This is a genomic window from Neorhizobium huautlense, from assembly GCF_002968575.1.
Classification (GTDB): domain Bacteria; phylum Pseudomonadota; class Alphaproteobacteria; order Rhizobiales; family Rhizobiaceae; genus Neorhizobium; species Neorhizobium huautlense.
Genome location: NZ_PVBM01000009.1, coordinates 1 through 57,671 on the forward strand (window position 1 = coordinate 1; position 57,671 = coordinate 57,671).

Here is a 57,671-nt window from a genome sequence, read left to right on the forward strand (position 1 = left end):
GAAGGCATGTCGTCGACGATATCCCGGTTGTCCTGATGGGAAGCTAGCGAGCCCGGCAGGCCTGGGTTGCGCTCTTAAAGGAGAATGGGAAGCCGGGAGCCGAACGCCACTCTGTGACCGAAGCCGGGAAACAGACCGGCGTTAGGGTCACGAATTGGAGAATGGTTCAGAACCGCAGGCGGGCAAAAACCCGTTCTGCGAACCGAGAAGCTTTAACTGATCGGGCCCAAACGCCGGTCAAAACATAACCGAACCCAAGGAAAAGCCGCGAAAATAAGCGTTCTTGCCCTTGTGTTCTTTCATTGGAGATCACCATGAGCAGCAAATTCCAGCTCCTGATCAACTGCAAGAGCCGCGAAGGTTCAGAAGGTGTCGCAGTTGACGTCATCAGTCCAGCGACGGGCGAGAGCATCGGCAAGGTGGCTTATGGGGCGCCGGCCGATATTGCAGAGGCAATAGAAACTGCCCGCAGCGGGCTCCAATCCTGGCAGGCCGTGCCGGCTTGGGAGCGCGGACGTATCCTGAAAGATGCCGCCGGGATCATCCGGCGCGATGCCGACCGCATCGCTGAGATGCTGACGCTGGAACAAGGCAAGCTCCTTGCTCAGGCACGTGACGAGGTTTATCGTGCCGCGGGCTTTATTGAATGGGGCGGAGAACAGGCCCGCCGGATAGCCGGCCGGACCGTGCCGGGCCGACAGGCGGGCCAGCACATCGAGGTTTAACCACATCCGATCGGGGTTGTCGCAGCGCTCACGCCCTGGAATTTTCCGATGGCGCTTGCTGCGAAGAAGTTTTCCCGCGCGCGCGCCGCCGGATGCGCCATCATCTGCAAACCCTCTCCGGAAACGCCGGGCTGCGTGCTGGCCTTGGGCGAGGCTCTGCTGGAGGCGGGGGTCCACCCGGCAGCCCTCGCCGTTGTTTTTGGGGATGCCAATCAGGTATCAACGCAGGTGATCGAGTCGCCCGTGATCTCCAGGATCACCTTCACAGGCAACATCCCGATCGGCAAACGCCTTGCCGCAGCGGCAGGCCTGCATATGAAGCCCGTGACGATGGAGCTCGGTGGTCATGCGCCTGTTGTTGTCTGCAGCGATGTAGATCCAGAGGCAACGGCGGAACTGCTGGTCCGCGCCAAGTTCACCAATGCCGGCCAGATCTGCCTCTGCCCGTCTCGCTTTTTTGTTGAGGAGAGCATTGCCAAAAGATTTGCCACCCGCTTCGCGGAGGTCGCGGCAAATTCGAAGGTGGGCGACGGCATGGACCCCGCCACCAAGGTCGGGCCCCTCGCCAACGAGCGCCGTGTAGAAGCCATCGCCCGCCTGGTTGACGACGCGCGAGACCGGGGTGCGCGGGTTCTTGCTGGCGGCAATCGTATCGGACATCACGGTTACTTCTATCCACCGACGGTTTTGACGAATGTTTCTGACGAGGCAGCCCTTCTTCATGAGGAGCCCTTCGGCCCGGTTGCCTAGATCCTGCCGTTCAGGGACGACGAGGCAATGCTTCACGCCGCAAACGGCCTTGAATTTGGCCTGTCTGCCTACGTGTTCACCCAGGTCGGCAAGTGTCAGCGCCGTCTGGTGGATGCACTTCAATACCGCGCGGTGTCGGTCAACAGCAGTCTCACACACTTGTGCCAGTCGCAGTGATCACGGCGTCGCGGCCTTTCATGCCTGACGTAGCGCCGTTCGTCACGGGCATCGCCGACAACGATCGTGGCTCCGGTCAGGTCAGCGGCTTTTTCCGGCGAGTGGACGAGTGCGGTAACATCGTAACGGCGGGCAATGGCCTGGCGGACGATGTGGCGGCCGGTCGGACCGGTGGCACCGATGATCAGGATTTTTGGGAGGTTGGTTGGCTTTGTTTCCGTTGGAGAGGTGAGCATGGGGGTGGGCGTGTTTTCGCCTTTAGGATTTCCGGATACGGTTGCGGTCGAATAGATCATGACGAGTGTCCTTGTTTTGACGTGTGGGACGGCCTGCCTCAGGCGGAGGCCGCAGTTTCCAGAGCGAAGGCGCGATAGGAGCGAAGCGTGCGGCCAAGCAGCGTCGTCAGGCGCTCGACATCGCCGTCGTCAGACAGCATGCCATCGGTCAGGAACCGTTCGCTCATCATGCGCATGTCGTAGGCCATCCACGCGGGCATGAACTGCTTGAGGTTCTGCTCGAAGGCCGCCGTATCACCACCGCCATAGTTGATTGGGCGTCCCAGGACGTCCGACCAAATGGCGGCGATATCGGATCCGGTGAGTGTTTCGGGGCCGACCAGATTGATGCGGGTGATGGGAAGCGGCTGTGCCGCCTGTTCACGACGGAGCAGCTCCAGAGCCGCGATCTCCGCGATATCACGCACATCGATCATGGCGAGGCCCTTCTCCCCGACTGGCATCGGGTAGACGCCGTTGCTGGTGATGACATCCTTGATCGTCACATCGTTCTGGATGAAGTAGGCCGGGCGAAGGATCGTGGCGGCCATGCCCATTTGTTCGATCATACGCTCGACGACAAACTTGCCGGCGAAGTGCGGGACGTTCACGTAGACGTCAGCATGGATCACCGACAGGTAGACGATCCGCTCAATGCCAGCCGACCGTGCCACATTAAGGGCGATCAGAGCCTGGGTGAATTCGTCCGGTACGACGGCGTTGAGCAGGAAGAGCGTAGAGACGCCGTCGAATGCGCTGCGTAGCGAGTCCACATCGAGGAGGTCGCCCTTCACAACGGCAACGCCGGCCGGAAAGGTTGCCTTGGACGGATCGCGAACGAGGGCACGAACGTCGGCACCGTGGTTGACGAGGTGCTGGATGACTTGCGCGCCGATATTGCCCGTGGCGCCGGTAATGAGGATGGTCATGGAAGTGTCTCCGGATGTGTGTGCTTGACACCCCGAATATGATTGGTTCAGAAATGACCCGATAGACGACTAATTTAGACGCACCGTCCCACAGGTGGAACGCCATGGACCTGCTTGCTCTTGCGGACTTCAATCTCGTCGCCCGCCACGGCGGCTTTGGCAAAGCGGCCCGCGCCACCGGACGTCCGAAAGCCACGCTGTCGAGGCGCGTCACGGAATTGGAGGCCGCACTCCAGCTTCGGCTGTTCGAACGCGGCACACGCATACTCAAGCTTACGGAAGAAGGGCTGGCGCTCTACGAGCGAACCGCCGTCCTGCTGACGGAACTGGACGAGACTGCGGCGGCGATCGCATCGGGCGCGGAAAAGCCTCGTGGTCGATTGCGGATCAGCGCGCCGCTTCTGTTGTCGCAGACAGCCATGGGCAGGATTGCAGCAGGCTTCGCGCTGAAATACCCTGATGTCCGGCTTGAAATCACCACAGAAGATCGCGCCGTCGACATGATCGAGGAGGGGTATGACCTTGTCATCCGCGTCAACCCGGCGCCGGACGAGAGCCTCGTCGGTCGGGCCTTCCTGCATGACCGCCTGGTTGTCGTGGCACGTCCTGATCTCGCCCGTCCCGCTAGCAGTCAGTCAGTTCCCGGCGTGGTCCGGGGAGGGGCAGGTCCAGAGACCTGGAATGTCATGACTTCCAAAGGGTCTGCGAAGATCAGGATCGATCCCGTTCTCGTCCTGTCCTCCCTCATCATGGTCCGCGATGCGGTGAGGACAGGCGTCGGGGCAGCACGCCTTCCGATCTCGCTGGTGGCCCAAGATCTCGCTGATGGGACATTGCAGCACTGGGGCGACATCGAAGGATCCGAAATCGCGCTCTGGGCGCTCTACCCATCGCGGCGTCTCTTGAGTGCGCGGGTTTCTGCCTTCCTCGATTTCCTGAAGCAAGCTTTTCCCAAGGGAACGCCCGAAGAATTGGCCGCCTATATCGGCGGTGAAGGTTGGACGCTTTAAGCCGCAATAGCAACTGCGCGCGAATAAGCACCGGGCGGCATTCCCACGTGCCGATTGAAGGCGACGCTGAAGGCACTTGTCGATCCGTAGCCAACGCGTTCGGCGATTTCGGCCAACGCCATATCTTCCCGAAGAAACTCTTTTGCCAGCGCCATGCGCCATCCGGTCGCGTACTCCATTGGCGCGACCCCAACCTCTCTGCGGAAGCGATCGAAGAAGGTCGAACGGGACATCGCAGCCTCTTGGGCAAGCGTCTCCACCGTCATGCTGCGACCCGGATCTGCATGGATCCGGCGCAAGGTCGGCGCCAGCAGTGGATCCGCCATGCCACGCAGGAGGCCCGGCGGCGCCTTGGCACTTGCGGCCGATCGCAGTGCGTCGATGAACAGAACCTCCAGCAAACGGTGAAGAACCATCTCACGCGCGGCACGGTCAGCCCTCGTCTCCTCGTTTATCATCTGGACCAAAGCCGTCAGTCGCTCTTCACCGTGAACATGGATGACTTCCGGCAGCAGCGATACGAGAAGAGCCTTGTCATCCGAGCCGAATGCACAATGCCCGACCAGTGCCTTGATCTCCGCCGGCGCTTCCGGGTCGCCCAGCCGAAAGACACCGGGGCTGGTTTCCAGGCGCTGGAGAAGTGCGCCGCGTGGTGGCGGCTCCATGCTGCTCATCGTGAACGAGAAGATCTGCGGGACCAGGACGAAGTCGCCAGCGGTTAGCACCATTGGGTCACGACCGGCAATCGTCATCAGGCAACGGCCTTCGACGACCGCGCAGTAGAAAGGACTCCCCAGTTCCGTCCGCTCAACCAGCCAATCACCTCCGCCCGTGACCAGCTTTGAGATCGACGGGCTTGGCTTGAGTAGCGAAACAACTTCGGCGACAGGGTCGGTCATCATTCGGACTTTCGCTAAACAATCTCGGACATGCGCATATAGCAAGTCCGGGCGATCAGGTCCATCTTCAACTCATTCAAATGTCAGGAGATAGAACATGCCAAAGATCCTCATCACCGGTTGCTCGTCCGGTTTCGGCCTCGCTATCGCGCAAAAATTCTTGAACGCCGGATGGGACGTGGTCGCGACCATGCGCACGCCGCGAAATGACCTGCTTCCGTCGAACGAACAGCTCGATATCCTGCCGCTCGATGTCACGGAGCCGGATAGTATCGCGAAGGCGGTGGAAGCCGCCGGCACGATCGATGCTCTGGTCAACAATGCCGGCGTCGGCATGCTCAATGTGCTGGAAGGCACGGAGATGTCGAAGATCCGCGAGCTGTTTGAGACCAATGTCTTTGGTGCGATGGCGATGACCAAAGCCGTTCTCCCGCAGATGCGGGCCCGCCGCTCAGGCGTCATCGTCAACGTCAGTTCCGCCGTCACTTTAAGGCCGTTGCCCGCGCTCTCGGTCTACAGCGCCAGCAAGGCGGCGCTTAATGCTTTCACGGAAAGCCTCGCGCTCGAAGCGGCTCTGTTCGACGTTCGAGCCAAACTCGTTCTGCCCGGCTCGGCGCCGACGACCGGCTTCGGCAAGAACGCTGTCTCGCGCATGGGCATGGAAATTCCCGAGCCATATGCCGCCTTCGTCCAGGACTACATGACGAGGCTGCGTTCAGGCACGAGGTTACGACGGCGGATGCGGTTGCAGAGGCGGTCTGGTGGTCAGTGACAGAGATTGACGCGCCGATGAAGATCCCGGCCGGCGCCGACGCGGAAACCTCGTTCCTGGAGGCGGGCCATTTACTCCCCTGAACATCACAATCCGAAATCCACCTTTGAAGGTCCAGACTATGAACAATCTGATCAACCTCGCGAAGCATATTCCTACGCCTGAAGCCACTCTCACCGTGGCCTACACTCCGATCCGCGTTTCGATGCCGGGCCGCCAGCCGCTGGAACTGCGTCTGACCGCGCCCGCTACGGAAAGTAACCTACCGATCCTGCTGCTGTCGCATGGCTACGGCCCATCCAACTATATCCCGTCAAAGGACGGATACGCTCCTCTTGTCCAGTTCTGGGCGGAGAGAGGGTTCGTCGTGATCCAGCCGACGCATGCAAGTTCGCGGGTGAGTGGCCTGCCGTCGGATGCACCTGGCGCACCGTTCTTCTGGCGCGAGCGTGTCGAGGAGATGAAGGCGATCCTCGACCACTTAGCCGAGATCGAGCAGCAGGCTCCAGCGATTGCGGGTCAGATGGATCATTCCCGCATCGGCGCAGTCGGTCATTCCTTTGGCGGCCACACCGTCGGGCTCCTGCTCGGCGCGCAGGTGGATCGCGAGGATTTCTCTGACCCTCGCATCTCGGCGGGCGTTCTCCTTACAACGCCAGGACGCGGCGGCAAGGACATGACGCCTGAGAGTGCTGCGCGGTTCCCGTTCTTCGACGTAGACTTCTCGACGCTCTCGACATGCAGCCTGGTCGTTTGCGGTGACATGGACAATCCGCATTTTACAACTCGCGGGCCTGAATGGCATGCGGATGCGTTCCACGATGCGCCGGGCGCCGAGGCGATGGTGATGATGCACGGCGTCGGACATGGCCTTGGCGGGATCGCGGCGCTCGATGCGAAGGAGACAGAGACTGAAGCACCAGACGTACTGGAAGCGACACGGCGTCTGACGCTCGCCTGGCTGCAGACGGCACTCGGGGCGGACGAGGGGGCTTGGCCGCGAGCTCGTCTTTCGCTTGAGCGTGAAGCGGCATCACTTGCGACGGTCACAGAGAAGCAGCTCTAGCCGCCGAGGCAAATCGGTAGGTTTGAAGCCGCGGCACCTTATAAATCACCGGGCGCCACGTGCGGGCGCTCAATGCAATCTGTGGCAGCCGTCGATAGGGTGCTGTCACGTTGTTGGTGACTTAACGGTTGACGGATAACCGGACGTGATGAGCGCGCCAACCATCAGCTACAAGAACCACCGTTTCCCACCGCAGATCATCGCCCATGCGGTCTGGCTGTATTTCCGGTTTCCGTTAAGCCTGAGGCTGGCGGAAGAAATGCCGCTGAAGCGCGGGATAGTCGTGTTCTACGAACCGATCCGGCGCTGGGGCCGCAAATTCAGTGCGGCCTACGCAAAGCGACTACGCAGAAAGAGTCCGTCGGGTAAGGATACCTGGCATCTGGAGGAGGTGGTCGTGACGATCGCCGGTCGAAAGCACTGGCTTTGGCGAGCCGTCGACCAAGATCGATATGTTCTCGACGAAATCGTGCAGGTTCGTCGCGGCACCAAGGCTGCCAAACGATTGTTGGTCAGACTGCTGAAGAAGCAAGGCTTGGCGCCAAAGAGGATGATCACCGAGTAACTGCGCTCATACGGGCGGCAAAGCCAGATGTGATGCCGGCCGTTGAACATGGATCACACAAAGGCCTCAACAACTGTGACGCGTGCCATCTCGTGCAGGGACATCAGTGGTGAGATCGTTGATGTTCTGTCCTATCTGTCCTGGATGCTGACGGCGGCGAAACACGATACTTCTACGAAGATCGTTTTGGTACATCATGGCTACTTGCGAGACAGGGCAATGGTTCGTCCATCGATACCCTGAATTAAGACAGTTCTGGCCCATCAGTCTGAGTTCAGCATTGTCCCGCCTTGCCGCCGACCTATGTGAGGCGACCACTGAGATATATTCAAGGGATAAGGACCACCCCTTTGCTGGAGCGATCATCCAGAAATGGCGGTCCTCCTCATTTTCTGGGGGCGGCTCCAAAATGTTCCGCCGGCGAAACTAGTGGACAGGCCGGGCGAACAGCCAATTTCGACATGAACATGCATCTTGCTATGGAAAGAAGGCTCCGGCGGAAATTTGGCACTCTGAATAGCGCCTAGATTTGTAGACGCCTTCTTTCCTAATTTTGAGGCAGGAAGAGCATCAAGCAGCGCCGAATTTACCCGCGGCTGGTGGCCAACCTACGAGGGTTAGCGGTGCCAAGCGTCGAATACAAAGGTCATTCGCGCCCCATCGGGAACACCAGATCCCTCGGCGGCGAGCGCGAAGCAACTTGGATCAGGTGGGGTATGCCACCTCCCAGAAGGCCCTCCTCAAGGCGGCGACGGAGCGAGCCGACAAGCTTCGGGGCAAAAGGGCAAGCAGTTCGATTTAACGAGCTGCTGAAGATGGCCAGACAGCGGTACCACCAACATCCGCAACACCAACAGCCGCCGTTGCAGGCGGTGGCTCGGGAGCAACACCGACAGTCATTCGCCGCTATAGATCGTTCGATCTATGTCACGGACATTTCACGCGAAATACCCTCTGTGTTTGCTAAAAAGACGTCGCCAAACAGACTGTTGGCGGGTCGGACGGGAAAAACGGCCTGACCCGCCCTTTATGTTTCTGTACTGCGTCGGCAGTGGGGTTCGCGTCCTGGCGGACCGGCGCGGACCCCATCCTTCGGGACTCGGGGTGATGGAAGCCAAAGTCGATAGCAGCAGGAACTCGCAACCACGGAGCCCATGACATCGAACGCTTCCACCGGACCTGCGCTAGTCATTGCCGATGTAGCCGCCGGTCTGTCGCCGCCATAGGCGAGTGTAAAGCCCATTCCGCGTCACAAGCTCCTCTGGGTTGCCCATTTCGACGATGCGGCCTTCACCTAAAACGACAATTCGATCCATGCTCGCGATGGTGGAGAGGCGATGCGCGATCGCGATGACTGTCTTGCCGGCCATCACCTTCGCGAGATTTTCCTGGATTGCAGCTTCGGACTCGCTGTCGAGGGCTGAAGTTGCCTCATCGAGCACGAGGATCGGCGCTTTCTTCAGCAGCACGCGGGCGATGGCAATACGTTGGCGCTGACCGCCTGAGAGCTTGACCCCGCGATCTCCAACGAAGGCATCGTAGCCCGAGCGGCCCTCCTTGTCCTTAAGATCAGCAATGAACCCATGCGCATGAGCGGCAATAGCAGCCTGCACAACCTCGTCATGGGACGCATCCGGGCGACCATAACGGATATTGTCACCCACCGAGCGGTGAAGAAGGGAAACATCCTGCGAGATGACGCCGATGTTTTCCCGCAGACTGCTTTGCGTGACGCCCCGGATATCCTGATCGTCAATAGCGATCGAACCTCCGTTGAGATCGTAGAATCGGAGCAGGAGGTTGACGAGCGTCGTCTTTCCCGCGCCAGATAGCCCCACTAGTCCAACCTTTTCACCGCCATGGACTGTCAAGTTCAAGCCGTCGATCACCGGCTTCTCGCGATGATAGGAGAAGCCAACCGAGTCAAATCGGATCTCGCCCGTTCCTACCTGCAGGGGCTTTGCATTCAACGCATCCACGACGGTTGGCGGTGTTGTCATCACAGGCATAGCGTCGCGCAATGTGCCGACGGCTTGAAAGATTTGTTGTCCCATGTCGATGAAGACCCGAGCGTTACCCGAAAGCCGCTGGGTGATGTAGATCGCGGCAACGAACTCTCCAGTCGAAACCGATGAATTCAGCATCCCGTGAAACCCGGTCCCGAGCATGGCGATCCAGAAGAGCGCATTGACGCTGTTTATTGTGACGCTGGTCACCATATAGACCCGCCTTTCATGCTGCTGACGAGTGATAGCGTTCGAGAAGATCCCTCGCAAAGCGCCAGCCTCGCTATCCTCTGCTGCAAACTGCTTTACCATCTGCATATTCGAATAGAGGTCCGTCATAGCGCCGACCACCAGGCTTCTCTGCTTCGCTGAGAGCTTCGATCGCTCCGAGAAATGCGGTACCGCTACGATCGCAATGGCGATGCTGATGATGATCCATATCAGCGCCGGCAACGTCAACTGCCAGCCGACGGAAGCTAGCAGCAGAAGCGATCCCAGGAAATGAACTGCAAAGTTGGGAATGCTATAGAAGGCCACAACGACCTGTTGCTGCACAGCGGTCGAGACTTGGGACAGTCGCGAAGCCACCTGGCCGGCAAACGTGTCGTGAAAGAACGCGATATCCTGCCGCTCGACCGCCTTATGCCCTTGCCACTGGATGGCAGAAGGTAAGCAGACCGCCACGGTTTGCGAGGAAAGGGCGCTCGTGACGAAGGAGAAGAAAGGCGAAATTGGGAAGAGCAGTACGGCCATAAGGACCAGCAGCGACCAATCTTCTGCCAGAAAGGTCGCCGCCCCCTTATTCGTGACCCCATCCACGATATCGGACAGGCTCCAAATCAGGAAGAGATTGATGCCCTCTACTGCCATCGAGAAGACGGCGATGGGGATGAGCGCGTACCGAAACATCCGCGCGAAATGCCAGAGCAGCACAAACGGCCCTTGAGTTGGGAGGGGCTGGTAAGGGATGTCGAGAGGACGGATCAGCGTCTCGAATGGCTGGAAAATGCGATCTGAAAAAGACATTGTGCTCTCATTGGAATTCAAACTCTGAAAATAGCCCTATTGAACCATGCATCGGTGCACGTGGGCACCCCATGGCAGTACCAAAAACCAGAATGAGCAGCTTATCCGTGGCCTCAGGAGAAGCGATCATACCCGTCGGAACGAGGGAACGTCCTCGAAACCTACTGCTGTGCTCTACACGACCGCTGATGGCGCTGAGAGACCTCAGGCCCTCGAGCGAACGCGGATCAAAACTAGGAAGACCAAAGTTAAAAACTGCGAGGAACCGAGTGCGACGCCTCGCGTTGCTCGACTTGACGACCACGGAGGCATCATGCAGCGCGTACTTATTGTTGAAGACGAATTTATGGTGGCCCTCGAGCTGGAGTCCGTCCTGGAGGATTTGGGATATCAGGTGATTGGTATTGCGGCTGATTCCACTACTGCGTCGCGGCTCGCCGAGCTGTCGCCAGACGTAGCATTGGTGGACGTGAATCTACGGGACGGTCCGACCGGGACCTTAGTTGGACAACGGCTTGGCAAATTAGGCATCAAAGTGGTATTCACGACGGCAAACCCAGCCCTGCTGGGGACGGGTGTGCCAGACACCATCGGGGTGCTTTCGAAACCATATGATGCGAACCAGGTGGAGGACGCGCTGGAATTTGTCCGTGGCGAGTTGTCTGCCCCGCCAGCTCCGCTCGTTGTATTTGAACAGCACGCTTAATGCCGCAAGAGATTGGCGAGCGGGCATTCTAAGACGACCTGAAGGCCTTCCGGCAACCACCGGCGTTCCAAAGTCCCGCCCAGTTGACCTTGAACGCTCACCAGGGACAGCTTGGTCCCAAAGCCCGTCCTTTCAGGCTCTCCCGTAATGCGTGGACCATTGGTTTCCGTCCAGGTGATGCGGCAGCGTTCCCCGTGCGCCTCCAACACTATGGCCACGCGGCCTTCTATCGTCGACAAGGCACCGTACTTGGCCGCGTTGGTGGCCAGCTCATGGAAGACCAGCGCAAGGGGCGTCGCCGAACGATCATCGATTGAAATTTCGTCTCCGGAAATCTGGAGGCGGCCTTGGTCCTCCGTGCGATAGGGGCGTAGAATTTCCTGGAGGAGATTCTGTAGTGTGGGCAACGTCGCCGAAGAACGAGATTCCTCGCTATGTGGCCGGGCGAAATCGTGGGCACGACCAAGGGCCGCGAGACGCTGTTGGATGTCCGAGGCGAACGCCTTGCTCTCTGGGAACCAACGTGCCGACTGGCCAATAATGCCATTGATGATAGCGAAGATGTTCTTGATGCGGTGGCTGAGTTCCTGGCTCAGGAGCGCGAGGCTATCGGTCGTCTCCTTTGCCACATGGATATCGGTGCAAGTTCCGTACCAGCGGTCAATTGCGCCGTCGGCATCTCGCATCGGCAACGCCCGCCCCAGAACCCAGCGGTACTCGCCCGAGTGATGTCGAAGGCGGTAGTCGATCTCGTAAAGCTCGCCTGTGGCGAGCGAATGACGCCATCGCTCCCAGGCCCGTTCCTGGTCATCGGGATGGAATAGGCCGTTCCACCCCTCGCCATCGGTGCTGCCGACCGACATGCCAGTGAACTCGTACCAGCGGGCGTTATAATAGTCATGATACCCATCCGGTCGGGTCGACCAGACCATTTGCGGCATGGCGTCGGCCAACATACGGAAACGCAGCTCGTGATGGCGAGCCTGCTCCATCAATCGATCAATCTCTAGATCGGCCGCGCGTACGGCGGAAATGTCCCGCGAGATGGAAAGCAGATGGCTCGGTCGCCCGTCTCGGTTCCTTATCGGAAGGACCTCGACATCCCAATATTTCAGCGTTCCTTTGAATGTCGCCGTGTAACCCTGAAAATGATATGACCTGCCCTCGCGTCCGGCCGCAATGGCCTCGAGAGCGGCTTGCTGTTCGGGACCCGACCAGAAGTCTGGCCAGGGGCAATGCTGAATTTGCCGAAAATCCTCGATCTCCATAACCCGTGTGCCACCCTCGCTCATGAAGAGCAGGCGGCCGTCTAGGTCGAGAATCTTCACGCAGTCACTGCTTGCAGCTAGCAAGGATCGCAAGATGTCGGCTGTGTTCAGTCCTTCAGGAAGGTCGGGAATAATCGTGGCGCTGGACACGTGGTCACGTTCGCCGACATTCGACTTCATATAAATACCACGTCCCGGAGAGTTACCCAAAACCCCATACGCCAACTTCCAGCGTTTTGCATCTCTTTAACGCCCATGGCACGATATTGTTCATATCGGCCAGAATTCTCTGAACTCAGGAGCCGGAGGGCTGTCAGCTTCTTCAGAGATGAAGTCGGGATCCGGTTCAAAAATAGATGAGCACGAGGAGGGCGGAGTACGCCGTCTGATGGCTGAATGACCGTAGTTGACGCATCAGAGGCATGGCTGAAGTGGGCATTGAACGGCCAGCCCGCACATCTGGCGGTCGGCCCCCTTACGGCAATTGCACAAAGGGTTAATCTCTCTCTCTCTCTCTCTCTCTCTCTCTCTCTCTCTCTCTCTCTCATGAGGACACCGTTCCCATGTGACGTTTTCGAAATGGCGAGAAACGACCTTATTGCAACGGCGGTTGGCTGCGTTCGCAGACGAACCAAAGGTGCTGCGCGTTTTCCTCGGGGGTCGATGGCTGCTGATCGCGCCAACGCCTATTCCGATATCGATCTGCGCATTGTCACTGAATCTGGTTCTGACGCGCTGCTTGAAAGTACAACCAGCCAGGAACTCCATGCAGCCCAGGATTTCATAAGACACGCCGCGTGGTGTTCTTTCAGAAGTGGATGTAGGCCCCGTGTTGCCTGGCCCGACTGAGCTTCAGTCAGCTTTCCGGCCGTGCCGGCGATCCAGCCAACGCATCGCTGGTGTCACCGTGAGCCCGTGCATCAGGATCGACAAGAAGACGACAAGCGACAGGATGACCCACAATCGATCGCCGTCCTCGAACCGCCCGTGATTCAGGCCATAGGCGAGATAGTAGAATGAGCCAACACCCCGAATGCCGAAGAAGGCGATGGTGATTTTTTCGGTGAGCGTCGCACGGACTCCAATAAGTGCAAGCAAGCCGGTTACAGGTCGAACGACCAGCAATATGAGCAGGACTGCGACAATCTCTATCCAGCCGATACTGGACAGCAAGCCATTGACGATGGCGCCGCCGAAAGCAAGCAGCAGGAGCATCATCGCGATGCGCTCGATCTGCTCGGTGATGTCGTGCATGTCGCGCTGGAAGTCGTGGTCGCGATGGGAGCTGCGCAATGTCAACGCAGTAACGAAGACCGCGAAGAAGCCGTAGCAGTGCAGCAGCTCGGACACGCCATACGACACGAAGGTAGCTGCGATGGCTACCAATCCGTCGCCTGTCTTTGCCAACGTATCGCCGGGCATCTTGAAGGTTGCCCAACCAAATACACGGCCGACAAGCCAGCCGCAGCCAATGCCAGCAATCACCTCCCACAGGACATGCAAGGTCAGCCAACGAGCGAACCAGGGCTCTCCTGTTGTGGCCGCAAGACTTAAAACGATGGCAAGATGCACGAAAGGAAATGCGAACCCGTCGTTCAGGCCTGCCTCTGACGTCAGCGTGAAGCGAACAGTGTCTTCGCCCCCTTCAAAGGGCCCGGCAACTTGGATGTCGGCCGCAAGAACAGGATCGGTGGGCGCGAGGCTTGCTGCTAAAAGCAGTGCAGCCACCGCACCTAAACCAAGGATGGTCGTGCCAATGAACGCTATCGCGATGATGCTCATCGGCATCGTGATCAACAACAGCCGCCAAGTGGTTTTCCACCCTTTGAATGAGAACCGGCGGTCAATCTTCAGGCCTGCGCCCATCAATGCGACAAGAACCACGAACTCCGTCAACCGTTCGGTGGCGTAAGGGTGTGCACCTGGTGATGGGTCCAACTTCAGATATGGCGACGTGTAGATCAGGCCGCCAATGGCCAAGCAAACGATGGGAAGCGAGAGCGGAAGTCGGCGTAGAGCCAGCGGTAGCCATGCTACCAATGCGATGAGAAGCCCCGCGCCTGTAAGCGCCACTGCATAGGGGTCTGGTTCCCAGCCGTGGGTCACCAAGGATCAAACCTATTTCTTCGCCGCATAGAGCGTTCACCTTCGTCTGCCGATCTCCGGTAGAGAATGGTTGGCTTCGCTCTATGTTCCAAGATTTTGTCTCGTAGGTTGCCGAAGCCAGATCGAAACTCGGGCCAGTCTTGGCCTTCCCTACCGCTGGTTCTGTTCCTTTTGGTTGGGCGCCAAGGCGAGACGATCAACGGGCGAGACTGCTCTACGGGTACGTCCCCCTTTAGCAAGTCTGCCGCGACAGACGATTTGCAATCGCGCTCAAAATATCATCCATTTGCGCGAACATTAAAACAGGTGCATAGGGTTGAGCGGAGCGTCGTCAACGGAGTGGATAAAACAGGTGGACGAAAGGTTCGATATCGGTGCCCGACTTCACGCGATGCGTATCGCCGCGGGTCTGTCACAGCGGCAGCTTGCGGAAAGGGCAGGGGTCCCACATGCACAAATTTCGAACGTCGAGACGAACAAGATCAGCCCGTCTGTCTCTACGCTGCGAAAGATCTTGAGCGGCCTTGGTATGGGCATGGGAGAATTTTTCGAACCGGAACGAAGCCCCCCCAAAGGTCCCTTCTTTTCCGCGGATGAGCTTGTCGACCTTACCTCTCGAGTACCAGCCCAGGGCCTTGCAAGCGGGCCAGAAGCCTCACTTGTCTTGCGTCAGGTGGGCGATGCCCGGGCTCACAACCTACAAATCCTACATGAAGTCTACGAACCCAACGCTGATACGGGCGAAACATTCCTGCAGCATGCTTCTTCAGAAGGGGGTTATATCGTCCAGGGCGAGCTGGAAATAACAGTTGGCGAGGAAGTCAGGATCCTGAAGGCCGGCGAGGCATATCTGTTTGACAGTCGCCAGCCGCACCGCTTCCGCAATCTGTCGGCTGAAAGAACCGTCGTCATCTCCGCGTGCTCCCCTCCGTACCTCTAGCGCCAACTATGCTATTGCTCAAAATAATGAGCGAGTCTATAGAGTGCTCCGTCGGTAAAAGGGGATATTGCAATGGCTACTTCCAATGATCTGCATGCACGCCAGAAGGCTGCCGTCGCTGGCGGCGTGGGAACCCGCACCATCTTTGCCGACAAGGCACTGAACGCCGAGCTTTGGGATGTCGAGGGAAACCGCTTCATTGACTTTTCGGCGGGTATTGCTGTCAACAATACCGGTCATCGCAACCCAACCGTCATGAAGGCAGTGGCCGAACAGGCGAACCGCTTCACTCACACCTGTTTTCACGTTGCACCCTATGAAAGCTATATCCGGCTAGCGGAGCGACTGAACCAGATAGCACCGACTGGCGCCGAGAACCGGACAATGCTGATCACCACTGGCGCCGAAGCGGTAGAGAACGCAGTAAAAATTGCCCGCGCCTATACAGGTCGTGCGGGCATCATAGCCTTCTCGGGCGCCTTCCACGGTCGCACCATGCTGGGTATGGCGCTGACCGGCAAGGTTATGCCATACAAGAAGAACTTCGGTCCCTTTCCGGCCGACGTCTATCACGCGCCGTTCCCCAATCCCTTCCTCGATTACTCGACTGAACAGGCGGTTGCGGAACTGGAGCGGCTTTTTGCGTCCGACGTGGATCCGGCACGTATAGCAGCCTTCATCGTGGAGCCGGTCCAGGGCGAGGGCGGCTTCAACGTCGCGCCACGCGACTTCCTCGTCAGGCTCCGAGAGATTGCCGATCGCCGTGGCATCGTCCTCATCGCGGACGAAGTTCAAGCAGGTATGGCGCGTACCGGCAAGATGTTCGGTTTCGAACATGCGGGCGTGAAGCCGGATTTGGTTACCATGGCAAAGGGGCTTGCAGGCGGCTTCCCGCTTTCGGCTGTGACCGGCAAGGCCGAAATCATGAACGCGGCCCATCCGGGCGGCCTCGGCGGCACCTATGCCGGCAATCCTCTCGCAATAGCGGCGGCCAATGCCGTTCTCGATGTCATCGAAAATGAAAAACTCTGTGAGCGCGCGGCGGAGGTGGGGCGCCGGATTTCCGGCCGCCTTATCTCGATCGCATCACGCCAAGGGATGGAGCGGATTGGCGAGGTACGCGGGCTTGGTGCGATGGTCGCATTCGAGTTGGTTGAGGACCGCCAATCAAAGGCTGCCGCACCTCATATCACAAACCGTATCGTCGCCGAGGCCGAAACGCGTGGCCTCATCCTCCTTTCTTGCGGTACACGCCTGAACGTCATCCGGTTGTTGCCACCGCTGACGATCGAATGGCATGTGCTCGAGGAAGGACTTGCCATACTTGAGGCCTCCATCGAGGCGGCATTTTCGGATGCTGCAACGGCAACGGCGGCCTAGGTCGCCAATATCAACAGCAAAGGAAAGCGAATGAACGGCGCCGATATGCTCTGTGACGTCCTGTTGGTTAACGGCGTCGATGTCTGCTTTGCCAATCCCGGCACGTCGGAGATGCATTTCGTGGCGGCGCTCGATCGCAAGCCGCAGATGCGCTGCGTGCTTGGCCTGTCTGAAGGTGTGGTGACCGGCATGGCGGACGGTTACGCTCGAATGACAGAAAAACCGGCCGCGACACTGCTGCATCTCGGTCCGGGTCTTGCGAACGGCCTTGCCAACCTGCATAACGCGCGCCGCGCCCGCACGCCTATCTTGAATGTCGTCGGCGACCATGCCTCCTACCACCTGCAATATGACGCACCACTGACAAGCGATATCGAGAGCCTTGCACGGCCGATGTCCCACTGGGTCGGTCGCGCGGATGGACCCGCAGACATTCGCCGCTGCACGGAGGAAGGCTTTGCAGCCGCCATAGCGCAGCGCGGCGTTTCCACGATGATCCTGCCGGCGGACGCCGCTTGGGGCGAGGTTTCCCCCGAAATCCTGTCCCCGGTTTCCGTTCCTGCTCCTCCTCCGCTGGACGATGTTGCATTGAAGGCGGCCGTGAAGGCGCTGAAGAGCGGCAAGCGCGTCATCATTATTCTCGGTGGCCGCGCGTTGCGGGAAAAACCGCTCGCAACAGCAGGACGGATTGCCGCCGCAACCGGCGCTTCGCTGTTTTCGGTGCAGTCGGACCGCGGTGCCCGTGGCGCGGGCCGCGCATCCGTCAGGCCCATTCCTTACAACATCGAGCTGGCCGTCGAGGCACTGAAGCCGTTTGAGGTTGCCATCTGTATCGGTCCGCAGCGACCCGTCACGTTTTTCGCCTATCCCGGAAAGCCAAGCACCACATTGCCACCCGGCTGTGAGATTGTGCAACTTGCGGACCATGAGCATGATCTGGCGGCCGCACTGGAGGCCCTGGCGGATAGCCTGGATGTCGCGCCGAATGCTCACTTTGCTCCGAACACCTTCGGGCAACATGACATCCAAGTTCCCCATGGGGCGCTGACGCCGGATGCCATCAGTCTGGCCATTGCCCGGCACCTGCCTGAGAATGCCATCGTCATCGATGAAGCGCTCACCTCAATTGGGCAATATCCTGCGCATTCTCCTTGTCTCCACCCGCATGACCATCTGCCGATCACAGGGGGATCGATTGGAATTGGCATTCCGCTGGCGGCAGGCGCAGCATTCGGTGCGCCTGATCGCAAAGTGGTCGCCCTGCAGGCAGATGGCAGCGGCATGTACACGGTTCAGGGGCTCTGGACGCAAGCGCGCGAAAACCTCGATGTCGTCACCATCGTCTTTGCCAACAACGCCTACCGCATCCTGCAAGGCGAAATGACGAATGTTGGCGTGAACTCCTATGGCGCAAATGCGCGCAAGATGCTCGACCTCGACCAGCCGAAGCTCGATTGGTGCTCGCTGGCCAAAGGTCTTGGCGTCGAATCCGGCCGGGCGACGAACACGGCGGAATTCGTAAAGCTCTATACCGCTGCCCTGTCCCGCAAGGGGCCGTTCCTCATCGAGGCCGCAATGGTCTGATCACGCCGGCTTCGTGGCGGTGATCATGATCATCTCGACCTTGAGATCCGGGCTGGCGAGTGGGGCTTCGAAGCAGGCACGCGCAGGCGGAGCGGTACCTTCTACCCAATCGTCCCAAATCTCGTTTACCGCAGCGTAGTCCTGCATGTCTGCAAGGACAATCGCACAGAAAAGCAACCCCTCCTTAGCACTACCAATCTCGGCCAATCGGCCTTCTGCTTTGTTCAGAAGCTGGCGCGCCTGCTCCGCGGCGCTGAGCGAACCATCATAGGGAGCCTGGGGCGTGCAGGCGAAATAGCCTGTGCCGCCGTGAACAACTGCAAGGCTCCCTCGCTTTCCAACACCAAAGCGCTCGATGATCGAGGAGAATTCTAAGGTCATGAAAGATGCTCGCCTTTCTATCGGGTGATGACGAAGACGGAGTCAGGCGTCCAACTGATGCAGCATTCTTCGCCTTCCTTGATGATGACAACGTCTGCGCCCAGCACCCTTACCCGCATCGGGATGTCTCCGGCTCTGCCGATTACAAGAGCGTTGTCGCCATAATTGACGATCGTCTCGACCGTCATCCTAGCGCTCTTTCGGTCTTCGATCGGGTTACGAGACAGCTTGATATGTTCTGGCCGTATCAGCAGTGTCACTTCCTGCCCATCTGCCAGAGCATTGTCAGATCCTGCATAATCGAAGGAGCCAAGTACAGGACTATTGGCTATCCGGGCTGCAGCGTTCGTGACCGTTGCTGGTATCAGGTTGCTCTCACCTATGAACGAAGCGACGAAAGACGTCTGCGGGCTGTGATAGATGTCAAGCGGTGCCGCGCATTGTTCGATCCGGCCTTTGTCGAATACAACGATCCGGTCCGACATCGACATGGCTTCGGATTGATCGTGGGTGACAAAGATCGTGGTTACGCCCAGGCTGCGTTGGATGCGCTTGATCTCGATCTGCATCTGCTCGCGTAGGTTTTTGTCAAGCGCGCCGAGCGGCTCGTCGAGCAATAACAAGGAGGGCTCGAACACAAGCGCGCGTGCAAGCGCAACGCGCTGCTGCTGCCCGCCCGAAAGCTCTTTTGGATGCCTGTGGCCAAACCCCTTTAGGCCGACGAGGGAGAGCATGTCTTCGGCCTGACGGAGTCCCTTTGCACGATTCACACCACGCATCTGCAGTGGGAAATAGACGTTCTCCGCTGCGGTCTTGTGGGGAAACAGAGCGTAGTTCTGGAAGACAATACCGATATTGCGCTCGTGCGGCGCGAGCTCTGAAATGGATCGCCCCCCGACACGGACACTCCCACCGCTTGCCTTCTCGAAACCGGCAACGATCATTAAGGTCGTCGTCTTACCGGAGCCGCTTGGCCCAAGGAAGGTTACAAACTCTCCCTTTTCGACCGACAGACTCACGTTATCCAGCGCCGTAAAGTTCCCGTAGGCCTTGGTGATATTGGAAAGTTCAAGATAGCTCGTCATCGGTGAGTCCTTGGGAATTTAGTGTGCGCCGGCAGGTGAGCGGCTTGGCGTAGGGGCGCGGCTGCGGAGGGTGCTGATAAAATAGGGAGTTGCGATGCCGACCAACACGAGGAAGAACAGCAACGTAGAAATCACAGCGATCACGGGATCAGCTTCCTGCCGGATGCTGTCGAACATCTTTCTCGGCAGGGTCTCGGCGTCACGCCCGGAAATGAAGATCGCGACAACCGTCTCGTCGAACGACTGAATAAAGGCAAACAGCGCGCTGATGATCAGGCCCGGCCGCAGGATCGGCAGGGTGATGTGAATGAACGTCTTGGTGGGACTTGCCCCAAGGCTTAAGGCTGCTCGCTCGAGATTCCGGTCGAAGCCTTTCAGATTGGCGGATAGCACCAGAAACGCAATTGGAACCGAGAGACATGTGTGAGCCAGGATGACGCCCATATGGCTGTGGACCAGTCCGAGATCACCGAGATACGAGTAGTATCCGACCGCCATGACGATGTGAGGCACGGCAAGGGGCATCAGCATCATCAGATCGGCGACGCCTTTTCCACGGAACTTGTGGCGCACAAGGGCAAACGTGGCGGGCACGACCAGCAGCATGGTCAGCAAAGTTGTCGCGGAGGCGATAACGATACTGTTCCAAGTCGGTATCAACCAGTCGAGGTCGGTGAAGTAAGCTCGGTAGTAGCCAAGCCAATAACCCGGCGGCGGAAACTGCAGCGAACTTGCACTCGAAAAAGACATCGGCACAACAATCACCAGGGGTGCCGCAATGAAGACTGTGACCAGGATGCCGGCCCAGCGCTTGAACGTGTTCATGAATGATCACCCCCAAAGTTTGTCGAGGCCGAAGCGGCGGTGGTAGATGGCAAGGATCACGAAGGTAATCAACAGCAGGACCATCGCCATGGCTGACCCCATGCCGAAGGCCAGGAATTCGTCGATCTGGTGACCGATGAGACCTGCGATCATCTGCTCTCGCGGGCTGCCAAGAAGAACAGGTGTCACATAGAATCCGAGGCAGATCACGAAAACCAGCACGCAACCATTCGCGATACCTGGGGCGGTCAAGGGCAAGTAGACATGTCGAAAGAGCGACCAGCCCCGGGCCCCGAGACTCTCGGCCGATCGGATCAACGCCGGGTCGATCTTTTTCATGACCGAGAAGATGTTCATGATCATGTAAGGCGCGAGAATGTGCACCATCGCGAGTGTTGAAGAGAAGCGTGTGAAGAGGAGCTGCGGTGTGTCATCAATCCCGATCATCTGCAGCAGAGCGATCAATGGACCATTGTTCCCGAGCAGGACCATCCAGGAGTAGGTTCGCACCAGAAAGCTGGTCCAGAAGCTCATCGTCACGAGCAAAAGGATGAGCATTGCTGTGCGCGGCTTGGAGTGCGCCATGAGGTAGGCGAGGGGATAACCGACTGCAAGACAGCACACTGTCACGAAAGCCGCGGTCAGGAAGGTGTTGAGGAACACGCGCTGGTAGAGTGCGCCTGTCAGCACTCTTTGGTAGTTTACGAGCGAGACACGAGGATCCGTCACACTCATGATCGCGACGTCGACGAGCGGGACGACGAAAAAGACCAGCATGTAGATGCCGAGCGGCGCCAATAGAAGCCATGGCCAGACATTGGTCCTTTCCGTCAGTCTTGAGAGGCTTGAGCCCATTGCCTTCCCTTCCCATGGCATGCGGGGTCGACGCGGCATCGCGCGTTAGCGATGCCGCTTGATTGAGATGGATTGGTCGAGCGAACCTTAGCTCGCGGCCCACTCCTCGAACCGTTCTGCAAGCTCTGCTGGATCGATCCCGAAGTTCGCCATGTCCTGCTCGAAGGTAAGCTTGTAATTCTCTGGTGAAGTCGGCATGCGTTTGGCATCCTCAGGGCTGACGAACTCCTTCGAAGCCGGGTTCAGCGGACCGTAGTCGGCGGACTTGGAGAAGCCGGCAAGCGGCTTAGCGCTGGTGGCGAATTCGACAAACTTCCTGGCACTGTCGAGGTTTGGGGTGTTCTTGGCTATGACCCAGTATGCCCGTTCGATTTCGCCTTGATTCCATGTCATGCCGACCGGCGCGCCTGTCTTTTCAGCCTCGAAATAGCGGCCGTGCCAGATACCGATCATGTCGATCTCCCCGTCACGCAAGATCTGGGTTGATTGGGCTCCGGCTGTCCACCACACCCGCACATGCGGCTTGATCTTGTCCAACGACTTGAAGGCGCGTTCCACGTCGAGCGGATAAAGATCCTTTACAGCCACGCCGTCAGCCAGCAGAGCGAGCGGAATGACACGTGAGGCGTAACGTTGGAGCGAGCGGCCGCCTGGGAACTTCTCGACATCCCAGAAATCAGCCCAGGTTTTCGGCGTCTCCTTGTATTTGTCGGTCCGCCACGCAAGCACGGTTGCGAAAGCATGGGAAGCAGCGCCGTTTTCAAAAAGGCCGCCCTCATAGGGGGGCTCCAGTTCTTCGATGATCCCCGCCTGATTGGCGCGTATCAGTTCTCCGGCGCCAAGCGTGGTGACGTCGAACTCGTAGGTACCCGTTTTGACCTGCTGTGCAAGCTTGGCGAACGACACAGGCGACACGGTCTTGACCTGGATGCCCGTCTCTTTCGTGAACGGCTCGATCAGATGGGTCTTGGCTGCAGTCTCCCAGGGTCCACCCCAGGTGTTCACATACAGAACCTTGTCCTGTGCGCGGACGATATAGGGGGCGGCAAGCGAGGCTGTGATCGCCGCTCCCGCGGTCTGCAAGAATCGCCGACGGTTTGGCGTCAACAACGTTTTCATGTTCAATTCTCCCTCTTTTATGATTTTCTGAAGGTGGCTTCGTAGAGCCTGAGCCAGTTGCCATGGGTGATTTGCCCGACCTCCGCTTCGGAGAACCCGACGGCACGTAGTCCATCCGGAATGACGCGGATGTCCTCGACCTTTTTGAACCATTCCGGCGGTGCGGCCTTCAGCGGCTTGCCGGCAGTACTGGCGCCGTAATCCTCGCCACGGGTCCAGCGGCCCTTGCGCATCCACGCATAGTCAGGCGCAGTGAAATTGTGGCTTTTGTCGGTGCCGATAGCGACTGAGTCGATGCCAGCAAGATCGACAGTGCGAGCAACCATCGTGCACCATGCTTCTATGGAGGCGCAGTATTCGTCGCCGGTGATGTTCCGATAAGCTGCACAGCCAATGACGCCTCCCGTATCTCTTAGCGCACGAATGACATCATCGGACTTGTTGCGCTTGTGCATGAAGAGCGACTGCGCATTGGCGTGTGTTACGGCGATTGGTTTCTCAGACACTTTGATCGCGTCCAAAGTGGTTCTATCGCCGACATGGCTACAATCTACGAGGATCCCAGTGGCGTTCATCTCACGGACCACTTCCCTGCCGAAGCGCGCCAGGCCGGAGTCCTCCGCTTCATAGCAGGACCCGCCGAGCTCGTTCTGGTTGTTGTAAGTCAGTTGCACGACCCGCACGCCGAGCTCCGCAAACATCTCGACGAAGCGGATGCGCCCTTCGAAGAGGTTGGCGTTCTGGAAACCCATGATGATCGCGAGCTTGCCTGCGTCCGATATGCGGGTGATATCGCGAGCGGTAAGAGCGATTTCAGCGATGTCGGCATTGTCTCGAACGAGGTCTCGCCAACGAGCTATTGAATCCATGGATTCGACCGCACCTTCCCAGAAGCCGCAGGTGTTGACGACGCCGCCCACATTCCCCGCGAGAAGAGCTTCGAAAGCGGCACGATCGAAGTGGCCGCATTGCAAACCGTCGATGATCATGATCCGGCTCCTTCCTTGATCCGTTCAGAAAGGTTTGAAGCCAAGAATGAGACATCTGTCTCGTCATCATTGTCTTTGCGGCCGATAACCGTCCCGTCTTCGTTGACAATCATCGGTCCGGCATGTCGTCGTGACACGACACTGTCCGTAGCAAGGGCCCGCTTCGCCAAGTGATAGATGCGCCACCAGAGGTCAGCTTCGATCTCGACGCCTCCGGCGAGGAGAGCCCATAGCATCGGGTCGTCTGCTCGAACGTCACCTTTAACAGGAGCAGGCTTCGCTCTTAGCAGGTTCCCCAGGACGGTAACGGCAAGACCGGATCTCCCGCCCAAATCGGCCGCTATCGCCAGTTCGTCAGCGTCTGCGACATTGCCTACCGTTAGCTCCGCGGATCCATGGCGGGCGACGAGCTCTCCAAGAAGATCGATGGCAGTCGGCAGCACAAACCACGCGTGTTCGCCGTTCGCATCCAGCCCAATCGCACTGCCGTTCTCGGCCGCTACGCTGATCCGCGCCGGGTCGGCTGACTTGAAGTCGCCAAAGCGCCTTTCGAGCAATTCGAATCCGCCAAGGCCACGCTTTTGCGAATACATCGGAAAGTCGCAGACCGCGAGGAAGAACCCCTTGGGGAGACTGGAAAGGGAGAAGATGCGCTCGGACATCAGGCGCATCTCGCGAGGCATCACCCTCATCGTGGTGCTGGACAAGATATTCATAGAACTGGCTCCGCAGGATAGTACCAAATGCCGGTGTAACCGGCACGCAGATCGTCAGGCGTCGGGGCCCCGTGATAGAGGACACCGCGCAGGTTGCGGCTCAAAAAATCCCGGCACTTGTCGATGCCGTGGATGCCGACATTCATCAGCCTGACAAGGTCGATCGGAACGAATGCTTCGGAGTTAATATTGGCGCGGGGAGTATGGTATTCCTGGTCCCTCAGGCTCTGAACACGAGACACCATATGGCGGTGCTGCGGGCGCTTTAAGAGAAAGCGAGCAATGGAAAGTTTGCCGTCTTCGGTATTGAGATCAGCAAGGAGGGATTGGATACTGCCACATACATCCAGGCCGAGGTCTAGGGCGTCTGGCACTTCTTCACGGGCCCCGCGTCGGGGCTCCTCTGCCGTCTCAGACTTGTACCACACGTATCTGTAGGCATCCGGGCCTGACATATCCACGTCAAGGGCCCACCGATAATCTTGTCGTACCAGCGTTATCAGATCTGCAACACTCTCTGCGGGAGAGACGACGAATTCATCGGGTGCCTCGACCCCCTTCAAAAGGGCATCGGCCTCATCCGGTACGAGTTCCAGATATAGCGACAAGAGCGTTTCATAGGCTTCCGGCGCCACTTTGCCGTCGAGTTCGTCTGCCAGTACGTCCAACGGGCGAACCGTTTCACGCCCCAGAACAGCACCGGTGGCTCGGAACCGGTGTAGCTGCGCCAAGATCGTATCAAGATCGTCCGCGACCCGGGCGCTGGATGCGAAGGTTTCGTAGACCATCCTGTCCTGACGGCGAAAGACGATCGCGCGCTGAAGAAGGTCTGAAAGCTGTTCGATGCGGTAATCGGATTTGTTTAAGGCAAGCCCCCGCGCAAGCGCGATGGCGTGCTCTCGAGCCGAAAGAAGCCGGTCTATCAATCGCGGGTGCTTGTGCACGAAGAAGATGAGCCCCAGGGCCGAGCCGTTGCCCACCCCGATGTAACGGCGGAGTTCTGGAGCTAGCTTGACGGCTTGCGAAGATGCCTTGGCGGCGAGATGTTCAACCAGGTCGCAGGAAAACTCGCGCATGAGATAGGCGGTCAGTAACTGGGCTTCGAGAACCCCACCGAGGGCATGGTGCGCTCCAAGCGATTGAAAGGAGCGCGTGCCGAAGGTTCCGTTTCCATCAAGCCCGGTATTGCGCATCAGGTAGCACACGCGGGCGATGTCCTCTCCGTGAGGCTGACGGCCCTCTGCCAGCGCTGCCATGGTTTGATCGAATACACGCATCGATCGGTTCGATCGACACCATATTAGAGCGTTGGACGTCGCTCTGCCTGTATAGAGCTTCGGGATCTCCCGTCGCGCGCTTTCTATTTCTTCTTCCGTAGCGGGGCCTTCGATCAGCGCGCCCATCATGTCCCATGCTTGGCCGATGATGCGACCTGTTCGAGCGGTGCGGCTTGGCGGACGCGAAAAGCCAATGAAGGAGAATTCCTGGTATGGCGCCTTGATTGAATAGACGACGGTTCCTTCTGCGTTGCCGTCCACGTCGAACCGAACAATGCGAATGTCCCATCTTTCGCGGATCATCTTGTTCATGAAAGCGCGCGTGCCGCTTAGCCGGCTGGGCTGAATGGCTGCAAGCCGCGATGTCTTCATCACCTCGTGGCCTGGCCTCGGCAGCGGCTTTGCCGCCTGTTTGGATGTTGCGGTCATGCCCTCAACGCGCTCCCTGCTGCATTTTGGTTATGGCGCGAGCCGCTTCGAGAAGCGGTTCGCGGAAGAGTTCGAGAACGAAGCGCGTTTCCGGCATCACCAGCGAGACCGTGGAAAGGCACTTGTTGTGGATGTCGAAGATCGGCGCAGCGATCGCGACCACTCCGCTGTGGGTGTAGCCGCTCGACACCGCGTACCCCTTCTCGCGGGCCTCATCGAGAAGCGCGTCCGCCGCAAGTGGTTCGCCGTTCTGCTTCAAGCGTTCAAGCGTTGCCGGATCAGCGAACGCAGTAAGAATCCGCCCGGACGCTGACCCTTCCAGCGACATGGTGGTGCCGATCTTTTGCTCAGCCCTTAAAACGCTGTGCGATTCCACGCGCGAAACGATGCACGGAACGCCACGGTCAAGAACGGCGACTGACGCCGTTTCCTGGACACGGGCGACCAGCGTCTCAAGGATCGGTTGTACGCGAGTGCCCAGATCAGCTTGCTCCAATGCTGCGGCTGCAAGTCGGCATGCATGCATGGAAAGGCGGTAACGCATTTCGTGGTCCTGCTCGACCAGACCTGCCTCGACCAGTGTCAAAAGACGCTGATAGGCGGTTGGGCGGGACAGTTCCATAGCGGTGGCAATTTCGGGCAACCGCATGCCGCGACTGCTTTGGGCGAGCACATCAAGCACGGCCATCGTCTTGAGGGCCGTGGAGAGAGGACGGACGCCCGAATTTTCTTCTTGTATTCTATGTGAATATTCTGTATCCATAAGGAATATACTGCGTCGCTAATTGATCTATGTCAAGCGCGGCCGGCGAGGCCGCGTGCGTACTTCTTCTGTTTTCTAGCTAATGCTTTGTTTGTGATAGAGAGTTTCGCCGGGGCGGAGGCCGTCCTTGATGAGGGCTTCCGCACTAAGGTGGCTAAATCAACCCGCAGGCCGAGCTGGAAACGCCGCTCTTCCATAGCCCGAAAAGTCCAAAATCGTTCGATGACGAAAGTAATCAGCACCGCGCCGGCTGCCGTTCCCATGTCTCGAAATCAGAAATGGCATCGTCTTCTAAGGGAGCTGGATAAGGTACGGGTTGGCCAGCCTTTTAAGGTAGCGGTGGGGGTGATCGGTGATCACCACCAGCGCCTTGTCATTCGTTTTGCGAGCGTGACAGCTGCGGAAGGTTCACAGGCGGCCAAATTCGGGATGATTATCTATTCAAACGGAGGACCATGATTACCTCGTCAGCTTCCATGTTGTGACCACGAAAACCATCCGGAATGCGACCAACCTCTAGGAAACCATGGCGCTGATAAAAGCGGACCGCGGCTGAATTTTCTGCGTTCACCGAAAGCTCAAGCTGCAAAACCGCGTGGTCTTTTGCGTGCTGGATGATGTGGCCCAGAAGCTGTGTGGCCATCCCGCTCCCACGTTGACCCTTCTGCACATAGACGCCAATAATTGTCGCCCGATGCGAGAACCGGCTCGGGCGTTGGAACTTGACCCCCATCATGCCGACGGGCCGTCCATCAACAAACGCGACGAAAACCGGATGGTCCAGATGGTGGCGCCATTCGTCGTCAGAAAGGTGAGCCCAATCGTCATACACGCTCGCGAACGAAAGCGGTTCCTCTAAAAGCGCCTCCAACCGTATTCTGCGAAATATATCGACATCATCGGACGATAGCTGCCTGATGACGGCCTGTTGTTTGATCGACACATCGGCCTCCGGCCCGTTATGAGGTTCAGCTCAATTGGAATGAATTGAGCATCGGAGCCAGCCAAAATCAAACGCCTTCTACGACGCTGACCATCCCCATTCGGGAGAAAGCGGCGTTATGGCTCTGGTCCTGATGTGCTCTGCCAGTTCCGCCCAGATCGGGTCGCTCGTAAAACTTGAGAGATCGCCGCTTGCCTGCGACAGAGACATTTCCGCGTATTCAGGCATCGGTATCGTCGCTTCTCGTAAAAGCTCGATCTCGCGATGCGGATACCCTTGGTAGGGCTTTAAGACCCGGTGACCCCAGAGACCGGACCGGACGTCGCCGCAAAGTTCCGTCAGGAGAGCCCCGTTTCGCGATTACTCGAGGCCGACGGCGGTCACGTAGCGCATTAGAGGGTAGTAGATGCTCTGGCGGCATGTTCAAGAGCAGGGTTGAGGCTGTGCCTGACCCCCCGCAATCTCCTGAGTGACCGTGACAGCCTGGAGTGATGGATCACCTTGGCAATGCGCGGCGGTTCTTCATTCGGTCCGTGCCTCCCGTTTCTAGTCATCGGCCAAGCAAGCGAATTTAAACGAAGTACCGCAGCCGTTACATTGCAGAAAGTACCTAGGAAAAAGCTCCGCCAGGCAGCCTGCTCACGAGCCGCAAGCAAGGCCGCCATGGGTGGCATCAGGTCCACGGGTGATGAAGCTGTTGGCTGGAGGCTAGCACCATGCTTCAGGTCAAAGCCAGAATCGCCGGGTACCTTTCTGTGTGTCTCCATCTTACAAACGACTGTGACTGACGTGAAAGCTCCAAGCTCACCGTTGCTGTTGATAGTGCTTCGCGGACGACGGCGAGAGCGGTCTCCAGGGTGCCGTCTGATGACCGGATTATCTGTGCGACTATTTTGCGAGCACCAGTTGAAATACCTTTGCGAGTGGAGCAGTCTTCGACGAAGACGGAGGGACCTTGGCGATGGACCAGAAGAAACCTAATCCCATTGATGTTTATGTCGGAAGCCGGATCCGGCTGCGCCGGACGATGCTTAAAATGAGCCAGGAAACGCTTGGCGAAAACCTTGGAATAACATTCCAGCAAGTTCAGAAATACGAGAAAGGAACCAACCGGGTTGGCGCCAGTCGCCTGCAGCACATTTCCACCATATTGAACGTGCCGGTCGCCTTCTTTTTCGAGGATGGTCCCGCCAGCCATGCAGCCGGCGACAACAGGTCGCAAGTGAGGGAGGACGACGCCGTGACAAGGTTCGTTGGAAGCCGTGAGGGGATCGAGTTCAATCTCGCATTCCAGCGCGTCGGGAACCCCAAGCTGCGCCAGAACATCCTTCAACTCGTCAAATCGTTAAGCCGCGGCCCGGATGCAACCGATACCAAATCGGATGATCCGAGAGCCGCTGGCTGACGGACGTAGTCATGCTACGGTTGGTGACCTTTGGGAGCCTGTGGATTGCCGATGACGAACAGGGGCGGCTACCCCTTCCGGAAAAGGCATTGCTTGCTCTCGTCTATATGATGGTCGAAGGCGAGGAGAAACTGCCACGCGAGCACCTGGCGCGATTACTTTGGAGCGGAGACCCGGAGGCAGCCAAAACCAACTTCCGCAAGATGATCGAAAGGGTGCGCAAGTGTGCAGCCAGCGGCTGGCGGTTGCCGATGGAATCTTCCACTTTGAACGTCAAGCTGACAGGCCTGCCGGTGGATGCCGATTTCATGCTCTTTTCGGCTGACCCTGCCGGTTACGACCAGCTTCGCACCGCTTCGAAACTTCTGACCCTGCGGTTCCTCGATGGAGTCGATCTGCCTTCTGCACTGAAGTCATGGGCGGAGACGCAACGAGAGCGCCACTGGAGCGGGCTTCGGGACCTTTTGCTTGCCGCCGCCGCTCAGGATCGGCAGGACCTGCCGCTGATCAAAGAGGTCGCAAAGCAGCTGCTTGAGCGGCATCCGGACGATATGGCGGTCCAGGAAGTCCTGGTGGAGACACATCGTCGCCAGGGCGGTACCACGCCTCGGTTGCCCGCTTTGCCAGGACGACCGGAATTGGCTGCCTTGACCGACGCCGCGATCCCGCCGGTCCAGGTCATGTCCGAACTCCCCCGGCTGGTTCTCCTTGCTCCGACCGGTATCGATGACCGTGCCTCCTATCCCGCACACGCTCTCCTGGAAGACATCACCATCAGCCTGTGCTCGCTGCGAACGGTGGCCGTGGTCGCTCCTTACACAGCCGAGCGAATCCGCAGCCACCCTGATAAGCTTGCGCAACTGGAAACCCATGCGATTTCTTATGTCATCGATACTCGCCTTGGGCCGGACGGGCTTTTTGTGCAGATGATCTTTCTGCCCTCCGACAGCCTCCTATGGGCGGAGCGGTTTCATCTTGATCCAAACCTGCTGGTTTCGCATCGAAAGCAGGTGGCGCAGATGGTTGTGGAGGCGATCAACCACCATCTCCGGCGCAGCGAGGCCATACTTGCCGATTACCGCGCCCAGCCGGAGGTGTATCGTTCGTATCTGGCAAGCTCACAACATCTTAACAAGTTCACGCTTCCTGATGTCCGCCGTGCCCGGAACGCGTTCAGGGAGACGCTCAAGATGCGCAACGACTTCGCCCCGGCTCTTGCCGGCCTGTCGCGCACCTATTCCTGGGAATGGGTTTTGACGGCGAGGGGAGATGGTGAATTGCTCCGCCAGGCCGAGCAGGTAGCACAGCGGGCAGTCACCCTGGAGCCGGAACTGGCATCGGCGCATCGGGAACTCGCCTTGTCGAAGCTCTATATCGGCGACGTAGATCACAGCCTCGAAGCCTTCGACCGGGCCGAACAGCTGAGCCCGCACCTGGCGGATGCCGTATGCGGATATGCCGACGCTCTGGTCCACGCTTCCAAACCGTCTGAAGGCCTGGCCAAGATCGAAAAGGCCATGGCGCTCAATCCCATTTGCCCGGACGACTATTTCTGGATCGCCGCAGGGGCCAGCTATTTCCTTGGCCGGTTTGATGCAGCGATCGGCTACATCGAGCGCATGGAGGATCCGTCTTCGGCGCGCCGGCTCCTCGCTGCCAGCCATGCAATGGCTGGCGATATGGCCAAGGCGCGGATCCATCGGCGCAAGGCCCAGGAGCTCAATCCACACTTTGATGTCGACAAGTGGCTGTCCGTACTTCCGGTGCGCGAACAGTGGCAAAAGGACGTGTACCGCGAGGGCCTGTTGAAGGCCGGGTTCTAATCGCTGATCCAAAAAGGGGGAATTGATGGCTAGAATTGTTGTGATCGGGTTGCCAGGTGACGAGCAGCTCTACCTTGCCGACCTTGATGCGGGAACTGTCCAGTCTATGGCGGCGCCGGTGTCCGGGCCGCTGGCTGCCGCAAATGATCTCAGAAGGGCAGGGGGAACGATCGTCAAAGGCGTCAATCTGGTTGTCGCGGTTTCCTCCTCGGAACAGGTGGCTTCCGGTGTATTCGACGGCTGACAAAACGTCGATCTGAGGCATGGACCGTATTTGCTCGCCTGCAGAGACCTTCGAGCGGGTATTTCCGTTTCTGGAGCGGTTCGGTATCACTCGCATCGGCCGTCAAACTGGACTGGACTGCATCGGAATTCCGGTTTGGTGCGCCTATACCCCCAACGCGAAATCCATCGTGGTCGCGCAAGGCAAGGGCTTGACCGACGCCGACGCGAGAACCTCGGCTGCCATGGAAGCTCTCGAGCGGGCCGTGGCATGCGAACCCGTGTTGGGAGCCAAACTGACATCGGTCTTAAGGCTCGATCGGGAAGGCGAGGAGGCGGACCTGCTTTCCTCGCTCGTCGCGAGCGGCAAGCATGTTCCGAGCCCGGATGACGAGCTTTTTTTCGTGGAGGGGCGAGATCTCCTTTCGGGGCGGCGGGTCCACGTCCCGATGGAGGCTGTTTGCCTCGATCGGACATTGGCAGACTGGCGGTACTGGCAATCTTCCGACGGTTTGGCCTCAGGGAATAACCGTGACGAGACGGTCTTCCACGGCCTTCTCGAGCGGATCGAACGGGACGCCCATGTTTTGTGGCAGGTGCTTTCCGAACCAAGACAGCATGCACGATGTGTCGCACCCGAAGCCTTCTCCGATCAGCGGGTCAGGAAGCTCGTTGCGATGATCGAGGATAAGGACATCTCCCTGCAGCTGTTCGACATCACCAGCGACCTTAAAATTCCTTGTATAGCCGCCTTCCTTGCGAACAAAAGCGCACTGCGATCAACCTCTGCCCGTTATGTAGACGTGACCTTCGGCTGCGGTGCTCATCCACGGCCCGAGCAAGCAGCAATTCGCGCAATCACCGAGGCCGCCCAGTCCCGGGTCACGCATATCAGTGGTGCCCGCGACGACATCTTTCCCGAAAGTTACCGGCGGCCCCTTTCAGATCGTCTGCGAAGGCTGTTTGACGCACGACCAGGGCGTGACCCACCCTGTGGCGGCCCCGCCGGATTGGACCAAATCCTCGGATGTCTTTCGCAGGCGGGCATTCGACGTGCAATATCGGTCCCGCTTGGCCATCCGGACCTGCCCTTTGCCGTTTCAAAGATCCTCGTCCCGGACCTGGAAAATCCGGAGGGAGCACGACGGCAGAAATTGGGGCCAAGAGCAGTTTCTGCGACATTGATTCCATGAAGATCGTGTTTGCGGGGCCAAGCCTTCCGAATGCCAGTGAAATCGCTGGAACCGAGGTCGAGGTTCGCCCTCCGGCTGTCCAGGGGGATCTGCGCCGTGCGATTGATGAAGGTGCAACCGTCATCGGTTTGATCGATGGTGCATTCGAATATGTCGCTCCCGTTTGGCACAAGGAGATCCTCTACGGCCTGGCAAAGGGGGTAACGATCTACGGTGCTGCAAGCATGGGTGCCTTGCGGGCGGCTGAGTGCCGGGCCTTCGGCATGGTCGGCATCGGAGAGATATTTCAAGGTTATGCGAGCGGAGCCTTGGTCGACGACGCCGACGTGGCGCTGCTCCATGGGCCGAAGGAGATGAACTATCTTGCACTTACCCTGCCTTTGGTGAACGTGACCGCCACACTCGCTCCCTGCCGCCGACGAAACCTCATCTCCTCTGCAGAAGAGCGGTTGGTGGCACAAAGCGCCCATTCGTTGTTTTTCAAGGTCCGGACCTGGGCTGCCATTGTCGAAGGCTGCCCGGATATCGAATTCCATCGCGCCGCGGAACTGTTGGCAATCCTGAGGTCGGAATATATAGACCAGAAACGTCTCGACGCCCTCTCTCTCATCCAAATCCTGCGCCAGACGGTCCGGCAGCGCACGGTTCCTTCCTTCGAATTCAATCGTACATCCCTGTGGCGCGATTGCTGACGTTATCAGCCGCGCGTTGTGTCACGCCGATGTCACGCCAGTCCTTTGCGGTTCGGGTTAGATTGCGCGTCCGACCGAGGGAACGAGGGACGTTTCAATGACGCATGACATCGATCGGAATGCCGAGCTGGAAGCTTTGGCGCGCCTGCTCGTTTACGCGCGCGATACTGCGCGTCTACTGCAGTCGCGGGAGGTGGAAGCAGGACTTTCGGTAACCTTGGAAGCAATCAGCATGGAACTGCACAGCGACGTCGAAGTCGACATCGCAAGGCTTGTGGCTTCACGAACGGCGACCGGCAATCGCTATCAGTAATCGGCTTAGGGGGTAAGCCGGTTGCCGTTCCCGGGACTCCAGGGGCGCGGCATTGGAAGGCTCGACACGCAAGCTATGGAAGCGTGTCGAGCCTCACCGCAGTGGGGTACCGTCTGGACGGAGCTGCGGCGCTGGAGATTTCCGCCAGCGCTGCTGCTTCGTCCAGACGGCGTTCCGAACACCGTTAACGCACGGTTAACTCAGCAAGTTTCATGCTCTCCAAGCAGTCGTCCGAGACGAACGATCTCGTCGGCGCACTTCATCAGCGTCACGGAAACCAGTTGAGGTGGCATCAGATCGAAACATGCCAAAAACCCCGGCAGATCCGCCGTGACGTCTCGTGTCACCGGAAGGATCTTGCCCATCTCCGCAAGCCGTTCCCGCTGGTCCTTGATCGTCGATGCGGCCCTATCGACAAGTCTCCTGCCTTCGGACATCGTAATCATATCGATCTGGTTGGCGGCTGCGAACAGCTCCCGAACGAAGTCAGACGTTGCCGGCATGGTTTGGTTCTCCCCCACATACACCAATCTGGAAACGAGACCTCAGATGCGCGTGCGCTCTCGGTAAGCGGCGGCGGCTGACGAACACCGATAGTGTTTTAACTGTGCAGTTTGCATTTGCGCCATGTTGAAGGACTGCGCGCCAGTCGATCGTTCGAGCGAAAATGTCGCTTCACTCGTGTTGCTTCGCCAGATGTAGGTAGTGGGATTGAGACGGTCCCTGGTTCACGGCTGCCACAAATGATGCTCCTGCAACCATCAGGGAGAATGCCAAGGAGACGTATAACTTGATCATCGAAAATTGCTCGTCGGATAAATGCTCTTAACGGACAGTTTTCATACCTTAGTGCATTCATTGGCCGCCGCCGCGTGACATCGGCGTGACAATCGTTTGAGCATGTTTCGCGGATCGGATGGAGCTAAAGAGGGCCGCTTGTTTGTTCGGCAAAATCGCCCATCAACGAGGCGCGTGCGACTTGGAGGTCGTGAGAACTCACTCATCCAGGGTCGGCGCGACTCCCTCGGTCTTCGCGGTTTCGGTCGAGTTGACGGCGTGGATAAACACCGGCCGGTGGGGGATCCGTTCGCTACCGGTCTTTCCATTCGCGCGGCGAAAGCATGCGTGGCGCCCATGATCAGGATGAGAAAAGCGAAAGGCCAGCATCTCTCTGGCGGAGTTCCGGGAGGGATCCCCAGTGGGTTCCGCACAACGAGCAATCTTGTCGCGGTCGACGACCGGTAGTCGGAATTCTGCTGGTCGCAGAAGTCTTTGCCGACGAGGCTCAGGACGATGAGAACTCTACGCTGGGTAAGTTCGTTCGAAATCGGAACGACTGCATGCAGCCCCAGATGAATGTCAAATAAGCCAAGCTATTGTTATGGCGTCGATCTCAAACAGCGCGTCGTTCCCTTGGACATGCTATTCAGCGTTCCTGCCGTTGTGGTAGCCGCGCTATTACGGAAGCCAGCCTAAGGCCTCTTGGCAATCGGCAAAAGTCTGCAGATCGGCTCGACCCCGAGCACCGAGCGGTTTGCATCGATGAAGGAGATCATCGCTTCAGTGGGCGCTCGAGCTCCGCCTGGGCAAAATATGCAGAGGCCTTGCGCAAAATCTCATTGGCCTGACGAAGTTCGCGGTTCTCCCGCTCCAGTGCCTTCATCTTCTCCGCGACGTCACTCGGCAAACCCGCACGCTTGCCGCTGTCCACTTCAACCTTCCTCACCCACTCGTTTGATGACAGTCACCCCAATTATCTTGACAAAATAAATCATATTTACGATTGGATATGCGTCATAGAATTTCTAGGGGGTTTTCATGCTTTTCAGACGGAACAAGCTAGCGATTACAGTTGCATTCGTTTTTGCGCAGCCAATGGTCGCAACCGCTGATCCGATCACCATCATCGACCACGAGAACCGCACCGTCACACTGCCAAAGCCGGTCAAGCGGATCGCATCGATCCCGATCCCGATGGCTTCGACCATCATCGCCATGGACGGCGGAACCTCGAAGCTGGTCGGCATGAACCCGACCGCCAAGTCGGCGATCGTCGAGGGCGTGCTCGGCAAGATCTTCCCCGAGGCCAAGGACATTCCTTCCGATATCACCGCGCCGAACTTCATTCCGAACGTCGAGGAACTGGCCGCCACCAATCCCGAGCTCGTCATCCAGTGGGCCGATCGCGGCCCGGACCTGGTCGACCCGATCGTCAATGCCGGCCTGACCGCCCTTTTGATCTCCTACGGCACGGAGGAGAAGACCAAGCAGTACCAGGCCATGGTGGCGACCGCGATGGGCAAGCCCGAACGGGCGGAGATGATCAATGGCTGGCGTGACCAGGTGGCCGCCGAAATGGCGGCGAAGTCGAAGGAGATTCCGGCGGAGCAGAAGCCGAAAGTCCTCTATCTCGGCCGCGCCCTCGAAAGTCTGACGGCATCTGGCGACAAGGGGAACTACAACGCCTTCTACATCAATCTGGTCGGCGCCACTTCGGCCTCCGCCAATCTCGAGGGCCAGGGCACGACGATCAGCCCGGAGCAGATCGCCGAGTGGAACCCGGATGTCATTCTCCTCAACAGTTTCGAGGCCAAGCTCGGCCTTGAGCGGATCTATGACGACCCGATCCTGTCGCTGACCAAGGCCGCCCAGGAAAAGCGCGTCTACAAGATGCCGCTTGGCGGCTATCGCTGGGATCCGCCGAACCAAGAAAGCCCAATGACCTGGATGTGGCTCGCCAATCTCCTGCATCCCGACGTCTTCCAGTACGACCTGCGCGGCGAGATGAAAAAGGCCTACAAGACGCTCTACGCCTACGACCTGACCGACGAGGACATCGACGGCATCCTGTGGATCGGCATGCAGGGCGACGCCACCGACTACGCCCAGTTCAAGGCGAAGTAGGATGGCGATGGCGGCGACGGAGAGCGGGCGCCAAAGCCTGATCGGTTTGCGGATCGGTGCGTTCGGGCTTATGGTGCTGGCGCTGATTGCCGCCATGCTGTTTTCGATCGGCGCCGGACGCTTTTCCGTCGACGTGCCGCGGATCGGCGAGATCCTGCTGGCGGCGATCCTCAACCCGGATGCCGCGCCGACCCAGATGGACGAGCGCATCGTGCTGCTCGTGCGCCTGCCGCGCGTGCTTCTGGCGGCGCTGTCAGGCGCGGCGCTCGCCGTCGGTGGCGCGGCCCTGCAGGGCGTGTTCCGCAATCCGCTGGTCTCGCCGCAGGTGCTCGGCATCAGCCAGGGGGCCGCTTTTGGCGGAGCGCTCGCCATCCTGTTTGGCTATTCCGGTGTCGTGCTGCTCGGCATGGCCTTCCTGCTCGGCCTGTCGGCGCTGGTGCTGGTCGGGCTTCTTGCCCGTATCAACGGTCGCACCGAGGTGATCACGGTCATCCTCGCCGGCATGATCGTCGGGGCGCTGTTCGCGGCGTTGGTGTCCGTCGTGCAGTTCGTCGCCGATCCCAATACCTCGCTGCCGGCCATCGTCTACTGGCTGATGGGTTCGTTCTCGACCGCTACCTGGCCGCGCCTGTGGCTCGCCGTGCCGGGCATGGGGCTTGGTCTCATCGCCGTCTGGCTGTTGCGCTATCGGCTCAACCTTTTGGCGCTGGAGGAGCAAGAAGCCCGGTCGCTCGGCGTCAATCCGGACCGCGAGCGCTGGTACATCTTCACCGCCATTTCGCTGATGACCGGAACCTCGGTAGCGGTCGCCGGCATCATCGGCTGGATCGGGCTCGTCGTGCCGCATGCCGCGCGTATCCTCGTCGGCGAGGACCACCGCGCGCTGATCCCGGCATCGGCACTGCTGGGCGCGGCCTACTTGACACTGATCGACACCATGGCGCGCACTCTGACGGCGGCGGAGATCCCGCTTGGCGTGCTGACCGCGCTGGTCGGCGCGCCGGTGTTCGGCTATCTGCTGCGCCGCCATTTCAAGGAGACGAACCGGACATGATCGGCCTTGAAGACGCCTCCGTCTCGTTTGGCGCCCGCACGCTGTTTTCCGGCATCAGCTTCACCGTGCCGGTCGGCCGGTCGATGGCGGTGCTCGGCCCCAATGGCCGCGGCAAGACGACGCTTTTGCGCGCCCTGCTCGGCTTCCAGCCGCTGGTGAAGGGTCGCCGCAGCGCTCCGAAAATCGCTGGCTACGTGCCGCAGCACGGCGCCTCGCAGGCCAAGCTTTCCGGCCTCGATGTCGTGATCATGGGCCGGGCGGCGCGGCTTGGCCTGTTCGGCCAGCCCTCGGCCGACGACCGCGCGGCGGCCGAGGAGGCGCTGGCCGAGGTCGGCGCCTGCCATCTGACCGAGCTTCGCTACGACCGCATGTCCGGCGGCCAGCGACAGATGGTGCTGATCGCCCGGGCCATCGCCACCGGATCGCCGGCGCTGGTCTTCGACGAGCCGACCTCGGCACTCGATCTCGGCAACCAGTCGCGCACGCTGGAACTCCTGAACATGCTGAGACTTCGCCGCAACAAGGCGATCCTGTTCACCACCCACGATCCCAACCATGCGCTGGCGGCGGCCGACGACGTGCTGTTGATGATGCCGGAAGGGCGTGAGATGCACGGCACCGTCGCCGAGATGCTCGAGCCCGACAAACTGTCGGAACTTTACGGCGTGGCGATGCGATGGGTGGACGTCCCCGGACCGACGGGCGAGACGCGCCGGGCAATCCTGCCGGCCTTCGCCGGGATAGAGGCAGCATGACCACGATCTACCTGAAATCAGCGTATGAGGCCCCGTCCGAGGCGGTGAAGGCGGCCGCGGCCGAGGGTCTGGTGACGATCGTCGAGCAGCCGGCGCTGAACGCCGACATGCTTCTGGCCCACAAGGGCCTGATCACCGGCAACCAGCTCGACCAGAACGCCATGGCCCTGATGCGCGAGGCGCTCGCCGCCTTCCTCGACGCCGGCGGACGCTGGTTCTTCAATGGCCACATGGTGCGGCCGCTGGTCGAGGGTATGAGCCAGTACCGGCCGATCGAGGCGCCGAAGCGCGCCGATTTCGACCTTTCCCCGGTCAATGCCCATCCGCTGTTTTCCGGCATCGAGCTTTCCAAGCTCGAGACCAACAAGGGCGTGGCGGGCTTTTACGGCCGGGGTTGCAATCCGCTACCCGAAGGTGCCGTGGCGGTCAACGGTCTGGGACCGGCGCGGGTGCCGGTCGACTGGGTCTGGGCGCGGCCGAAAGGCGGGCGGATCTTTTCCCATGCCGGCAATGACCTCGGCTCGAGGGGGCTGGAATGGAACCTGTCGGGCGAACTGACACGGCGCATGATCGACTGGACGCTTGGCGGACCCTGCCTCGACCCATGGCCTTCAGCGCCTGCGTTACCGGCCGCCGAGCTGCCGCTTGCCGCGCCCGAAACCTATGGCGGCATGCGCATGTCGAGCCGGACGGGACGGCGCGTCGTCGCGCTATCCTGCGGCACCTATTACAATATCCGCAGCCTGGAAGGACCGCGCTACACGGAGGTATTCGACGTGATCTGCGCGCCCGAAGAGCTCGCCGACATCCTGCGCCCCGACGATATTCTCTGGGTTCCATGCCGTACGCCGGCGCAGCGCATGATCGCCCAGAAGGACGTGATCGCTCGCCATCTCACGGCCGGAGGCACGGTGGTGGCGCTCGGCGAGAGCCGGTCGGATCTCTGGCTGCCGCATGTCGACTTCACCGGTACGCCGACGAACTGGTGGTGGTGGCTCGATCCGGCCGCCAATCTCGGCGTGCGCGTCACCGAGGCCGCTGCCAGCCATCCGCTGATGGCGGGTATCGGCGACAACGAAGCAACCTGGCATCTGCATGGTTGGTTCACGCCGCCGGACGACGCCACCGTTCTCGCTCGCGATGGCGAAGACCGGGCGATCCTTTACGAGGACAAGGTCACGACATCGGGAACAATGATCCTCTCCTCACTCGATCCGATGTTCCATCACGGTTCGCATTTCATGCCGGCGACGACACGCTTCCTCGACCGGCTCGTCCCCAATCTGAGGGCCTATGCCCATGTCTAACGAGATCACCGTCCTCGACAACGGACACCCGATAAGCTTCACCTTTGACAGCATCAACGCCTATCACGGCGGCGGCTTTCCCGGCGGCGTCGCGCATGCGCTGAAGGCCATGCAAGCGGCGTTTCCGCTATTGTCCGACACGCCGCTGGAGCGGCGCGAGGTGCTGATTGTGACCGCTTTTTCCGGTCCCGGCGGCCGCGACGCGCTGGAAATGGTGACCCGGGCGCTGACCGAGGGGCGGCTGACCATCGACAAATCGATCGGCGGCAAGGACATTATTTCAGATCCTCCCGGTCCCTATGTGTTTCGCTTCAGCTATCGCGGGCGGACCGCCGAAGCCGTGATCAAGCCCGGACATGTGAAGGAAGAGTTCGTCACGCTGGGCGCCAAGAGGGACAAGACGCCCGACGAGATCGCCCGCCACGAGGAGCTGAAGGCGGAGATGGCTTATCGCCTGCTGCCTATCCCTGCACACGAGGTGTATGGCGTAAGGACCGTTTGATCCAGATCTGACCGAGAAATCCAACATATCGCGCGTGAATGGCTGCGGTCAGAGTTCTTAGCCGGTCCTGAATGCTGCTCTCATTAGCCTTGAGCAGCGGACTTTCAGTCAGAGCCTCGTCAGGCGGTTAGCAAGGAAAGGCGCCCTTCGAGTTAGAAGCCCGCAAGACGATCATGGGTTTAACTGATCATCGTGGCGCAAGCTGAATGCCAAATCGTCGCTCCCGCAAAGGCGCGAGGGATCTTTTCCGGACATTCCGTAACCATGCGGGTGTCGCCCTAACGAACAAAGAGACCGGAATGGCTGACCTCACCAACGTGGCCTACTTCACGGCGAAGCCGGGCCGCTCGCGATGAACTGCTTCGGCTCGTCTCTCCCTCCCGCAAGGAGGAAGGCTGCCTACGCTACGAGACCCACCAGTCCAATGACGTTCCCGACGCGTGGATGATGCTCGAAGACTGGCGGCACGCCTCGGATTTCAAACTGAATAAGAGCGCTACTCGCAAGGGCCTCGTGGGAGGAACGCAGTTCCCAACCTAGCAATGGCTTGGGATGGCGGGGGTTATAGCTACCGGCGATCGACTTTGGCCTTCGTCTTGTTTCAAGGAAGAAAAGCCGCCTCAAACCGCCGCTCCTGTATAGAAGCGGATACGGTTGATGAAATCATCCATATGAAAATAGGTTCTGGGCTCCCCTGATTGGTGTCGGTGAATGAAGACCTCGTAGTTGATGATAGGATGATGGCCTCCGGCCCTGACTTCGCGGACATGTCTCGTTCCGGTCACGACGACATCATAATGATCCTGTCTGAGCGACGTTAAAAATTCTTCATGATCTGCAACCGCCGCGGCCAAATAACCTTGGGACGCAAGGCTCTCCAGGAGTTTGCCCGCGATATCGCGATGAGGAACGTAAAGGAGAATGCGGTGTACGGCATGAAGTAATTTGGTCACGGCAAAAGGACCTACTTATTTGGAAACGGAGAAGAATCGGTTGTTCGTTGAACAATCGCATCCGCAAGCGCAGGCCATGATAGGAGCTTGCTGGCCTTCCTCTGATTCACGATTCCCGTGTGATCTAGGACGTGGAGAGGACGCGGGAGCCTTCTCTGAAACAAGCTGTGGTCCTCCTTTATTTATAGCGTGCAACGACGTGAGCATGGCATCACCTTGATCGAAATACTGTCTGATCCATGGAACCGGACCGATACCAAAGCGTCGCTTTGAGCCCCAGCGCTCACCCTCTCTCACCATTGTTTCCCACGGCCGAGGTCTGCCATGAAAGACGATAATCCTGGCCTTGCTTGGCTGCCGGACCTTCGGGAAGAGCAAATTGAGCGGGAAATATTTCGTGCAGCTTCTTTTGAAGCTCACGCAGAAGCCGGCTGGCCAGTAGCTTCTCCGTCTCACCGTTTGTGTGAGGTAGGTCTGGTCGTTTTTGAATGACTTGATGCGTTCGGCAGTATGGGCGGCGAAGTCGCTAAATATGGCTTCGGCCGTTGAAGGGCAAAATCCAAAAACCGAAGATTGTGCTCCGCGATCTGGTCTGAGCCACATGGGAAGCAGGTTCCAAAGATCCGGATTCCACTCCCGCTGAATGACGAGGTGCCGGCGTTCTCGGACAATGGCAAGGAAGGGAGCGAGAGAGCGTTGGATGATGACGTCAAGGTCAAGGAACAGCACCGCCTCTGCCGACGGGAAAAGATCTGGCGAAAATACTCCGATTTTTGGCCAACATCCCTTCCTCCAAGCACCCTCTGGAAGAGCAAGTTCAGGTATGGGCCGCACCGCGATGCCCGACGCAAGACCAAACCCGTCGTCGGTCAGGCAGACAAATTCGAATGGCTCCTCCATGTGCCGTAAGACACCGGCATAGAGTGCATTTACGTGCATGGCCGTGAATCCGGCGCCCCATTTCATGCATACGATCGTGATCAAGGTGTGCGACTCCCGTTAAGTGAGGAGTTCGGCTTAGGCGGGAATTGGCGAGGTTGGTGCTGCTATTTGTTGCGATCGGTTTCGGTAGATTTCCAATAATTTCAAATCGGTTCGACCTGGCGGTCATGAATAGCTGCAGCGCTCTCAGGGCGCTCTACCGGATAGGTCGCCCTTTCCTATTATGAGAGGCACCACTGACGACGGCGTCGACAGATCGCAGGAACGCCCTGGCTTTCCGCACGGAACCGTCTCGTGCGCCTAACCCTGCGATAGCCACCAGGAACTGTCGAACGAGCGTGGGTTGTTGAAGCGCAACAAATCTTAACGCGATAAAACGTTGCGATCCTCCAATGTCACTAGGGTGCGGCCCGAATTGCCGGATGTCTTTTATGGCCAAGGCATCAGAAGAGAGGTCGCTTCATGACTATAAAAGTGTGGTTGAGCAGGTTCTGCTCTCTCTGGCTGCCCGGCAAAGGGGCCATGGTTCTCGCGTTTGGGTTTGCTGTCCTTGGATCAGCTGCATTGGCACGGGACAAAGCGCCTGTCACAGTCGCTTTTGCCAAACAGGGCGATATTGTCGAGCGAATATCGGTCGTGGGGTCCCTCGCGGCTCGCGAGGAGGTTATGGTCCAGCCCCTGGTTGCGGGCCGGGAAATACAGCAGATCCTGGCGGAAGTCGGCCAGACGGTCGAACAGGGTCAACCGCTCGCCGTGTTTGACCAAGCTGATGCAATGCTCGCGCTTGACAAAAATGCGGTAGGGGCCTTGCGCGCCAGAGCCGCCGTGGCTGTCGAGAGCGGCAAGATTGAGGTTGCACTTGTTGCCGAGCGGGAGGCTCGAAAGCAGCTGGACCGGAGCCTGACGCTGCAACCGAAGGGAATTATCGCTGATCAGGTTCTGGATGAACGTCAAAACGCTTACGACCGGGCCCTTGTGGAGACGGCACTTGCGCGACAGTCACTGGCGCTAGCGCGCGCCGAGGAGCAGTTGATCGCGCAGGAACGAAGGGAGATCGAGCTGACGATCAGCAGGAGCACCGTGCGCGCGCCAGAATCGGGTCTCGTTCTGGAGCGGAACGCCCGAGTTGGTATTATGACTTCGGATTCGGGAACCCCGCTGTTTCGCCTTGCCAAGGACGGCAAGATCGAGTTCGTAGCGGAAGTCACGGAAACGAATTTTGTCCGGCTGAGCAAGGGCATGCGCGCGAAAGTAACCGTGCCTGGTCGCGACGAACCGCTTGGTGGCACGCTGCGATTGAATGCGGCTCAAATAGAACCCAAAACGCGAAGCGGCACGGTTCGGATCGAGCTCGATGGAAGCGAAGGCCTTATTCCGGGTGTATTTGCACGCGCTGTCATCGATACTTCGACGAGGACGAATGTTTTCCTGCCGGCGACGGCCGTCAGAAGCACGCGCCGTTCCCACAGTGTCTATGTCGTAAAGGACGATGTCGTTGAAACACGGGCCGTCCAGATTGGCCTGCGGCAGGGCAACTTCGTCGAGATCATCGAGGGTGTCGAGGACGGCGAAATGGTCGTGCTGAAGGCAGGCGGCTTCCTGAGGGATCAGGATCGAGTGACGCCCGTTGTCGTGTCAGAGGAAGACAGCCTGCGGTCGGAGCCTCCCCAGACGGCCGCGTTCGACCGTTCCGAAGGGACGGTGCGCCAATGAACCCGAACGTCTCGGCCTGGGCAATCCGCAATCCGCTGCCATCGGTTCTGCTTTTCGTCATCCTGATGGTGGCGGGACTCTACAGCTTCTCCCGATTGCCGGTTACCTATTTCCCCGCGGTCATAACTCCGCTGGTCAAGGTCACGATCGAGCAATCCGGAGCGAGGCCGAGCGAACTCGAGATTGAAGTGACGCGGCTGGTAGAAAACGCCGTCGCGCCGCTGACCGGTATCAAAAAAATCACCTCGACCATTGGTCAGGGTCGATCGGTGACCAATGTGGAGTTCGAATTGGGCATGGTTTCGCCTGACCGGGCGGTTGTGGACGTACGAGATGCAGTGGCAAAAATTCGTTCCGACTTGCCTGCGGCCATCGATGAGCCTGTTGTCGAGCGGGTTGAGGAAGAAGCGCGATCGGTCGTGACATACGCAGTGTCGAGTGCAAATAGGACGGTCGCCGATCTTTCCTGGTATATAGACGATGTGGTTGCGGGCAACCTGCAGGGCTTGCCAGGTGTCGGACGGATCGAGCGTGTCGGCGGGGCTGATCGGGAAATTCGCGTCGAACTCGATCCCGGCCGGCTGCAGGCGCTTTCCCTCTCTGCAAGCGTCGTCAATGAGAGTCTCTCGCAAGGCCAGATTGAGAACTCCGGCGGGAGGAGCTCTCTCGGCGGTCGCGAGCAGGCCCTGACGACGGTTGCGGCGGCAAACACCGTTACAGAACTTGCCGATCACCGCATTGCGCTTTCTCCCCACGCCTCTGTCCGGCTGGGAGACCTCGCAAGGGTCGAGGACGGTATGGCGGAAGCGCGTACATTCGCCACGCTCGGGGGAGGCGACGTCGTGGGTTTTTCGGTTTATCCGTCGCAAGGCGCAAGCGAAATATCAGTTGCGGACCTGGTCTCGAAAGCGCTGGTGGAGATGGGCGCTCGCGACAGCGACGTGCGCTTCAGCCTCGTCGACGACAACTTCACCTATACGGCAGGCAATTTTACCTCGACCATGAGCACATTGGTGGAGGGTGCCGCGCTTGCTGTTATCGTCGTTTTTCTGTTCCTGCGCGATTGGCGGGCGACGATTGTCGCCGCGGTAGCGCTTCCGCTCTCCATCATTCCCACTTTCTTTGTTATCGATCTTCTCGGCTTTTCCCTCAACATCCTGAGCCTGCTGGCGATCACGCTGGTCACCGGCATACTCGTTGACGACGCGATCGTTGAAATAGAAAATGTCGTGCGCCATCGCGGCATGGGCAAGTCCGCCTATCGTGCGTCCCTCGACGCGTCCGACGAAATCGGGCTTGCCGTCATTGCCATTTCCGCCACCATCATCGCCGTGTTTGCACCGGTGGGTTTCATGAAAGGCGAGGTGGGTCTGTATTTCCGCCAATTCGGCCTGACGGTAGCGATCGCCGTGTTCTTCTCGCTGCTGGTTGCGCGGCTGATTACCCCTGTCCTGGCAGCGTATGTCATGACCGGAACACCTCCGGTGGAGCATAAGAAGAGGACTTTCATTCTGGCATACCAGGACTTGCTGCGGGTGAGCCTGCACTTGCGGTGGGTGACTGTTGGTCTGGCTGTAGGCTCCTTCGCCCTCGCAATGCTCACCTTTTCGTCGCTGCCGACCGGTTTCCTGCCGGAGGAGGATACCGGACGCCTCACCCTCTCGGCCGAACTGCCGCCCGGTTCCACCCTTGATGAGACACGCGCGGTATCGGACGAAATTGCTAACCGCGTCAGTAAGTTTCCCGGAGTAGAAGGAGTCTTTGCCCGTGCCGGTGCAAGCATCACGGGGTTGGAGGATGTTCGCTTTGCGGTCATTCTCATCGATCTTGTCCACAAGACCAAGCGGGATCACTCCTCGTTTGCGCTGGAAGCCGAGATCGAAGAAAGGCTGGCCTCCATCCCCGATGTGAAGCTGAGGTTTCTCAACGAGCGTGGTGGCCGTGATCTGTCCTTTGCGCTGCTGGGAACCGATGCGGCCTTGGCGACCGCCGATGCCATCGTGGCGGAACTGGCAGCCGATCCGGCGTTTGTCGCTCCAGCCATCGATAATGGCGTCATGCGTCCGGAGCTCAGGATCCAGGTCCAAACGGACAAGGCCGCCACGCTCGGCGTTTCGCCGGATGCGATTGCCCAGACCATCCGCTTGTCCACCGTCGGCGATGTCGACAGCCAGTTGCCAAGCTTCACCGATGGCGCGCGGCAAATCCCCATTCGCGTGGTTCTTGACCCTAACGGCCGTGACGATCTCTCGACGCTCGAAATGCTAACCATCGCCGCCGTCGATGGCACTCGTATCCCGCTGTCGTCCGTGGCCGACATCAGCTTCGACGAGACGATCTCAGCCATCGAGCGGCTCGATCGTGAGCGTCGGATCGAGATCGGCGTGGATATGGCGGATGGGCTGACATCCGGACAGGGGATGGAGCGCCTGCTCCAACTCCCAAGTGTGAAAAACCTGCCGGAAGGCGTCCGCCTTCAGGCAACGGGAGACTCCGACACGGAAAGCACTGTTTTCGAGAGCTTTGCGGTGGCGATGGGATCGGGCATCATGCTCGTTCTTGTCGTGCTGATACTTTTGTTCGGCAGCGTTCTGGCGCCATGGACGATCCTGGCGTCTCTTCCTCTGTCGATTGGCGGTGTCGTCGCGGGGCTGTGGTTGAGCGGCAGCGCCATATCGCTGCCGGTTGTCATCGGAATGCTGATGCTGATGGGTATCGTCACGAAGAACGCCATCATGCTCCTCGATTTCGCCATCGAGCGGGAGGCGCACGGCCTTTCGCGGGTCGATGCGATCATCGAGGCCTGTGCCGAGCGCGTTCGCCCCATCGTCATGACGACCCTCGCCATGACCGGCGGCATGATCCCTTCGGCTCTTGGCGTGGGTGATGGAGGCGAATTTCGGGCGCCAATGGCTATTGCAGTTATCGGCGGGCTGTTGGTCTCAACACTCCTCTCGCTGATCGTAATCCCCTCGCTTCATCTCATCGTTTCCGATTTCGGTGATCGGATCGCCAGGATCTTCAAGCCATACCTCCAGTCGGCTGAGACTGAGCGTATCCGATCACCGCTATAGCGCCACTGCTGGCGAAGTGGCGCGGTCGCGGAAGGCCGAGGATCTGCTATTCGGCCTTCCGCTCCTGTAGTCCGGCGAAAAACCTCTGGCCTGAGATCCACAACCACCCATATGCTAAGAGGCATCGCTTCGTCCCGGCTGCAACAAATCTTAACAAGTCAAAATATCTGGTCTTAAAGCGGCATGCAGAATTAGCGGATTGGAGCAAGAGACCATGCAGTCAAATTTGGAAAATGCGCGGATTTTGATTGTGGAGGATGATCGCGAAATCGCGAACCTCCTCGCGCTTACCATGCAGGATAACGGTATGACACCCACCGTTGCCGAAGACGGCGGCGCGATGAAGGCGCTTCTGCGCAACAATCCTTATGATCTCATCATTCTTGACGTCATGCTGCCGGGCGAGGACGGGTTGAGCATTTGCAGGAAGGTTCGCGCCGAAAAGACAATTCCAATCATCTTGTTAACCGCACTCGGCGAGGAGGTTGACAGGATCGTAGGATTGGAGGTCGGAGCTGACGATTACGTTACGAAGCCATTCAGCCCCCGAGAGGTTGTTGCGCGGGTTCGAAGCCTATTGAGGAGAGCTTCGTATGGCTTCATCAAGAACTCTGGCCATCAAAAACTCCGGTTCGATGGTTGGCAGCTGGATCCAATGCGCCGCCAGCTTCATGATCCAAGTCATGCGCGCGTGGCGTTGACCACGACAGAGCTGGATCTTTTGTTGGCGTTTTGCCGAAATCCCGGCCGTGTCATCACCCGCGAGGAGCTTCTGTCACTGACGCATTCCGGTCTGGCGGGTCCAATCGAGCGCAGTATCGATGTCCATATCAGCCGTCTTCGACAGAAAATCGAAGCCAACCCGAGGGAGCCGGCACTGCTTCAGACCGTAAGGCTTGGGGGATATATGTTCACCGCCAAGGTCGAGCACGTCTAACTCGTGCTCATGCTTTGGATTTCCAAGTTCTGATAACGCGACGCTTGTGTGGGTGTGTGTATGTGCACGAGCGAGGTCCTGCCCCCTTCGCCACAAGTCACAGACCATCACTGCGCAGGCAATATGAGTCTGACGACAAAACCGTTTGGCCGGCGGTCGAGGAATTCCAGCGCTCCCCCGTGGGCTTGAACGATTTCCGCGACGATCGACAGCCCTAGCCCAAATCCGGAATTCGCATCGTTCCGTGCGCTATCAATCTTAAAGAAGGGTTCCAGAACGCGCTGCCGTAATGTTTCGGGAATACCCGGGCCATCGTCTATGACGTCAATGGCTATCGTTTCGCTACCGGCATATAGATCGACAACGACCTGGCTCGCGAACTTGGTGGCGTTATCGCAGAGATTGGTGACAGCGCGGGTGATGGCGAGCGGCCTGCAGTTGACTATCAGCCTGTTCGGCCCCCTATAGGAGATGTCGAAGCCTGTATCGGCGAATTCGCTGCAGATTGTCTGCACAGTGCTGGCAATGTCTATCCGCTCGACATGCTCCTTGCGGTAGCTGTCACGCAGATAGTCGAGACTTTCACCCAACAACCGGTCGATATGATTTATATCTGACAATAGGGCCTCCCGGAGCGGATCTGCCGGCAAACGTTCGGCCTTTAGCCGGAGCCTCGTCAGAGGGGTGCGAAGATCGTGACTGATGCCCCGCAACATGCGAGTCCGCGATTCCACCATGATCGCGATCCGTTTTCGCATGCTGTTCAGAGCCTTGGCGAGGGCCACGAGTTCAGCGCTGCCGCGTTCCTCGAACACTTCTCCGTCATCTGAAATGTCCGCATTCATCGCTGCCACGGATATGCGCCGCAACGGCAGCATAATTGCCCAAACGGCAAAAGCAGAGAAAAGAAGAATGAGGGTAATCAGGGCGACCAGGATATAGGAGCCGCGCCCCACGAAGTCACTCGTCAGAAAAGGGTCGGATGAGACAGGTGTGAACAACATCGTTGTATCGTCCACTCGCATTGCAACAATGCGGTCCCCGTTTAGAAAGGTTCTCCATCCGCCTAATGGTGAAATTGCATTGTCGGGAGGGAACAGCCATTCGATGACCGGAGCCCAGAAAGTCCATTCCGGGGACCACGTTGTAAACTTTTCACTCAAGGACAAAGGCTGCAGCGTGAAATCCCAACCCGCGCGCCGGGCCGCGTCGAGGATGACCTGCCTCTCACCTGGCGCGGCTACCGCCAAAAGGCCGCTCACGGCCTGGACGTGTTCGGCTATCTCTTCGATATCCAACATCTTGTAATCGTCCCGGACCCAGCGCTCGAGCAAAGGCCCTGCCAGTACGATGATTATCAACAGGGCGAGTATGGCAAGAGCGGTGATCTGCCCTTGGATAGTCCTCAGGCCCGGTGGGACACGCACTCTCATGATCTTCCGTTCTCAAATCAGGCTGTCTCCATGTAACATGAACCAAGAAATGCCTGGCCATATATGATGTTACATTTTGTTGCGGCCGGATTGCTATCCCATAGCCAAAGCGCCTGCTTGAAAACAAGAAGCACCGACACGTTAAGAGCGTCACAGGCTGGCTATGAGTCCTGCCGCAGGGTGGAAGTCGTTCGCGAGCCTGACCGTAACATACCTTAACACAATGACATGTTCGAAGGGTGCCCGATCTGGAAAGAGGAATCCGCATGTCGTCGCGACAGATCCGGCGGCAAAGTAACTCGTTGGAGCCCTCATGTTTTTCACAAAGCCAGACAGCAGGCGTGTTTCCTTATGGGCTCTTGGGGCCACAATGGGCGTTGTCGGAATTGCGCCGGGCGTGCTTGCCGCCGACGCTGCGGCCGAAGAGCAGATACCTGTCCCCCAGGAGGAATTTGATCAAAGGAGGTTCGATCAGAAGCTTCCTGAGCGGCAGTGGAGCCTGATTGTCGGCGGTGGCGCTCAATACGAGCCGGAATATGAGGGTAGCGGTGACTTGAAGATCAGCCCCATCCCCTTGGTCCTTTTCACGTATGACGACTGGTTGGAGATTGATCCTTCAGGCGCCGCCGTCACGCCCTTTCGCTACGGCGGCTTCTCGCTCTCGGGAAAGATTGGCTATGAATCAGGCAGGGACGACGGTGATGATGATCGGCTTCGAGGCCTGGGCGACATCGATTTCGCGGCAACAGTCGGTGTCAAAGCGGCATATGAACTAGGTCCCGTTGAATTCTACGCCGAGATGGAGCAAACGATCGAGGGCAGCGAGAGCCTTATCGGTACGTTCGGCATCGGCTATTCCCAGCCTGTGACGGAAAAACTCATTCTCGGCGCCAAGGCCGAGGCGATTGTCGCCAACGATAAACACATGGAAGCCTATTTTGGTGTGAATGCCGCCCAGTCGGCAGCCTCCGGCTTGCCCGAATACAAGGCAAAAGCGGGCCTGAAACGCGTCGATGTTTCCGCTTCGGCCACCTATCTTCTCGATGAGCATTGGCTTGTGCGGGGGCAGGCCGAACTCGGGATATTGACCGGAGACGCGGCTGACAGCCCAATCGTGGAGAAGCCATTGCAGCCCTCCGTTTCTCTTTTTGTGGGATACAAATTCTGATGCTTCTTGAGGTCGCGACAAGCTAACGGACCGCATCATCATTTATGAAGATCGGGAACCTTGGGAGGAGAAGCCTGTTTGCTTCGCCACATACGCGTGGGCAGCAAGGACCATCTGGATGATAAATCCACCAGACGAAAACGAGATCGCGATTGATGAGCTGGCTGAGGCGCTCGGAATGCAGGCCAGCTATAAGGATCTTCAGGGTGTCGTGCAGGAGGTTCCGCGCACAACGAGGCTTCGGCTCCTGCAAGCGTTGGGATTTTTAGATCGGAGCTCGCTTGAATCAGTTGGAAAAAGACCACCGCCTCGCCTGGAAGTTCCGGAAGGCGCGAGATGCTATATTCCGAAGCTGCTTCAGGAGAATGGTGTCTGGGGGATTTCTGTCCAGCTTTATGAACTTCGGTCTTCCCGCAATCACGGAATAGGCGACTTTGAGGATCTGAAGAACTTTTGTCAGATCGCTGCAATGTCCGGCGCAGACTTCATAGGGCTCAACCCGCTCCATGCGCTCTTTTTGTCAGATCCAAGTCGCTGCAGCCCTTATTCACCGTCCAACCGCCTGTTTTTTAACCCTCTCTACATAGCCGTCGACCGCGTTCCGGGGTTTTCCGAGGATATGGTCGACCAAAAAATGATTGCAAAACTGAGATATTCTGAAACCGTGGACTATGTGGGGGTGACACATGTCAAGCTCGCGACGCTCAAGATCCTTTGGCAACGCTGGAAATCGGGTGATCGGCAAAGTCCCCGCTTCAGCAGCGCCGCTTTTGAACATTTCAAAGCCACTGGCGGCAGTGACCTTTATGGACATTGCCTGTTCGAAGCCATTTCAGGGCAGATGACGGCGCAAGGTCACGGCAGCGGCTGGTTGAACTGGCCTCCATCGTTCCGTAACCCCCGAAGCTCAGAGGTCCAGGATTTTGCTGCGGCAAACGAGGATCAGGTCGATTTTCACGCATGGCTTCAGTGGCTGACGACCCTGCAGATCGAAGAAGTCGCAGCCGATGCCAGGGCTGCCGGCCTCAGCATCGGTCTCTATTTCGACTTCGCCGTGGGTGAAGTCCCGGACGGATCCTCGACCTGGTCGAGGCCGGACCTGGTTCTTCGAGGAGTGCATATTGGCGCGCCCCCCGATGCTTTTAGCTCCGCTGGGCAAGACTGGGGCCTGGTGCCATTATCGCCTGCGCCGTTGATGGACCGGGCTACATCCCCCTACAAGAAACTGATTGGCGCCTCGATGGCATATGCAGGAGCACTGCGGCTCGACCATGCTATGGGCCTGTGGCAGCTCTTTCTTATCCCCGAGGGAGAAAGGCCAGCTGTCGGAGCCTATTTGCGCTACCCGTTTCCGCAGATGATCCAAAGCCTCGCGGAAATCTCCCAAGCTAAAAAGACGATCATCGTCGGGGAAGATCTCGGAAATGTACCGGAAGGGTTTCGGCCTGCAATCGAGGACGCGGGTGTATTGGGTTACCGGGTTCTCTATTTCGAGGATGCCGATGATGAGGGCTTCGCGCCGAAAACTCTTCCCCGGTATTCGCTTGCTTGTCTCTCGACCCACGATCTTCCACCGCTGGTCGGCTGGTGGCGCTGTGACGATATCTCCTTAGAGCTAAACCTCGGGCGCATCGATCACGAGGCCGCCGCTCACTTGCGTTCCGAGCGGCAGAAGCGGAAACGGGCGCTGCTTCAGGGATTGGTGCAGACCGGTCTTCTACCGCCCGACATGGCTATCACCGCTGAAGGTGGCGCGATCGTCCCAGACGTCGCGATCGGTCTACACCGCTTACTGGCGAGGGCATCAAGCATGTTGGTGACGGTGCGCCTATCCGACTTGCTGGGAGAAAGTCTTGCCACAAATATCCCCGGTACTTCGAGTGAGTATCCCAATTGGCAGCTGAAGCTGAAGATCTTGATAGAGGACCTGCCGACCAATCCGCTTTACAAATCAATTACGGCGGCGCTGTCTGAAGAGCGACCCAAAAGAGACGGTCATACAACCGGTGTCTCCGGTAGAAGCGCGTTCCTGTAGCTTATGAATGCCGCTTTCTAAAATGAGCCGATGGCCGGCAAGACGGCAGTATCAGGTTTTGTAAGCAGTCGGGGAATCCGGCGCGCCCTGATGACCGCATTGCTCATCGGCCATGTCCAGGGCCTTCAGCGCTTCAATGATCTCGTAATAGGAGACCGCTTTGTCCGTGCCGGGATAAAGGCGAAGAGCGGGGATCGACTCGATTGCATAGATATCGGATGCCCAAGAAGCGAGAATGGCCCGCTTTTCTTCCTTGCCGATGTCCTTGGCGGCAAGCACCTCACGCGGGTGATTGAAGTGCCTTGACGGGTGAAGCAGATGCCCGGCGCTGATCGCTGCGGTGGCTGTGTTTTCGATCGGATATCTGACGCTTTCCTCTCTCATAAACTGCTCCATTGACTGACCTATGGAACTTGTTGGATGTTGCGGCGCCGGCCCGAGAACGACATCATCACAAATGTCGTCGAGCCAATCGTACATCACCATCCAGTGGCGGGTCGCCTCGACAACAGCGTGGCTGTTCTCGCGGTAGTGCTGGAGAAATCCATCCAGCGACTGGCGGTCGTTCTTAACCCGACCGGAGCGCAGCATCTTACCAGCACAATCCTGCACCACCAAAATGGCTGTAAGATTTGTGGTAGTCGACCCCGATATGGTATTCATAAGAGGCGGTCGTGCTTCCAATTCCCTTATTGAGATCTGCAAAACCCCAATAGGATAAGCCGAAAGGCTGGAAGTGTGACTGTCCCTCCATCATCACCTGCATCTCAGTGATCCGGTCTTTCAGTGGGTGCGGCCTCTTTCATGCCATCTCCTTTCTCTGTTTGCAGGCAGAGCTTCGCCGCAGCTGCCGAGCCACGCTCGGCAGCTGGACCATGTTCCGCTGTCGCAGGTTTAGGCTGCCGCTTTTTTGTCAGACTCGATCTGCTTGGTTTCGGCCTTCGGCAAAGCCCGATCGCTGGAAATCTCGATCCGGCGCGGCTTCATCGCTTCGGGAATCTCCCGCTTCAGATCGATGGTCAAAAGGCCATTGGCGAGACTTGCTCCGGTGACCCTGACATGGTCGGCAAGCTCGAACCGCCGCTGGAACGCGCGGCCGGTGATACCACGGTGCAGATACTGGCCCTCTTCGCTGTCCTCCTTCTGACCCGCCACGACGAGCATATTCTGCTCCTGCGTGACTGTTATCTCGTCCGGTGAGAAGCCTGCGACCGCCATGGCGATGCGATAGTCGCTTTCTCCGGTTTTGACGATGTCATAGGGCGGCCAGCTGTCGATCGACTCGACGCGGTTTGCGGCCTCGAGCGCATTGAGCATGCGATCGAAGCCAATGCTCGACCGGAACAGGGGAGAGAAATCAAAAGTGGTGGTTCTCATAGCCACATCCTCCTTTGAAGCAACATGGGTACAAGACAGCGTCTGATTCAGACGCCCTCGACGCCTGATTAACGAAGCGGCCCCGCTTTGGCAGCCGGCAGTAAATGATCTAGTAAAACAGGATCACGGTTCAAGAGGTGGCGCGTAGGGTCCGCGTCCCTGAGTGACGACTAGAGTTACCGATCCCTCGTACCATTTTAGCAGATGGAGGACGCAATGACGGGCAGTCTGTCAAGACGACCTCTTTTTTGTACACGAGAAGCACTTCGTTCAGGAACTTGGGTGTCTCGAAAATTCAATCTGCAGCGCGAGATTGTTCCTTTCGGCCTCGGGATGGGGTCGTAGGTGTTGAAGCTGATACCGGCGCCGGGCCGGTAGGAACATGTTGGGGATCCAACGAGTTTTTCGTCTGAGCAAACGAGATCGGTACAATTCATGCCGCAGACAAGCATTCTGGTCATCGAGGATGAGCCGTTGATCCGCATGGCTGTGGCAGACGACTTGCGCGATGCAGGCTTCCACACCTTGGAAGCAGCCAACGCCGAAGATGCTCTCGAAATTCTTGCTGCTGAGGCCTCGATAGCTGCGATCTTTACCGATATTGATCTGCATGGGAAGGTTGACGGTTTGAAGCTCGCTTGGACGGTCCAAGATCGATGGCCGGCTGTCAAAATCATCATCACCTCCGGCAAGCGAAGAATAGAGCGGACCGAGGCGCCGGACAGTTCGCTGTTTTTCCCGAAACCCTACACTCATCAAGCTGTCATTGAAGCGATAAGGCGCGTGATTTCGTGAAGGGCTGCATCGACCATCGACAAAATAGCTAGCCGTCCCTTTCAATGCCATGATATGGACTCTCGCGTGCTGTCAGCGCGGATGTCCAATGACAAATCCTGAAGAACCAAACCCGCCGCCACCTCCAACCGTTTCCGATCTTCCGCATCTGGCCGAAGCGCTCGATGACAATTGCTTCCGGCAATTTCTCGACCATGTCCCCTTCGCAGTCGCGGTCTCCGAACTGGGGGAGGACGAAACCCTTGTCTACGGCAATATCGAATTCGAACGTCTGACTGGCGTTTCGGCAGAACAACTGCAAGAGAAATCCTGGTCTATCCTCCCTCCGGCCCCTGCTTTGGCGGGTGGACCTGAACTCGCTGCGGCATTGCTCGAAAACGAAGAATATCTCGGGGCTTTCAGTCTGCCGGCGGGCGCGGAGAAGCGGGTCGTTGATGCCTGGTCAAATACCATTGTTGGAGACGCCGGGCAGCCTCTCTTTCGATTGCTGGCGATGTCAGAGCGCGAACGTCCGGACGAGGCGTCAGTTTTGACGGAAGCGCTTGCTGAAAAGGACGTTCTGCTGAAAGAGCTTCAGCATCGGGTCAAAAACAACCTGCAGATGATCACCGCGTTGATCCGGATGGAGGCACGTAACGCGCAACGCCTCGAGGAGACAGATCGCTTCAACAAACTGGCGGGCAGGATCGAAGCCCTGTCTATCCTCTATCGCTCGCTTTATGCCGGCAGCGAAACCGAAACTGTCGATCTCGGGACTTATGTCAGCCAGATCGCTTCATCCGTGATGGCGGCACATGCGATCGAAGGCATCCGCCTGGATATGAAAGTCGACGCTTGGCCGGTTTCGGTCAATGTCGCCATGCCCGTGGGTCTTGTGGTCAATGAGCTTATGACCAATGCCCTGAAATATGCCTTCGCCGGTCGCGACGGTGGTGAGGTCAAGGTCCGTTGCACTGTTGACGACGAAGGATGCAAGGTCATCGTGGCTGACGACGGGGTCGGGCTTTCCAACAAGGCCGATTGGCCTCGACGAGGCAAGCTCAGCGCCATGATCGTCCAGTCGGTCAAACATAACGCCAACGCCGAGATCGATGTGGAGTCCGAGCTGGGTAAGGGCATGGCGGTAACCATCGCTTTCAGGCGGCGGGACGCAGCCCAAGCCTGATTGATCCGCGTGCCATAACGGCCGGCTGAGATCAGTTCTAGGCGGCGCGGGCGCCTCTATGCGACCATTCTCGATGCAAGCCGGAGTTAGCGCTTACGCCAATGGCTCGAGCATTGCTTTCAACTGATCAGAATGCGTTATCCCAAAAAGAACCCATTGACCAAGTCTCCGGCCGCTGCTGCCGCAACACACGGAAGCGATCTAGCGATTCCAGCATTCTGCACATCGCCTATCAATTTCCTTCAATTTCTTGGCATCTGTTCTGGGGACGGGCCAGTACCGTAAACGACTGAGATCAGCTGGTCACAAGGTGCCCAGGAATGATCCCACGTCCTTCGCTATTTAGCGCGCGTGAGTTTTTCGCGAGTGAGAACGATTTCGAAGTTTCCGTCGGGCAGAAGCTCTACGAGGTATCCGTCCACCGTATAATAAATCACCGTTAAAGGCGCCTCATCGACAGCATCTGGATCGGGCTTACGCATGGCTTTGATAATTGTCACCACGGAACCCCTCTCGTTAAAGCAGCTAATAACTTGCTCTCGGGGGTTGATCATAGCGCCCGTCCCCTTGTCCACCGGTAACAAGCTTAGAGGGTAGCAGAACTGGGGGCAAGGGCAGCGTTGAGAAACGGACCTGAGTCCGTCCCGGGCATCTCACAGGCTTACTATGATCCTCTTTATCTTGAGGGAGGACGGCTTCTTTTTCACAGATCGGGCCTTGAGCCGCGCGAACAACATTATGGTTAACGACATATATAAGGCCGCACCTACAGGTTGGATATACGGTCGGACCCAACCAGCACCCGCAAAAGCCGAACCAACCCCGCGCCGATGGATAGCCGTCCCATACTCGGCTCCAAATCAGTCAGTCCCTCCCAAGGCAAGTTCTTGGTTTGCCTGCACACCGAAGATCGGTTGCTTCGGCCCAGTCTCGTTGAACTTATCGAGATACATGACCATCCCACGATCTAAGACGTGCCGCACTATGGCAAGGTCGTGCGCGACGACAAGCATCGCTGGATCACGCTCGCACCTCAGCTCACGAGCAGATTGACGACCTGTGCCTGAACCAAGAGGTCGAGCGCTGAGACTGGCTCGTCGCCGACGAAGAGCGTCGGGTTGTGTTAAGGCACCATCGCCGAGGCCGGACGGCCCTGCGCGAGACCTGCGTACACAACCGGCAGCCCTCGGCCGCACCGGACAGGTCAGCATGCCGGATAGCAGGCGCGACCTCCGCGGCCAGGCTTCTGGCCACCGCTACGAGGTCCTTACTGCGAGGCTTGGTGGTCATGACCGACATTTCCGTGTGAGTGAGTCGTTTTCCAGAGGCTTAGCGAATCCACGGCACGGGTCGATGGCTCGAATTGGTTCAGGACCCTGGAGTGCCATGTTCGGCTAGCTGAACCGTTGAATACGGAACTCATACAGGGGCGTTTCCGTCTCACCTGTCGCGATTAGTTCCGCCATGACGTCACCGACGCCTGGCCCCAGCTGAAACCCGTGACCGCAAAAGCCAAAGGCATGGAAGAGCCCGGGTGTCGTGGCCGACGGTCCCATGACAGGAAGACCGTCGGCGACATATCCTTCGCAGCCGGACCATGTGCGGATGACGGAGACATTAGCCAGCGCCGGCAAGATCGGCAGGAGCGCGCGCAATTGCGGCGGCAGGCGAGCTGGATCCGCCTTGGCGTGGCCGCTGTCGAGCGAAACATCTGTCCTTTCCGCGCCACCGCCAAATATAATGTTTCCCCGCTCGACCTGCCGCAGATAGCCCCCGCCATGGTCATGCGCCCAGACACCGACGACCGGCAGAACGCGGTGCGGCAAGGGTTCGGTCACGCCCATTTGCGGGCCTTTTGCGACGATCGGGACGGGTTCGCGGAATTGGGCGGAGATGCTGGCTCCCCAAGCGCCGGCCGTATTGAGTAGGGCTTCGGCCGAATAGGTGCCAGCCGATGTCTCGACCTCGAAACCGAAGGCTGTCCTGCGAATGGCCCGCACATCGACATTTTCGACGATATTGGCGCCGATCCGGCTTGCGGCATCCGCGAATGCAGGTGCAATCAACCGCGGATTGCCGCTACCGTCTTCCGGCGAAAATGATGCGGCGATCGCTTCCGGACCAAGGCCGGGGAACCTTGAATGGAGTTCTGTTGGTGCAAGCTCCTCAAGATCAAGGCCCCAGGGCCTCGCAGCCTCGGTGAAGTTGCGCATTTCCTTCAGCCCGTTTTCGCTGAAAACGAGCCGGACATGCCCAGTCGCGCGAAACTCGACGTCCCGCCCCAGCATTTCAGCTGCCTTTCCCCAAAGTGTCAGCGAACGCCGGGCGAGGGGAAGCTGGGGC

47 protein-coding genes, 7 pseudogenes and 1 other annotated feature (1 of these 55 running past the window's edge) are annotated in these 57,671 nt (G+C 58.6%); of the genes and pseudogenes, 28 read left to right on the plus strand and 26 right to left on the minus strand.

From position 1 onward, the window contains the following. Positions 1-314: 314 nt before the first annotated feature. Positions 315-1,652, plus strand: a pseudogene (locus C5L12_RS28760) (aldehyde dehydrogenase family protein). On the opposite strand, the gene C5L12_RS11950 reads toward C5L12_RS28760, so the two are convergent. Both C5L12_RS11950 and C5L12_RS11955 read right to left on the minus strand, forming a co-directional pair. Next, complete coding sequence (locus tag C5L12_RS11950; protein ID WP_342588630.1) at positions 1,595-1,948, minus strand: NAD(P)H-binding protein; 354 nt, start codon at positions 1,946-1,948, stop codon at positions 1,595-1,597. The pseudogene C5L12_RS28760 and the gene C5L12_RS11950 overlap by 58 nt on opposite strands. 38 nt (positions 1,949-1,986) lie before the next feature. Then, positions 1,987-2,856 carry an NmrA/HSCARG family protein gene (locus C5L12_RS11955; RefSeq protein WP_105372279.1) on the minus strand — a complete coding sequence of 290 codons (870 nt, stop codon included), beginning with the start codon at positions 2,854-2,856 and terminating at the stop codon, positions 1,987-1,989. Between the two features lie 104 nt (positions 2,857-2,960). Between C5L12_RS11955 and C5L12_RS11960 the strand changes: the two genes are divergently transcribed. Next, positions 2,961-3,866 carry a LysR family transcriptional regulator gene (locus tag C5L12_RS11960; protein ID WP_105372280.1) on the plus strand — a complete coding sequence of 302 codons (906 nt, stop codon included), beginning with the start codon at positions 2,961-2,963 and terminating at the stop codon, positions 3,864-3,866. On the opposite strand, the gene C5L12_RS11965 is transcribed toward C5L12_RS11960, so the two are convergent. Further along, the gene (locus C5L12_RS11965) at positions 3,863-4,765 is read right to left on the minus strand and encodes an AraC family transcriptional regulator (protein WP_105372426.1); all 903 of its coding nucleotides are present in this window, start codon (positions 4,763-4,765) and stop codon (positions 3,863-3,865) included. The two genes, C5L12_RS11960 and C5L12_RS11965, sit on opposite strands and share 4 nt — an antisense overlap. A 97-nt stretch (positions 4,766-4,862) precedes the next feature. Here C5L12_RS11965 and C5L12_RS11970 point away from each other — a divergent pair. From C5L12_RS11970 to C5L12_RS11980, 3 genes and pseudogenes are all read left to right on the plus strand, one after another. Then, positions 4,863-5,620 (plus strand): annotated as a pseudogene (locus tag C5L12_RS11970) (SDR family oxidoreductase). Positions 5,621-5,658: 38 nt separating this feature from the next. Next, a complete protein-coding gene (locus C5L12_RS11975) occupies positions 5,659-6,603 on the plus strand; it encodes an alpha/beta hydrolase family protein (RefSeq protein WP_105372281.1) in 945 nt (314 codons plus the stop codon). Between the two features lie 135 nt (positions 6,604-6,738). Then, positions 6,739-7,242, plus strand: a pseudogene (locus C5L12_RS11980) (IS6 family transposase); the annotation flags it as partial. Between the two features lie 1,110 nt (positions 7,243-8,352). Here the strand turns inward: C5L12_RS11980 and C5L12_RS11990 are convergent. Continuing rightward, entirely contained in the window at positions 8,353-10,200 is a 1,848-nt protein-coding gene (locus C5L12_RS11990) for an ABC transporter ATP-binding protein (protein ID WP_105372282.1), read from the minus strand. 46 nt (positions 10,201-10,246) lie between these two features. Between C5L12_RS11990 and C5L12_RS29065 the strand changes: the two genes are divergently transcribed. Then, a complete protein-coding gene (locus tag C5L12_RS29065; RefSeq protein WP_112800160.1) occupies positions 10,247-10,906 on the plus strand; it encodes a response regulator in 660 nt (219 codons plus the stop codon). Here the strand turns inward: C5L12_RS29065 and C5L12_RS12000 are convergent. Further along, positions 10,903-12,354 (minus strand): sensor histidine kinase, encoded by a 1,452-nt coding sequence (locus C5L12_RS12000; RefSeq protein ID WP_105372283.1) that lies wholly within the window; start codon positions 12,352-12,354, stop codon positions 10,903-10,905. The two genes, C5L12_RS29065 and C5L12_RS12000, sit on opposite strands and share 4 nt — an antisense overlap. Positions 12,355-13,026: 672 nt before the next feature. Further along, a complete protein-coding gene (locus C5L12_RS12005) occupies positions 13,027-14,280 on the minus strand; it encodes a cation:proton antiporter (RefSeq protein WP_245422881.1) in 1,254 nt (417 codons plus the stop codon). A gap of 352 nt (positions 14,281-14,632) precedes the next feature. On the opposite strand from C5L12_RS12005, the gene C5L12_RS12010 reads away from it, so the two are divergent. The 3 genes from C5L12_RS12010 (at position 14,633) to C5L12_RS12020 (ending at position 18,184) form a co-directional block, all read left to right on the plus strand. Further along, a complete protein-coding gene (locus C5L12_RS12010; protein ID WP_105372285.1) occupies positions 14,633-15,220 on the plus strand; it encodes a cupin domain-containing protein in 588 nt (195 codons plus the stop codon). Between the two features lie 72 nt (positions 15,221-15,292). Further along, on the plus strand, positions 15,293-16,600 hold the full coding sequence (gabT, locus tag C5L12_RS12015) for a 4-aminobutyrate--2-oxoglutarate transaminase (RefSeq protein WP_105372286.1): 1,308 nt from the start codon (positions 15,293-15,295) through the stop codon (positions 16,598-16,600). A gap of 30 nt (positions 16,601-16,630) precedes the next feature. Beyond that, positions 16,631-18,184 (plus strand): acetolactate synthase large subunit, encoded by a 1,554-nt coding sequence (locus C5L12_RS12020; RefSeq protein ID WP_105372287.1) that lies wholly within the window; start codon positions 16,631-16,633, stop codon positions 18,182-18,184. On the opposite strand, the gene C5L12_RS12025 is transcribed toward C5L12_RS12020, so the two are convergent. The 10 genes from C5L12_RS12025 to C5L12_RS12075 form a co-directional block, all read right to left on the minus strand. Beyond that, on the minus strand, positions 18,185-18,565 hold the full coding sequence (locus C5L12_RS12025; RefSeq protein ID WP_105372288.1) for a RidA family protein: 381 nt from the start codon (positions 18,563-18,565) through the stop codon (positions 18,185-18,187). It abuts the gene before it with no gap. A gap of 17 nt (positions 18,566-18,582) precedes the next feature. Then, complete coding sequence (locus C5L12_RS12030; RefSeq protein WP_105372289.1) at positions 18,583-19,650, minus strand: ABC transporter ATP-binding protein; 1,068 nt, start codon at positions 19,648-19,650, stop codon at positions 18,583-18,585. A gap of 18 nt (positions 19,651-19,668) precedes the next feature. Further along, complete coding sequence (locus C5L12_RS12035; protein ID WP_105372290.1) at positions 19,669-20,475, minus strand: ABC transporter permease; 807 nt, start codon at positions 20,473-20,475, stop codon at positions 19,669-19,671. A 6-nt stretch (positions 20,476-20,481) separates the two neighbouring features. Next, positions 20,482-21,330: an ABC transporter permease gene (locus C5L12_RS12040; RefSeq protein ID WP_105372291.1), complete on the minus strand. Its 849-nt coding sequence runs from the start codon at positions 21,328-21,330 to the stop codon at positions 20,482-20,484. 87 nt (positions 21,331-21,417) lie between these two features. After that, complete coding sequence (locus tag C5L12_RS12045; protein ID WP_105372292.1) at positions 21,418-22,449, minus strand: ABC transporter substrate-binding protein; 1,032 nt, start codon at positions 22,447-22,449, stop codon at positions 21,418-21,420. Positions 22,450-22,466: 17 nt separating this feature from the next. Further along, positions 22,467-23,438, minus strand: coding sequence for a dipeptidase (locus C5L12_RS12050; RefSeq protein WP_105372293.1), 972 nt, complete (start codon positions 23,436-23,438; stop codon positions 22,467-22,469). Continuing rightward, positions 23,435-24,154, minus strand: a complete 720-nt coding sequence (locus C5L12_RS12055; RefSeq protein ID WP_105372294.1) for a hypothetical protein — start codon at positions 24,152-24,154, stop codon at positions 23,435-23,437. The genes C5L12_RS12050 and C5L12_RS12055 overlap by 4 nt, the downstream gene beginning before the upstream one ends. Next, the gene (locus tag C5L12_RS12060; RefSeq protein WP_245422869.1) at positions 24,151-25,743 is read right to left on the minus strand and encodes a hypothetical protein; all 1,593 of its coding nucleotides are present in this window, start codon (positions 25,741-25,743) and stop codon (positions 24,151-24,153) included. Before C5L12_RS12060 ends, C5L12_RS12055 begins: the two co-directional genes overlap by 4 nt. A 121-nt stretch (positions 25,744-25,864) precedes the next feature. Continuing rightward, positions 25,865-26,623 (minus strand): IclR family transcriptional regulator, encoded by a 759-nt coding sequence (locus C5L12_RS12065; protein WP_105372295.1) that lies wholly within the window; start codon positions 26,621-26,623, stop codon positions 25,865-25,867. 433 nt (positions 26,624-27,056) lie between these two features. Further along, a complete protein-coding gene (locus tag C5L12_RS12075) occupies positions 27,057-27,566 on the minus strand; it encodes a GNAT family N-acetyltransferase (protein ID WP_105372297.1) in 510 nt (169 codons plus the stop codon). A gap of 955 nt (positions 27,567-28,521) precedes the next feature. On the opposite strand from C5L12_RS12075, the gene C5L12_RS12080 reads away from it, so the two are divergent. From C5L12_RS12080 to C5L12_RS12105, 6 genes are all read left to right on the plus strand, one after another. Then, positions 28,522-28,971: a helix-turn-helix domain-containing protein gene (locus C5L12_RS12080; RefSeq protein WP_105372298.1), complete on the plus strand. Its 450-nt coding sequence runs from the start codon at positions 28,522-28,524 to the stop codon at positions 28,969-28,971. A gap of 11 nt (positions 28,972-28,982) precedes the next feature. Continuing rightward, positions 28,983-30,794 (plus strand): hypothetical protein, encoded by a 1,812-nt coding sequence (locus tag C5L12_RS12085; RefSeq protein ID WP_157949039.1) that lies wholly within the window; start codon positions 28,983-28,985, stop codon positions 30,792-30,794. Positions 30,795-30,819: 25 nt separating this feature from the next. Continuing rightward, positions 30,820-31,038, plus strand: a complete 219-nt coding sequence (locus C5L12_RS12090; protein WP_105372300.1) for a hypothetical protein — start codon at positions 30,820-30,822, stop codon at positions 31,036-31,038. 19 nt (positions 31,039-31,057) lie between these two features. Continuing rightward, complete coding sequence (locus C5L12_RS12095) at positions 31,058-32,209, plus strand: YcaO-like family protein (protein WP_105372301.1); 1,152 nt, start codon at positions 31,058-31,060, stop codon at positions 32,207-32,209. Next, positions 32,206-32,901: a TfuA-like protein gene (locus C5L12_RS12100; RefSeq protein WP_105372302.1), complete on the plus strand. Its 696-nt coding sequence runs from the start codon at positions 32,206-32,208 to the stop codon at positions 32,899-32,901. The genes C5L12_RS12095 and C5L12_RS12100 overlap by 4 nt, the downstream gene beginning before the upstream one ends. 97 nt (positions 32,902-32,998) lie before the next feature. After that, entirely contained in the window at positions 32,999-33,214 is a 216-nt protein-coding gene (locus C5L12_RS12105; RefSeq protein WP_105372303.1) for a hypothetical protein, read from the plus strand. Positions 33,215-33,414: 200 nt separating this feature from the next. Here the strand turns inward: C5L12_RS12105 and C5L12_RS12110 are convergent, their stop codons facing one another. Together C5L12_RS12110 and C5L12_RS28400 are read right to left on the minus strand one after the other, a co-directional pair. Beyond that, positions 33,415-33,717 carry a hypothetical protein gene (locus C5L12_RS12110; protein ID WP_105372304.1) on the minus strand — a complete coding sequence of 101 codons (303 nt, stop codon included), beginning with the start codon at positions 33,715-33,717 and terminating at the stop codon, positions 33,415-33,417. A 978-nt stretch (positions 33,718-34,695) separates the two neighbouring features. After that, positions 34,696-34,812 (minus strand) — a sequence feature (AL1L pseudoknot). Next, positions 34,699-34,946 (minus strand): annotated as a pseudogene (locus C5L12_RS28400) (IS3 family transposase); the annotation flags it as partial. Its footprint overlaps the feature before it by 114 nt. 86 nt (positions 34,947-35,032) lie before the next feature. On the opposite strand from C5L12_RS28400, the gene C5L12_RS12120 reads away from it, so the two are divergent. From C5L12_RS12120 to C5L12_RS12145, 6 genes and pseudogenes are all read left to right on the plus strand, one after another. Continuing rightward, positions 35,033-36,118: an ABC transporter substrate-binding protein gene (locus tag C5L12_RS12120; RefSeq protein ID WP_105372305.1), complete on the plus strand. Its 1,086-nt coding sequence runs from the start codon at positions 35,033-35,035 to the stop codon at positions 36,116-36,118. Between the two features lies 1 nt (position 36,119). Next, positions 36,120-37,172, plus strand: a complete 1,053-nt coding sequence (locus tag C5L12_RS12125; protein ID WP_105372306.1) for a FecCD family ABC transporter permease — start codon at positions 36,120-36,122, stop codon at positions 37,170-37,172. Beyond that, positions 37,169-37,927 carry an ABC transporter ATP-binding protein gene (locus C5L12_RS12130; RefSeq protein WP_105372307.1) on the plus strand — a complete coding sequence of 253 codons (759 nt, stop codon included), beginning with the start codon at positions 37,169-37,171 and terminating at the stop codon, positions 37,925-37,927. Before C5L12_RS12125 ends, C5L12_RS12130 begins: the two co-directional genes overlap by 4 nt. Next, the gene (locus C5L12_RS28585) at positions 37,924-39,234 is read left to right on the plus strand and encodes a hypothetical protein (RefSeq protein ID WP_105372308.1); all 1,311 of its coding nucleotides are present in this window, start codon (positions 37,924-37,926) and stop codon (positions 39,232-39,234) included. Before C5L12_RS12130 ends, C5L12_RS28585 begins: the two co-directional genes overlap by 4 nt. After that, complete coding sequence (locus C5L12_RS12140; protein WP_105372309.1) at positions 39,227-39,736, plus strand: hypothetical protein; 510 nt, start codon at positions 39,227-39,229, stop codon at positions 39,734-39,736. Before C5L12_RS28585 ends, C5L12_RS12140 begins: the two co-directional genes overlap by 8 nt. 299 nt (positions 39,737-40,035) lie before the next feature. After that, positions 40,036-40,225 (plus strand): annotated as a pseudogene (locus tag C5L12_RS12145) (antibiotic biosynthesis monooxygenase family protein); the annotation flags it as partial. A 131-nt stretch (positions 40,226-40,356) separates the two neighbouring features. Here the strand turns inward: C5L12_RS12145 and C5L12_RS12150 are convergent. Next, positions 40,357-40,689, minus strand: coding sequence for a hypothetical protein (locus tag C5L12_RS12150; RefSeq protein ID WP_134101867.1), 333 nt, complete (start codon positions 40,687-40,689; stop codon positions 40,357-40,359). A gap of 15 nt (positions 40,690-40,704) precedes the next feature. Then, positions 40,705-41,673 carry a glycosyltransferase gene (locus tag C5L12_RS28135; RefSeq protein WP_157949040.1) on the minus strand — a complete coding sequence of 323 codons (969 nt, stop codon included), beginning with the start codon at positions 41,671-41,673 and terminating at the stop codon, positions 40,705-40,707. Between the two features lie 522 nt (positions 41,674-42,195). Here C5L12_RS28135 and C5L12_RS12160 point away from each other — a divergent pair. The 3 genes from C5L12_RS12160 to C5L12_RS12170 all read left to right on the plus strand — a co-directional run bounded on the left by C5L12_RS12160 (position 42,196) and on the right by C5L12_RS12170 (position 47,355). Beyond that, positions 42,196-43,344: an efflux RND transporter periplasmic adaptor subunit gene (locus tag C5L12_RS12160; RefSeq protein WP_157949041.1), complete on the plus strand. Its 1,149-nt coding sequence runs from the start codon at positions 42,196-42,198 to the stop codon at positions 43,342-43,344. Beyond that, on the plus strand, positions 43,341-46,418 hold the full coding sequence (locus C5L12_RS12165) for an efflux RND transporter permease subunit (RefSeq protein WP_105372313.1): 3,078 nt from the start codon (positions 43,341-43,343) through the stop codon (positions 46,416-46,418). The genes C5L12_RS12160 and C5L12_RS12165 overlap by 4 nt, the downstream gene beginning before the upstream one ends. A gap of 214 nt (positions 46,419-46,632) precedes the next feature. Continuing rightward, on the plus strand, positions 46,633-47,355 hold the full coding sequence (locus C5L12_RS12170) for a response regulator transcription factor (RefSeq protein ID WP_105372314.1): 723 nt from the start codon (positions 46,633-46,635) through the stop codon (positions 47,353-47,355). A 107-nt stretch (positions 47,356-47,462) separates the two neighbouring features. Here C5L12_RS12170 and C5L12_RS12175 read toward each other — a convergent pair whose 3' ends face one another. Beyond that, positions 47,463-48,788 (minus strand): ATP-binding protein, encoded by a 1,326-nt coding sequence (locus C5L12_RS12175; protein ID WP_105372315.1) that lies wholly within the window; start codon positions 48,786-48,788, stop codon positions 47,463-47,465. Between the two features lie 370 nt (positions 48,789-49,158). Between C5L12_RS12175 and C5L12_RS12180 the strand changes: the two genes are divergently transcribed. Together C5L12_RS12180 and malQ are read left to right on the plus strand one after the other, a co-directional pair. Beyond that, positions 49,159-49,956 (plus strand): MipA/OmpV family protein, encoded by a 798-nt coding sequence (locus tag C5L12_RS12180; protein ID WP_245422873.1) that lies wholly within the window; start codon positions 49,159-49,161, stop codon positions 49,954-49,956. A gap of 118 nt (positions 49,957-50,074) precedes the next feature. After that, positions 50,075-51,991 (plus strand): 4-alpha-glucanotransferase, encoded by a 1,917-nt coding sequence (malQ, locus tag C5L12_RS12185; protein ID WP_105372317.1) that lies wholly within the window; start codon positions 50,075-50,077, stop codon positions 51,989-51,991. 63 nt (positions 51,992-52,054) lie between these two features. On the opposite strand, the pseudogene C5L12_RS12190 reads toward malQ, so the two are convergent. The 3 genes and pseudogenes from C5L12_RS12190 to C5L12_RS12200 all read right to left on the minus strand — a co-directional run. Beyond that, positions 52,055-52,375: pseudogene (locus C5L12_RS12190) on the minus strand (hypothetical protein); the annotation flags it as partial. A 54-nt stretch (positions 52,376-52,429) separates the two neighbouring features. After that, a pseudogene (locus C5L12_RS12195) lies at positions 52,430-52,757 on the minus strand (IS110 family RNA-guided transposase); the annotation flags it as partial. 128 nt (positions 52,758-52,885) lie between these two features. Next, positions 52,886-53,368 (minus strand): Hsp20 family protein, encoded by a 483-nt coding sequence (locus C5L12_RS12200; RefSeq protein WP_105372318.1) that lies wholly within the window; start codon positions 53,366-53,368, stop codon positions 52,886-52,888. 435 nt (positions 53,369-53,803) lie between these two features. Here C5L12_RS12200 and C5L12_RS12205 point away from each other — a divergent pair, with 435 nt between their 5' ends. After that, positions 53,804-54,163, plus strand: a complete 360-nt coding sequence (locus tag C5L12_RS12205) for a response regulator (protein WP_105372319.1) — start codon at positions 53,804-53,806, stop codon at positions 54,161-54,163. Between the two features lie 88 nt (positions 54,164-54,251). Continuing rightward, positions 54,252-55,328, plus strand: coding sequence for a sensor histidine kinase (locus tag C5L12_RS12210; protein WP_105372320.1), 1,077 nt, complete (start codon positions 54,252-54,254; stop codon positions 55,326-55,328). A 338-nt stretch (positions 55,329-55,666) separates the two neighbouring features. On the opposite strand, the gene C5L12_RS12215 is transcribed toward C5L12_RS12210, so the two are convergent. After that, on the minus strand, positions 55,667-55,828 hold the full coding sequence (locus C5L12_RS12215) for a hypothetical protein (RefSeq protein ID WP_157949042.1): 162 nt from the start codon (positions 55,826-55,828) through the stop codon (positions 55,667-55,669). An 894-nt stretch (positions 55,829-56,722) separates the two neighbouring features. Beyond that, positions 56,723-57,671, minus strand: partial view of an NAD(P)/FAD-dependent oxidoreductase gene (locus tag C5L12_RS12225; RefSeq protein WP_105372322.1) — the 3' portion only. The gene runs 158 nt beyond the window's last position; 949 of the gene's 1,107 nt are visible here — the last part of the coding sequence; its start codon lies beyond the right edge, outside the window; the stop codon is at positions 56,723-56,725.

Coding starts and splice junctions, on each gene's coding strand:
- C5L12_RS12200 (WP_105372318.1), bottom strand. CDS start 53,368: ATGAGAACCACCACTTTTGATTTCTCTCCCCTGTTCCGGTCGAGCATT.
- C5L12_RS12125 (WP_105372306.1), top strand. CDS start 36,120: ATGGCGATGGCGGCGACGGAGAGCGGGCGCCAAAGCCTGATCGGTTTG.
- C5L12_RS12000 (WP_105372283.1), bottom strand. CDS start 12,354: ATGAAGTCGAATGTCGGCGAACGTGACCACGTGTCCAGCGCCACGATT.
- C5L12_RS12040 (WP_105372291.1), bottom strand. CDS start 21,330: ATGGGCTCAAGCCTCTCAAGACTGACGGAAAGGACCAATGTCTGGCCA.
- C5L12_RS12060 (WP_245422869.1), bottom strand. CDS start 25,743: ATGAACAAGATGATCCGCGAAAGATGGGACATTCGCATTGTTCGGTTC.
- C5L12_RS12020 (WP_105372287.1), top strand. CDS start 16,631: ATGAACGGCGCCGATATGCTCTGTGACGTCCTGTTGGTTAACGGCGTC.
- gabT (WP_105372286.1), top strand. CDS start 15,293: ATGGCTACTTCCAATGATCTGCATGCACGCCAGAAGGCTGCCGTCGCT.
- C5L12_RS12045 (WP_105372292.1), bottom strand. CDS start 22,449: ATGAAAACGTTGTTGACGCCAAACCGTCGGCGATTCTTGCAGACCGCG.
- C5L12_RS11975 (WP_105372281.1), top strand. CDS start 5,659: ATGAACAATCTGATCAACCTCGCGAAGCATATTCCTACGCCTGAAGCC.
- C5L12_RS12085 (WP_157949039.1), top strand. CDS start 28,983: ATGCTACGGTTGGTGACCTTTGGGAGCCTGTGGATTGCCGATGACGAA.
- C5L12_RS12100 (WP_105372302.1), top strand. CDS start 32,206: ATGAAGATCGTGTTTGCGGGGCCAAGCCTTCCGAATGCCAGTGAAATC.
- C5L12_RS12035 (WP_105372290.1), bottom strand. CDS start 20,475: ATGAACACGTTCAAGCGCTGGGCCGGCATCCTGGTCACAGTCTTCATT.
- C5L12_RS12210 (WP_105372320.1), top strand. CDS start 54,252: ATGACAAATCCTGAAGAACCAAACCCGCCGCCACCTCCAACCGTTTCC.
- malQ (WP_105372317.1), top strand. CDS start 50,075: ATGATAAATCCACCAGACGAAAACGAGATCGCGATTGATGAGCTGGCT.
- C5L12_RS12140 (WP_105372309.1), top strand. CDS start 39,227: ATGTCTAACGAGATCACCGTCCTCGACAACGGACACCCGATAAGCTTC.
- C5L12_RS12090 (WP_105372300.1), top strand. CDS start 30,820: ATGGCTAGAATTGTTGTGATCGGGTTGCCAGGTGACGAGCAGCTCTAC.
- C5L12_RS11960 (WP_105372280.1), top strand. CDS start 2,961: ATGGACCTGCTTGCTCTTGCGGACTTCAATCTCGTCGCCCGCCACGGC.
- C5L12_RS12165 (WP_105372313.1), top strand. CDS start 43,341: ATGAACCCGAACGTCTCGGCCTGGGCAATCCGCAATCCGCTGCCATCG.
- C5L12_RS12105 (WP_105372303.1), top strand. CDS start 32,999: ATGACGCATGACATCGATCGGAATGCCGAGCTGGAAGCTTTGGCGCGC.
- C5L12_RS12065 (WP_105372295.1), bottom strand. CDS start 26,623: ATGGATACAGAATATTCACATAGAATACAAGAAGAAAATTCGGGCGTC.
- C5L12_RS29065 (WP_112800160.1), top strand. CDS start 10,247: ATGCATCGGTGCACGTGGGCACCCCATGGCAGTACCAAAAACCAGAAT.
- C5L12_RS12055 (WP_105372294.1), bottom strand. CDS start 24,154: ATGAATATCTTGTCCAGCACCACGATGAGGGTGATGCCTCGCGAGATG.
- C5L12_RS11990 (WP_105372282.1), bottom strand. CDS start 10,200: ATGTCTTTTTCAGATCGCATTTTCCAGCCATTCGAGACGCTGATCCGT.
- C5L12_RS12175 (WP_105372315.1), bottom strand. CDS start 48,788: ATGAGAGTGCGTGTCCCACCGGGCCTGAGGACTATCCAAGGGCAGATC.
- C5L12_RS11965 (WP_105372426.1), bottom strand. CDS start 4,765: ATGACCGACCCTGTCGCCGAAGTTGTTTCGCTACTCAAGCCAAGCCCG.
- C5L12_RS12110 (WP_105372304.1), bottom strand. CDS start 33,717: ATGCCGGCAACGTCTGACTTCGTTCGGGAGCTGTTCGCAGCCGCCAAC.
- C5L12_RS12130 (WP_105372307.1), top strand. CDS start 37,169: ATGATCGGCCTTGAAGACGCCTCCGTCTCGTTTGGCGCCCGCACGCTG.
- C5L12_RS12170 (WP_105372314.1), top strand. CDS start 46,633: ATGCAGTCAAATTTGGAAAATGCGCGGATTTTGATTGTGGAGGATGAT.
- C5L12_RS28585 (WP_105372308.1), top strand. CDS start 37,924: ATGACCACGATCTACCTGAAATCAGCGTATGAGGCCCCGTCCGAGGCG.
- C5L12_RS12030 (WP_105372289.1), bottom strand. CDS start 19,650: ATGACGAGCTATCTTGAACTTTCCAATATCACCAAGGCCTACGGGAAC.
- C5L12_RS12050 (WP_105372293.1), bottom strand. CDS start 23,438: ATGATCATCGACGGTTTGCAATGCGGCCACTTCGATCGTGCCGCTTTC.
- C5L12_RS12025 (WP_105372288.1), bottom strand. CDS start 18,565: ATGACCTTAGAATTCTCCTCGATCATCGAGCGCTTTGGTGTTGGAAAG.
- C5L12_RS11950 (WP_342588630.1), bottom strand. CDS start 1,948: ATGATCTATTCGACCGCAACCGTATCCGGAAATCCTAAAGGCGAAAAC.
- C5L12_RS12095 (WP_105372301.1), top strand. CDS start 31,058: ATGGACCGTATTTGCTCGCCTGCAGAGACCTTCGAGCGGGTATTTCCG.
- C5L12_RS12205 (WP_105372319.1), top strand. CDS start 53,804: ATGCCGCAGACAAGCATTCTGGTCATCGAGGATGAGCCGTTGATCCGC.
- C5L12_RS12180 (WP_245422873.1), top strand. CDS start 49,159: ATGGGCGTTGTCGGAATTGCGCCGGGCGTGCTTGCCGCCGACGCTGCG.
- C5L12_RS12120 (WP_105372305.1), top strand. CDS start 35,033: ATGCTTTTCAGACGGAACAAGCTAGCGATTACAGTTGCATTCGTTTTT.
- C5L12_RS11955 (WP_105372279.1), bottom strand. CDS start 2,856: ATGACCATCCTCATTACCGGCGCCACGGGCAATATCGGCGCGCAAGTC.